This is a genomic window from Bradyrhizobium sp. ISRA430 (assembly GCF_029909975.1).
Taxonomy (GTDB): domain Bacteria; phylum Pseudomonadota; class Alphaproteobacteria; order Rhizobiales; family Xanthobacteraceae; genus Bradyrhizobium.
Map to the genome: position 1 here is coordinate 3273632 of NZ_CP094516.1, position 57671 is coordinate 3331302.

General features: G+C 63.9%; 50 protein-coding genes and 1 pseudogene (2 of these 51 running past the window's edge). 20 read left to right on the forward strand and 31 right to left on the reverse strand.

Annotated elements, in window-relative coordinates; translation table 11 throughout:
- Window positions 1-184 carry the 3' end of an SMP-30/gluconolactonase/LRE family protein gene (locus MTX21_RS15705; RefSeq protein ID WP_280965687.1) on the forward strand. 1040 nt of this gene lie to the left of the window's left edge, so only the last 184 of its 1224 coding nucleotides appear in the window; the start codon falls outside the window, past its left edge; the stop codon is at window positions 182-184.
- Window positions 185-253: 69 nt separating this feature from the next.
- Here the strand turns inward: MTX21_RS15705 and MTX21_RS15710 are convergent, their stop codons facing one another.
- On the reverse strand, window positions 254-1057 hold the full coding sequence (locus MTX21_RS15710; RefSeq protein ID WP_280965688.1) for an isocitrate lyase/phosphoenolpyruvate mutase family protein: 804 nt from the start codon (window positions 1055-1057) through the stop codon (window positions 254-256).
- Window positions 1058-1126: 69 nt separating this feature from the next.
- Window positions 1127-2026 (reverse strand): alpha/beta hydrolase, encoded by a 900-nt coding sequence (locus MTX21_RS15715; RefSeq protein ID WP_280965689.1) that lies wholly within the window; start codon window positions 2024-2026, stop codon window positions 1127-1129.
- Window positions 2027-2204: 178 nt separating this feature from the next.
- Here MTX21_RS15715 and MTX21_RS15720 point away from each other — a divergent pair, with 178 nt between their 5' ends.
- Complete coding sequence (locus MTX21_RS15720; protein WP_280965690.1) at window positions 2205-2714, forward strand: MarR family transcriptional regulator; 510 nt, start codon at window positions 2205-2207, stop codon at window positions 2712-2714.
- Window positions 2715-2808: 94 nt separating this feature from the next.
- Window positions 2809-3909 carry an FAD-dependent oxidoreductase gene (locus MTX21_RS15725; protein WP_280965691.1) on the forward strand — a complete coding sequence of 367 codons (1101 nt, stop codon included), beginning with the start codon at window positions 2809-2811 and terminating at the stop codon, window positions 3907-3909.
- On the opposite strand, the gene MTX21_RS15730 is transcribed toward MTX21_RS15725, so the two are convergent.
- A complete protein-coding gene (locus tag MTX21_RS15730) occupies window positions 3906-4898 on the reverse strand; it encodes an MBL fold metallo-hydrolase (protein WP_280965692.1) in 993 nt (330 codons plus the stop codon). The two genes, MTX21_RS15725 and MTX21_RS15730, sit on opposite strands and share 4 nt — an antisense overlap.
- 349 nt (window positions 4899-5247) lie before the next feature.
- On the opposite strand from MTX21_RS15730, the gene MTX21_RS15735 reads away from it, so the two are divergent.
- From MTX21_RS15735 to MTX21_RS15760, 6 genes are all read left to right on the forward strand, one after another.
- A complete protein-coding gene (locus MTX21_RS15735) occupies window positions 5248-6495 on the forward strand; it encodes an ABC transporter substrate-binding protein (protein WP_280965693.1) in 1248 nt (415 codons plus the stop codon).
- 98 nt (window positions 6496-6593) lie between these two features.
- Window positions 6594-7469, forward strand: coding sequence for a branched-chain amino acid ABC transporter permease (locus tag MTX21_RS15740; RefSeq protein ID WP_280965694.1), 876 nt, complete (start codon window positions 6594-6596; stop codon window positions 7467-7469).
- A gap of 1 nt (window position 7470) precedes the next feature.
- Window positions 7471-8397, forward strand: coding sequence for a branched-chain amino acid ABC transporter permease (locus MTX21_RS15745; RefSeq protein WP_280965695.1), 927 nt, complete (start codon window positions 7471-7473; stop codon window positions 8395-8397).
- Complete coding sequence (locus MTX21_RS15750) at window positions 8397-9878, forward strand: ATP-binding cassette domain-containing protein (protein ID WP_280965696.1); 1482 nt, start codon at window positions 8397-8399, stop codon at window positions 9876-9878. Before MTX21_RS15745 ends, MTX21_RS15750 begins: the two co-directional genes overlap by 1 nt.
- 44 nt (window positions 9879-9922) lie before the next feature.
- Window positions 9923-11164: an ABC transporter substrate-binding protein gene (locus MTX21_RS15755; protein WP_280965697.1), complete on the forward strand. Its 1242-nt coding sequence runs from the start codon at window positions 9923-9925 to the stop codon at window positions 11162-11164.
- A gap of 191 nt (window positions 11165-11355) precedes the next feature.
- Window positions 11356-12666 (forward strand): ABC transporter substrate-binding protein, encoded by a 1311-nt coding sequence (locus MTX21_RS15760; RefSeq protein ID WP_280965698.1) that lies wholly within the window; start codon window positions 11356-11358, stop codon window positions 12664-12666.
- Window positions 12667-13795: 1129 nt separating this feature from the next.
- Here the strand turns inward: MTX21_RS15760 and MTX21_RS15765 are convergent.
- The 3 genes from MTX21_RS15765 to MTX21_RS15775 all read right to left on the reverse strand — a co-directional run bounded on the left by MTX21_RS15765 (window position 13796) and on the right by MTX21_RS15775 (window position 16471).
- On the reverse strand, window positions 13796-14965 hold the full coding sequence (locus MTX21_RS15765; RefSeq protein WP_280965699.1) for a Gfo/Idh/MocA family oxidoreductase: 1170 nt from the start codon (window positions 14963-14965) through the stop codon (window positions 13796-13798).
- Between the two features lie 245 nt (window positions 14966-15210).
- Window positions 15211-15522 carry a septal ring lytic transglycosylase RlpA family protein gene (locus tag MTX21_RS15770; protein ID WP_280965700.1) on the reverse strand — a complete coding sequence of 104 codons (312 nt, stop codon included), beginning with the start codon at window positions 15520-15522 and terminating at the stop codon, window positions 15211-15213.
- A gap of 103 nt (window positions 15523-15625) precedes the next feature.
- Window positions 15626-16471, reverse strand: a complete 846-nt coding sequence (locus MTX21_RS15775) for a CmcJ/NvfI family oxidoreductase (protein ID WP_280965701.1) — start codon at window positions 16469-16471, stop codon at window positions 15626-15628.
- Between the two features lie 623 nt (window positions 16472-17094).
- Here MTX21_RS15775 and MTX21_RS15780 point away from each other — a divergent pair.
- Window positions 17095-18192, forward strand: coding sequence for a catalase family protein (locus MTX21_RS15780; protein WP_280965702.1), 1098 nt, complete (start codon window positions 17095-17097; stop codon window positions 18190-18192).
- A gap of 6 nt (window positions 18193-18198) precedes the next feature.
- Here MTX21_RS15780 and MTX21_RS15785 read toward each other — a convergent pair whose 3' ends face one another.
- Window positions 18199-21270: an AAA family ATPase gene (locus MTX21_RS15785; RefSeq protein WP_280965703.1), complete on the reverse strand. Its 3072-nt coding sequence runs from the start codon at window positions 21268-21270 to the stop codon at window positions 18199-18201.
- A gap of 99 nt (window positions 21271-21369) precedes the next feature.
- On the opposite strand from MTX21_RS15785, the gene MTX21_RS15790 reads away from it, so the two are divergent.
- Window positions 21370-21654, forward strand: a complete 285-nt coding sequence (locus MTX21_RS15790) for a hypothetical protein (RefSeq protein ID WP_280965704.1) — start codon at window positions 21370-21372, stop codon at window positions 21652-21654.
- A gap of 226 nt (window positions 21655-21880) precedes the next feature.
- Here the strand turns inward: MTX21_RS15790 and MTX21_RS15795 are convergent, their stop codons facing one another.
- Window positions 21881-22321, reverse strand: a complete 441-nt coding sequence (locus MTX21_RS15795) for a hypothetical protein (protein WP_280965705.1) — start codon at window positions 22319-22321, stop codon at window positions 21881-21883.
- Between the two features lie 384 nt (window positions 22322-22705).
- Between MTX21_RS15795 and glgC the strand changes: the two genes are divergently transcribed.
- Genes glgC through MTX21_RS15810 form a run of 3 tightly spaced genes read left to right on the forward strand, consistent with a single transcriptional unit; the run spans window position 22706 to window position 25732 of the window.
- Window positions 22706-23965, forward strand: a complete 1260-nt coding sequence (gene glgC / locus MTX21_RS15800) for a glucose-1-phosphate adenylyltransferase (protein WP_280965706.1) — start codon at window positions 22706-22708, stop codon at window positions 23963-23965.
- Window positions 23962-25419: a glycogen synthase GlgA gene (gene glgA / locus MTX21_RS15805; protein WP_280965707.1), complete on the forward strand. Its 1458-nt coding sequence runs from the start codon at window positions 23962-23964 to the stop codon at window positions 25417-25419. Before glgC ends, glgA begins: the two co-directional genes overlap by 4 nt.
- A gap of 52 nt (window positions 25420-25471) precedes the next feature.
- Entirely contained in the window at window positions 25472-25732 is a 261-nt protein-coding gene (locus MTX21_RS15810; protein ID WP_279375809.1) for a SemiSWEET transporter, read from the forward strand.
- 209 nt (window positions 25733-25941) lie between these two features.
- Here MTX21_RS15810 and MTX21_RS15815 read toward each other — a convergent pair whose 3' ends face one another.
- Window positions 25942-26736, reverse strand: a complete 795-nt coding sequence (locus MTX21_RS15815; RefSeq protein ID WP_280965708.1) for a class III extradiol ring-cleavage dioxygenase — start codon at window positions 26734-26736, stop codon at window positions 25942-25944.
- A gap of 159 nt (window positions 26737-26895) precedes the next feature.
- Between MTX21_RS15815 and MTX21_RS15820 the strand changes: the two genes are divergently transcribed.
- Complete coding sequence (locus MTX21_RS15820; protein ID WP_280965709.1) at window positions 26896-27075, forward strand: hypothetical protein; 180 nt, start codon at window positions 26896-26898, stop codon at window positions 27073-27075.
- Window positions 27076-27097: 22 nt separating this feature from the next.
- On the opposite strand, the gene MTX21_RS15825 is transcribed toward MTX21_RS15820, so the two are convergent.
- The gene (locus MTX21_RS15825) at window positions 27098-28567 is read right to left on the reverse strand and encodes a carboxylesterase family protein (protein ID WP_280965710.1); all 1470 of its coding nucleotides are present in this window, start codon (window positions 28565-28567) and stop codon (window positions 27098-27100) included.
- A gap of 86 nt (window positions 28568-28653) precedes the next feature.
- On the reverse strand, window positions 28654-28863 hold the full coding sequence (locus MTX21_RS15830; RefSeq protein WP_280965711.1) for a hypothetical protein: 210 nt from the start codon (window positions 28861-28863) through the stop codon (window positions 28654-28656).
- 238 nt (window positions 28864-29101) lie between these two features.
- Here MTX21_RS15830 and MTX21_RS15835 point away from each other — a divergent pair, with 238 nt between their 5' ends.
- The 3 genes from MTX21_RS15835 (at window position 29102) to MTX21_RS15845 (ending at window position 32611) form a co-directional block, all read left to right on the forward strand.
- Window positions 29102-31792, forward strand: coding sequence for an alpha/beta hydrolase fold domain-containing protein (locus tag MTX21_RS15835; RefSeq protein ID WP_280965712.1), 2691 nt, complete (start codon window positions 29102-29104; stop codon window positions 31790-31792).
- 136 nt (window positions 31793-31928) lie between these two features.
- A complete protein-coding gene (locus MTX21_RS15840; RefSeq protein ID WP_280965713.1) occupies window positions 31929-32204 on the forward strand; it encodes a hypothetical protein in 276 nt (91 codons plus the stop codon).
- A gap of 101 nt (window positions 32205-32305) precedes the next feature.
- A complete protein-coding gene (locus MTX21_RS15845) occupies window positions 32306-32611 on the forward strand; it encodes a hypothetical protein (protein WP_280965714.1) in 306 nt (101 codons plus the stop codon).
- 78 nt (window positions 32612-32689) lie between these two features.
- On the opposite strand, the gene MTX21_RS15850 is transcribed toward MTX21_RS15845, so the two are convergent.
- From MTX21_RS15850 to MTX21_RS15900, 11 genes are all read right to left on the reverse strand, one after another.
- The gene (locus MTX21_RS15850; RefSeq protein ID WP_198024679.1) at window positions 32690-32845 is read right to left on the reverse strand and encodes a hypothetical protein; all 156 of its coding nucleotides are present in this window, start codon (window positions 32843-32845) and stop codon (window positions 32690-32692) included.
- 101 nt (window positions 32846-32946) lie between these two features.
- On the reverse strand, window positions 32947-33486 hold the full coding sequence (locus MTX21_RS15855; RefSeq protein WP_280965715.1) for a septal ring lytic transglycosylase RlpA family protein: 540 nt from the start codon (window positions 33484-33486) through the stop codon (window positions 32947-32949).
- A 162-nt stretch (window positions 33487-33648) separates the two neighbouring features.
- Window positions 33649-33813, reverse strand: coding sequence for a hypothetical protein (locus tag MTX21_RS15860; protein ID WP_280965716.1), 165 nt, complete (start codon window positions 33811-33813; stop codon window positions 33649-33651).
- 33 nt (window positions 33814-33846) lie between these two features.
- On the reverse strand, window positions 33847-35094 hold the full coding sequence (locus MTX21_RS15865) for a DUF1501 domain-containing protein (protein WP_280965717.1): 1248 nt from the start codon (window positions 35092-35094) through the stop codon (window positions 33847-33849).
- 2 nt (window positions 35095-35096) lie between these two features.
- Complete coding sequence (locus MTX21_RS15870) at window positions 35097-36584, reverse strand: DUF1800 domain-containing protein (protein WP_280965718.1); 1488 nt, start codon at window positions 36582-36584, stop codon at window positions 35097-35099.
- A gap of 181 nt (window positions 36585-36765) precedes the next feature.
- Window positions 36766-39288, reverse strand: coding sequence for a M56 family metallopeptidase (locus MTX21_RS15875; RefSeq protein ID WP_280965719.1), 2523 nt, complete (start codon window positions 39286-39288; stop codon window positions 36766-36768).
- On the reverse strand, window positions 39285-39677 hold the full coding sequence (locus tag MTX21_RS15880) for a BlaI/MecI/CopY family transcriptional regulator (protein ID WP_063704958.1): 393 nt from the start codon (window positions 39675-39677) through the stop codon (window positions 39285-39287). Before MTX21_RS15880 ends, MTX21_RS15875 begins: the two co-directional genes overlap by 4 nt.
- Window positions 39678-40090: 413 nt before the next feature.
- Window positions 40091-41746, reverse strand: coding sequence for an NAD-dependent malic enzyme (locus MTX21_RS15885; RefSeq protein WP_280971388.1), 1656 nt, complete (start codon window positions 41744-41746; stop codon window positions 40091-40093).
- Between the two features lie 526 nt (window positions 41747-42272).
- A complete protein-coding gene (locus MTX21_RS15890) occupies window positions 42273-45023 on the reverse strand; it encodes a hypothetical protein (RefSeq protein ID WP_280965720.1) in 2751 nt (916 codons plus the stop codon).
- A 474-nt stretch (window positions 45024-45497) separates the two neighbouring features.
- On the reverse strand, window positions 45498-46511 hold the full coding sequence (locus MTX21_RS15895; protein ID WP_280965721.1) for a tripartite tricarboxylate transporter substrate-binding protein: 1014 nt from the start codon (window positions 46509-46511) through the stop codon (window positions 45498-45500).
- A 102-nt stretch (window positions 46512-46613) separates the two neighbouring features.
- Window positions 46614-48953 carry a mechanosensitive ion channel domain-containing protein gene (locus MTX21_RS15900; protein ID WP_280965722.1) on the reverse strand — a complete coding sequence of 780 codons (2340 nt, stop codon included), beginning with the start codon at window positions 48951-48953 and terminating at the stop codon, window positions 46614-46616.
- 715 nt (window positions 48954-49668) lie between these two features.
- Between MTX21_RS15900 and MTX21_RS15905 the strand changes: the two genes are divergently transcribed.
- Both MTX21_RS15905 and MTX21_RS15910 read left to right on the forward strand, forming a co-directional pair.
- A complete protein-coding gene (locus MTX21_RS15905) occupies window positions 49669-50037 on the forward strand; it encodes an MBL fold metallo-hydrolase (RefSeq protein ID WP_280965723.1) in 369 nt (122 codons plus the stop codon).
- A gap of 36 nt (window positions 50038-50073) precedes the next feature.
- Complete coding sequence (locus tag MTX21_RS15910; RefSeq protein ID WP_280965724.1) at window positions 50074-50559, forward strand: hypothetical protein; 486 nt, start codon at window positions 50074-50076, stop codon at window positions 50557-50559.
- On the opposite strand, the gene MTX21_RS15915 is transcribed toward MTX21_RS15910, so the two are convergent.
- From MTX21_RS15915 to MTX21_RS15955, 9 genes and pseudogenes are all read right to left on the reverse strand, one after another.
- Window positions 50535-50816: a DUF3551 domain-containing protein gene (locus tag MTX21_RS15915; RefSeq protein WP_280965725.1), complete on the reverse strand. Its 282-nt coding sequence runs from the start codon at window positions 50814-50816 to the stop codon at window positions 50535-50537. The genes MTX21_RS15910 and MTX21_RS15915 overlap by 25 nt on opposite strands.
- A 21-nt stretch (window positions 50817-50837) precedes the next feature.
- On the reverse strand, window positions 50838-51875 hold the full coding sequence (locus MTX21_RS15920) for a patatin-like phospholipase family protein (protein WP_280965726.1): 1038 nt from the start codon (window positions 51873-51875) through the stop codon (window positions 50838-50840).
- Window positions 51872-52801 (reverse strand): polyphosphate kinase 2 family protein, encoded by a 930-nt coding sequence (locus MTX21_RS15925; RefSeq protein ID WP_280965727.1) that lies wholly within the window; start codon window positions 52799-52801, stop codon window positions 51872-51874. The genes MTX21_RS15920 and MTX21_RS15925 overlap by 4 nt, the downstream gene beginning before the upstream one ends.
- Window positions 52734-53781 (reverse strand): annotated as a pseudogene (locus MTX21_RS15930) (branched-chain amino acid ABC transporter permease). Before MTX21_RS15930 ends, MTX21_RS15925 begins: the two are co-directional and overlap by 68 nt.
- On the reverse strand, window positions 53778-54659 hold the full coding sequence (locus MTX21_RS15935) for a branched-chain amino acid ABC transporter permease (protein WP_280965728.1): 882 nt from the start codon (window positions 54657-54659) through the stop codon (window positions 53778-53780). Before MTX21_RS15935 ends, MTX21_RS15930 begins: the two are co-directional and overlap by 4 nt.
- Before the next feature lie 15 nt (window positions 54660-54674).
- The gene (locus tag MTX21_RS15940; RefSeq protein ID WP_280965729.1) at window positions 54675-55379 is read right to left on the reverse strand and encodes an ABC transporter ATP-binding protein; all 705 of its coding nucleotides are present in this window, start codon (window positions 55377-55379) and stop codon (window positions 54675-54677) included.
- A gap of 4 nt (window positions 55380-55383) precedes the next feature.
- Complete coding sequence (locus MTX21_RS15945; protein WP_280965730.1) at window positions 55384-56151, reverse strand: ABC transporter ATP-binding protein; 768 nt, start codon at window positions 56149-56151, stop codon at window positions 55384-55386.
- Window positions 56152-56166: 15 nt separating this feature from the next.
- A complete protein-coding gene (locus MTX21_RS15950) occupies window positions 56167-57477 on the reverse strand; it encodes an ABC transporter substrate-binding protein (protein ID WP_280965731.1) in 1311 nt (436 codons plus the stop codon).
- Window positions 57478-57571: 94 nt separating this feature from the next.
- On the reverse strand, window positions 57572-57671 hold the end of the coding sequence (locus MTX21_RS15955) for an NUDIX hydrolase (protein WP_280965732.1). Its footprint extends 605 nt past the window's final position; only the last 100 of its 705 coding nucleotides appear in the window; the start codon falls outside the window, past its right edge — the gene reads right to left on this strand; the stop codon is at window positions 57572-57574.

A 57671-nucleotide genomic window follows, 5' to 3' on the forward strand; every position in this document is an offset into this window, starting at 1 on the left:
CTCGGTCGGCTATAGTGGCGCGACGGTGTGGTCGCCGGAGGGCAAGCTGCTTGGCCGCATCCGCCTGCCCGAGGTGTGCGGCAACATCTGCTTCGGAGGTCCCAAGCGCAACCGCCTGTTCATGGCCGCGAGCCAGTCGCTCTATGCCGTCTTCACTGCGACGCAGGGCGCAGGGCCGGGCTGAAGCAGCGCAAGGCGCAACACGATAAGGCGCCGTCGTGCCCCGCCGGCGCCTTCCGTCTCTTCGTGACGCTCAGGCGTTCGGTTGCAGGAACGCACCGTACTGCTTGCTCGCGGCGACCTCGGCGGCGGCCTCACCAATGACACGCATCGCCGCGATCATGGGCCACGGCCCGAGACTCACCCGCCGAACGCCGATGCGGGCAAGATCGGAGATTTCGGGTACACCTTGCGTCACCATGATGTTGACGGGCAGAGGTGTGAGTTCAACGAACTTTTCGATGAGGGCGAGGTCGGTGAGGCCGGGTACAAAAATTCCATCAGCGCCGGCATCGGCATAGGCCCTCGCGCGCCTTGCCGCTTCATTCAGGCATTCCTCCGGCGATCCGAATTTCAGCAGAAACGGATCAGTTCGCGCATTGATGAATAGATGAATTTCGAGTTCTTGCGCAGCGTCCCGCACTGCTCTGATCTTCGCTGCGTGCTGCTCGGGACTGACGAGTTGCCGCCTTCCCCCGGAGAGCCCGTCTTCGATATTGATGCCAATGGCGCCGGCTTTCAGCATCCTGGTCGCTGACTTCGCGGCGGCGTCCGGGGTGTCGCCATATCCTGCCTCCAGATCAATTGACACCGGGACCGACACAGAAGCGGTCATCCGTGACACCAGACCTGTCACCACATCAAGCGGTGCATTTTCTCCGTCCGCGTACCCAAGTGCGGACGCGACCGCCCCGCTGCTGGTCGCGATGGCCGGCGATGTCTTCGCAATGGCCTTGGCGGTGGCGACGTCCCAGGCGTTGAACAGGACGAGCGGATCGCCCTTCTTGTGAAGACCGTGAAACGTCTCGGCGTATTGCTGCTGCGTCTTGGCGTCCATCGCCCACACTCCTGGTCAGAGAACCTGAAAAATGTCGTACCTAAATGCGGCCGCTTGGTTGCGGCACATTCAATTAGGTGCGTGCGTCTTGAACCAGTTCATGATCAGACCGGTGACTTCGGCCTCACGCTCGAGGTGCGGGAAGTGGCCTACATCGGGCAGGACAACCCGCTCATGCGGCCCCTTGAAGAGCGGCTCCTCCTTCACCGAATACCTCGCTGTCGGGTCGTTGCTGCCATAAATCGTCAGCGTCGGCGTATGCATCTCATTTCTCGGCAGCCGCCCCGCACGTCCCGATTCGAACAGGCCGGCATAGTATTTGAGCGCCGCTGCCATGGTGCCGGGAGAGCTGAGCGTCTGCTTGATCGAGCGGAGATGCTCGTCATTCCTGAATGTCGGCGACCACAGCTTCCAGAGATAATCGACGAAGGGCAGTCCCTCGATATTGACCGCCGAGTCAGCGCCAGGGAGCTGGAAGAAATAGAAATGAAAGATCGATCGAACGGCATCGGGATCCCTCCTGATGCTTGAAAATGTGATCGGGTGCGCGGTGTTCATGACCACGGCCGCCTTGATCGCCGATGGCGCCGTGGCGAGCGCCTGGAAGGTCGACGTGCCGCCCCAATCCATGCCGACGACGCGTGCCTGCCCGTCATCGCTCAGCGCCGCGATGAGCGCTGCGAGATCCTTGCCCAGTGCGATGGGGTCGAAAACCCCGTCCGCCGGAATCTCGGTTGGCGCATAGCCACGCAAGAACGGCGAGACCGCGCGATACCCCGCCTCCGCGAAGACCTGCATTTGCTTTCGATATGACCAGGCATTGTCGGGAAAGCCATGCATGAACATGACAAGAGGCCCGCTCCCCTGTTCGAGGTAGGCAAAACGGACGCCATTGGCCTGCACGTATTTCAGGACGGGTTCGCTGCCGACGGCATTCGGCGTTGTCTGTGCAGTGCTTCGCGTATTCATCGCTATTCTCCATGTCTCTTCGTGCTCAGGCGCGCATGACGGGCTCAGTCACGAACCACCGTTTTGGCCTCGCCCTGCCCTGGCGTGAGGCGTCGTCGCTGACCTTGGCTAAATATGTGCGTAGCGCACATATCTGGTCAAGTTGTTTTTTGTGCGCTCCGCACATATCATTCATCGCATGGACACCGGAATCGCAAATTTGCTGGGGGCGCTTTCGCTCGCCGTCATGGATCGTATCGAGCAAGGCGCACGCGAGGTCGTCGGCCGCGGCGGCGAGACGCCTGCAGCGCTCATCGTCATTGGCTATGGCCAGGGCATGACCAACGACACGCTCCGGCGGATCCTTGGCCTATCGCATTCCGGAACTGTCCGGCTGGTGGACCGTCTGGTTTCGGATCAGCTTGTCGAACGCCGGCCAGGCAAGGACGGCAGGGAGGTCGCCTTGCGCCTGACGGCCAGGGGCGCCGCAAGCCGGAACGATCTGTTGGCCTCCCGCATTTCAGCCGTTGGGTCGCTTCTGGATGTGCTGTCGCCGGCTGAAACCAAGCGACTTGGAACGCTGATACGCGAGTTGCTGGCAAGGCAGGACACGTCCGAACTGGATCGCTTCACGATCTGTCGGATGTGCGACGACAGGTGCTGCACGAATTGCCCATTGCCCACAAGCAAGAGCAAACTCGATCGCTAGCGCCGAGTGGTGCCTTGCCGGCGCGACGCAGCGGGCGAGACTGGATAGCCTCCGACGTCCTCGGATTGCAGAAGGGATCATCAAGGAAGAAGCCATGCGCGTCGTCATCTGCGGCGGTGGCGTGATCGGCGCCTGCACCGCCTATTTCCTCCGCCGCCGCGGCATCGACGTCACCGTCGTCGAGCGGACCGAGGTGGCTGCAGCCGCATCGGGCAAGGCTGGCGGCTTCCTCGCCGTCGACTGGTGCGCCGGCACGCCGCTCGACGCGCTGGCGCGGCGCAGCTTTGCGCTTCATGCGCGGCTGCCGGACGAGATCGCCGGCGATTGGGGCTATCGCCGCATGACCGCGTATAGCGGCTTTGTCGTATCCGACACTGACGCGCGCCGCGATGCGCCGGCCGCACTCGATTGGCTGGCGAACGGTGTCGCCATCGCACACCGCCTCGGCACCACCGAGACCACCGCGATCGTTCATCCCCGCAAGTTCACTTCCGCGGTGACGAACGCGGCGCTGGCGCAAGGCGCCGAGCTTCGAACCGGACGCGTCACAGGCATCATGCGCGATGCGAACGGCACTGCCCGCGGCGTCGAGATCGACGGCCGCACTCTCGAGGCGGATGCCGTGGTGGTCGCGATGGGGCCGTGGTCGCTGCTCGCCGCACAATGGATGCGCCTCCCCGCCGTCTACGGCCAGCGCAGCCCGAGCATCGTCTACGACACCGGCACGGACGTGCCTGCAGATGCGCTGTTTCTGGAGTATCAAGAGAGCGGCAGCGCAATGTCGATCGAAGTTTTTCCGCGCGCGGACGGCAGCACGCACATCACCGCCTTCTCCGACGTCGCGCCGCTGCCGCTGGATCCGGCCGACGTGACACCCGACCAGGACGCCATCGACCGCCTGCAGGCGACCTCCGAACGGCTGTCGCCCGCCTTTCGCGCCGACAGGATCATCGCGCGGCAGGCCTGCTTCCGCCCGGTCACGCAGGACGGCTTGCCGCTGATCGGCAAGGTGCCGGGAAGCCAGGGTCTCTACGTTGCGACCGGACACAATGTCTGGGGCATCCTCAATGCGCCCGCGACCGGCGAAGCGCTGGCCCAATTGATCGCGGATGGCTCAGCAGGCGATATCGACCTGTCACCGTTCGATCCCGCCCGGCTGCGTCCGCTCGATCCATCGCTGCTAACGGCGCGCTAAGCCGCGCCGGAAAACGCGGCCTCCGCCTCGCTGCGCAGCCGGTCCGGTGTTTCGAGATAACGCGGCGAATAGTGAAACGTCGTCATCCGCTTCACACAAGCTGCGCGAGCGAGCTCGCCGGCTTGCGTGGCCGTCAGGTGGCGGCGCGCTTTGGCGATCTCGACATCGTCGCCGGCAAAGGCCGCCTCGATGAAGAGATGATCGGCACCGCGCGCGAGCGCGATGATGCGCTCGGCATTTTCCGGCGTGAAGGCGGCGTCAGTCACGTAGGCAACGCGCTGTCCGGGCGCGACCTTGAGCGCATGCCGCGTGAGCTCGCCGAGCCGAATGGTGCGACCCTCGTCGGCGCCGATCAGCATCTCGTCGTCGGCACCGCTGCGAACCGCGCGCTTGGCCGCGTTGAGCCATGGCCCGACCTCGAGGCCAAGCTGCGCCAATCCAACCGTCCAGACATTGACCCGGCGCGTCTCCTGCAATGCAAAGGCAAGGCAAGGCATGCCGTGATCGAGCGTGACGGTCTCGATGGAGAGATCGCCATCGTGATACAGCAGTCCCGGCGCGAGCGATGCCTCCCCGAGCGGCTCTGCGCGAAACTGATCTCTCGCAGAGAATCGCGTCCAGTCGCCGAGCCGACCATCGCAGAATTCGGCCGCCTCGATCACGAAGTCGGATGAGGTCGCATCGAGCAGATTCCAGCTATAGGCCGCAAGCTTGCCGCCGATGCCGGCAATGAGACCCGGCGGACCCGTTACGCGCAAACGGCCGGGCTGATGATGCCGAACCCGCAGCAACTGGTCGAAGCCCGCGAAATGATCCATGTGCCGATGGCTGACGAAGACGTCGCTGATGCGAAGCAGCTCGCGATTGGACAGGCCTGAGAGATCGCCGATGTCGAACAGCATCGCGCGGCGCCCGAACCTGAAGTCGACGAGCAGGCCGGGATCGGCGAACGGCTCGTTGACGAGGCGGCATTGAACCAACTGGGCCATGATCTTGGGACCTTCCCGCACGGCGCGGCATTACCAATAACAACGCAGCTCGCTCGCGGCCGCATCGACGCCCGTGGCGGGCGCCGACAAGTCGCTGCTCGCAGGGCGAGCGTTTTTGGACAGAACTGACGATCGCAAGGCCGGGCGCGCACGGCATAGCGATCGACGAAATCTGCATGCCTGATCCTGACGCAGCGCTTGCAACTGCAATACCAGCAGTTTGCGCAGCGCTAGACTTTAGTCCGGCTCTCACAATCCTGAATGCAGTTTCTCTTGCCGAGAATACCATCGCCGTTATAGTCCCGCCCCAATAGCTCAGAAGAGGCTTATTAAAAGGGAGAAGAACAACATGAAAACCATACTCTCTGGTGCATTGCGAATGGTCCTCGGCGCGGCCTCGCTCGGTGCGCTGGTGACAGCGTCGGGCGCGGCACTTGCGGCAGACCCGATCAGGATCGGTGTGATCGCGGAGGCGCAGGCGATCGCCGGCGCATCGATCCCGCAGGCGGCGCAGCTCGCCGCCGAGGAGATCAACGCAAGCGGCGGCGTCGATGGCCGAAAGATCGAGATCATCTCTTACGACAATCACTCCTCGTCGGCGGATTCGGTGCGCGCGTTTCAGCGCGCGGTGAACGAGGACAAGGTCAACGCGGTCATCGCCAGCTACATCAGCGAGGTGGTTCTGGCGCTGGAGCCCTGGGCCTCGCGGCTGAAGACGCCGTTCGTGACGCCGGGCGCCGCCTCCAACGAGATCAGCAAGAGCGTCCACGCCGACTACGAGAAGAACAAGTACACCTTCCACGGCTATCTGACCTCGGCCGCGCTGGCGCTCTCAGTCTGCGACGCCGCCAAGGATCTACTCGTCGACAAGATGCACATGAAGTCGGCGGTGATCATGAGCGAGGATGCCGCCTGGACCAAGCCACTCGACGTCGGCTACGAGGAATGCCTGCCCAAGGTCGGGCTGAAGGTGCTCGACCACATCCGCTTCTCGCCCGACACCACCGACTTCACGCCGATCTTCAACAAGATCGAAGGCTCCAAGCCCGACGTGATCATCACCGGCATCTCGCATGTCGGCGTGCAGCCGACCGTGCAGTGGAAGAACCAGCAGGTGCCGATCCCGATGTTCGGCATCTCCTCGCAGGCGACCAACGAGACGTTCGGCAAGGACACGAACCAGGCCGCCGAAGGCGTGCTGTACCAGGGCGTCTCCGGCCCCGGCGTCGCGGTGACACCGAAGTCGGTGCCGTTCGCGGAGAACTTCAGGAAGAAGTACGGCAACTACCCGTCCTACGCCGGTTACACTGCCTATGACGAGGTCTACTACATCGCAGATGCCGCCAAGCGCGCCGGCTCGACCGACGCGGACAAGCTGGTCGCGGCGCTCGAGAAGACCGACTGGGAGGGCACGATCGGCCGCGTCCAGTTCTACGGCAAGGATGATCCGTTCACCCACTCGATCAAGTACGGCAAGGGCCTGATCACCGGACTGATGCTGCAATGGCAGGACGGCAAGCAGATCGCGGTCTGGCCGAAGGAGGTCGCCAAGACCGAGGTCAAGTTCCCGAGCTTCATCAAGCTCACAACGAACTAGCCGGAACAGCTCCCGGGCCTACTCCCGGGAGCTTCCACATGCGGCCTCCGCAGCACCTTCTCTCCAAGAGGCAGCCAAGACTGCCTGGCTAATCATAGATGCGAGCATTCCAGATATTGATCGATGGCTTTGCCATCAGCGCCCTCTACGCTCTCGGTGCGACCGGCTTCACGCTGATCTTCGGCGTCTCCGGCGTGCTCAACCTCTCCCACGGTGCCATCATGGTGGCGGCAGCGGTGGCGGCCTGGGCCGCCGCCAGCATCCTGAATGTCGGCACCTATGCCGGCGCGCTGATCGGGGTCGCGGTCGCCCTTATCACGGCCTTCGCCACCTACTTTGCGGTGGTGAAGCCGATCCAGGATTCCCGGCGCATCCCCAACGAGGAGAAGGAGATCTTCGTCCTCACCGGTACGCTCTTGTGGGGCATCATGATCCAGGAGCTGATCGCCTATTTCTTTACCAACAACGCCAAGACCGTGCTGCCGATCGTCGAGGGCGTGGTCGAGATCCTCGGCGTCCGCACGCCGACGAACGAGATCTTCACGGCGATCGTGTGCTGCCTCGTGATTGCGCTGCTCTGGCTGCTGGTGAACCGCACCCGCACCGGCAAGGCGGTGCTGGCGGCGTCGATGAATCCGCGCGGCGTGACCCTGCTCGGGCTCGAGCTCACCAACATCTTCATCGTGGTCTGGGCGATCTACGGCATCCTCGCCGGCATCGCCGGCGTGCTGCTCGGGATGTTCCTCGGCGTCAGCTCCTACAGTGTTGGCCCGCTGACGGCGAGCGCGTTCTCGATCGTCGTGCTCGGCGGCCTCGGCAGCGTCTCCGGCTCGCTGATCGCGGCCTTCGTGGTCGGCTATCTCGAAACCGTCACGGCCTATCTGGTCTCGCCGGCCTATCGCACCATTCCGGCGCTGCTGCTGCTCGTCGTGGTGATGTACATCCGGCCCCAGGGCCTTCTGGGGAGGCGCTGAGATGTCCACTTTCTTCACCTCGCGCCTGTTCTTCGTCTCGCTCGCGCTGGTCGTGATCGCAGCAACGCTGCCGCTCTACGTTTCCGGCTATGTGCTCGGGCTCCTGACCGTCGCGTTCTATTTCGGCGTGTTCGCGATGGCCTGGGACCTCCTGTTCGGCTTCGCCGGCGAGGTCAATTTCGGGCCGACCTTCCTGATCGGCGTCGGCGCCTACACCGCCGGCATCCTGAACAACCAGTTCGGCTGGTCGGTCTATCTCTGCATCGTGCTCGGGGCGCTCGCCTCCGTCGTCGCCGGCCTCGTGCTGGCGCTGCCGGCGCTGAGGGTGCGCGGGCCGTATTTCGGCCTGACCACGCTGGTCGCGGTCCTGATGCTGCAAAACTTCATCGTGGTGTTCGCCGATCTCACCGGCGGCGAGATCGGCCTGACCATTCCCGACGTCATCACCATCAACGCCGGCGCCAACTACTGGATCGCGCTCGGCTTCATGACGATCTCGGCGGCGATCCTGTATGGCCTGTCGCAATCGCCGATTGGCCTCGTGCTGCAGGCCAGCGGCCAGGATCCCGTGCAGGCCGGCGCGCTCGGCTTCAACATCGTCAAGCACAAGCTCGCCGCCTTTGTCGTCAGCGCGTTCTTCTCCGGCCTCTCCGGCGCGCTGCTGGTGTTCTACTTCGGCACTGCCTCGGTCGGCACCGTCGTCGACGTCGCGGTCGGCGTCAACGTGATCGTCTCGGCCGTGCTCGGCGGCCGGCGCACCGTGCTCGGCGCGGCGCTGGGGGCGATCTTCCTGATCGTCGCCGGCGAGTTCTTAAGGCCGACCGGCGAGCTCGCGACCTTCATCGTCTCGGCGGTCGCGCTCCTCGTCGTGCTGTTCTTCCCCGGCGGCTTCCTCGGAGCGGCCCTCTCGCGCGAGGCTCGCTCGTGATGGATCAGAGACTAGCAAACCGGCCCGTGCTCAAGGTCCGCGGCCTGACCAAACGCTTCGGCGGCCTGACCGCGGTGAAGAACCTCGGCTTCGATGTCAACGCCGGCGAGATCTTCGGCCTGATCGGGCCGAACGGTTCAGGCAAGTCGACCGCGATGAAGAGCGTGATGGGCATCGAGCGCCCGACCGCGGGCGAAGTGATCTTTGAAGGCGAGAACGTCGCCGGCCTGCCCGCGCACAAGATCGCGCGCAAGGGCTTTGGTATGGTGTTCCAGCATTCGCGGCCGCTGAACCGGCAGACCGTGCTCGAGAACATCATGGTGGCGCTACTGCCGGACAGCCTGTTCATGCTGTTTCCGGACAAGGCGCTGGTCGACCGCGCCAAGTGGATCGCCAACCGCGTCGGGCTGGGTAGCGTGATGAATCGACGGCCGCCGACGCTGCCGTTCGCCGACCTGCGCCGGCTCGAGCTCGCCAAGGCGATCGCGCGCGATCCCAAGGTGGTCCTGGTCGACGAGCCCTTCGCCGGCCTGACGCGGGCCGAGGTCGACGTGTTCTCCGATCTGATCCGGAGCTTTCGCGACGAGGGCCGCGCGGTGATGCTGGTCGATCACAACGTCAAGAGCGTCGCCGCGCTGGTCGATCGCGTGCTCGCGATGTATCTCGGCGAGGAGATCGTCACCGGCAAGGCCGACGAGGTGATGCAGAACGAGACCGTGCGGCGGGTCTATCTCGGCGGCGCGATCGAGACCCATGCGCGGCCGGAAACCAGCTTCAAGGACAAGGTGCCGCTGCTGCAGGTCGATAACGTCAGCGTCCATTACGGCAAAGCGCAGGCGCTGGAGGACGTCTCGGTCCACGTGCATGAGGGCGAGTTCGTCTCCATCGTCGGCCTCAACGGCGCCGGCAAGACCACGCTGTTCAACACCATCTGCGGCTTCCTGCCCTATAGCGGCGAGATCCTGCGCGGCGGCGAGAAGCTGCGCGGCACCAGCCCGGCGAAGATCGCGCGCGGCGGCCTCGTGCAGTGCCCGGAATCGCGCGAGCTGTTCGGCGAGATGACGGTGCGCGAGAACCTCGATCTCGGCGGTCAGCATCTCACCGACGAGGCCCGCGCGGCGCAGCTCGCCTGGCTGTTCGAGCTGTTCCCGATCCTCAAGGAGCGGCAGGGGCAATTGGCGCAGACGCTGTCCGGCGGCGAGCAGCAGATGCTGGCGATCGGGCGCGCGCTGATGATGCAGCCGCAGATCCTCATCCTGGACGAGCCGACGCTCGGCCTCGCCCCCGTCATCCTCGAGCAATTGTCCAAGGCGCTGGAGAAGCTGCGCCAGACCACGTCGATCACGGTGCTGCTCGGCGAGCAGAACGTGACGTTCGCGCTTCCGCATGCCGACCGCGTCTACGTGCTCGAGCATGCGCGGATCGTCTGGGAGGGCGACCCTGGCCGCTTCGCCGCGGAGGCCGGCGCCGGGTATCTCTGAGACAGTTCATAACGACAACAAAACAAAACGAAAGGGAAACGACCATGCGATCATCGACGATAGTGAGCCGTAGCCTCCTTCTCGCCTCGGCGCTGGGACTATGCCTCACTGCCCCGGCCCACGCGCAGTCGAACGATCCGATCAAGATCGGCGTCATCGCCGAGGTGCAGTCGATCGCGGGTGCGGCGACCCCGGGCGGCGCGCAGATCGCCGCCGATGAGATCAACGCCAAGGGCGGCGTGCTCGGCCGCAAGGTCGAGATCGTCACCTATGACAACAAGAGCTCGTCGGCGGATTCCGTGCGCGCCTTCCAGCGCGCGGTGAGCGAGGACAAGGTCTCCGCCGTGATCGCGAGCTACATCAGCGAGGTCGTGCTGGCGCTCGAGCCCTGGGCGGCGCGGCTGAAGATGCCGCTGATCACCCCGGGCGCTGCCTCCAACGAAATCACCAAGGCGATCCACAACGACTACGAGAAGAACAAGTACACCTTCCACGGCTACTTGACCTCGGCGGCGCAGGCGCAGCTCGTCTGTGACGCAGCCAAGGATCTCCTCGTCGACAAGCTCAAGTTCAAGACGGTCGCGATCATGAGCGAGGACGCGGCCTGGACCAAGCCGCTCGACGTCGGCTACGAGGCCTGCCTGCCCAAGGCCGGGCTGAAGGTCGTCGAGCACGTGCGCTTCTCGCCCGACACCACCGACTTCACGCCGATCTTCAACAACATGGAGAGCAAGAAGCCGGACGTGATCGTGACCGGCATCTCGCATGTCGGCGTGCAGCCCACGGTGCAGTGGAAGAACCAGCAGGTGCCGATCCCGATGTTCGGCATCAGCGCGCAGGCGCTGAGCCCGACCTTCTGGAAGGACACCAACGGTGCCGCCGACGGCGTGCCGTCACTGGCGGTTGCAACGCCCGACGTCGCGGTGACCTCCAAGACGAAGCCGTTCGCGGCCGCATTCAAGGCCAAGTTCGGCACGCCGCCGGCCTATACCGGCTATACCGCCTATGACGAGGTCTACATCATCACCGAAGCGATCAAGCGCGCGGGCTCGACCGATCCCGACAAGATGGTCGCCGAGATGGAGAAGACCGACTACGAGGGCACGATCGGCCGCATCCAGTTCTATGGCAAGAACGACGAGTTCACCCATGGCATCAAGTCCGGCCCCGGCGCAGTAACCGGCCTCGTCTTCCAGTGGCAGGACGGCAAGCAGATCACGGTCTGGCCCGAGAAGATCGCGGAAGGAAAGCTCAGGTTTCCGAACTTCGTGAAGCTGTCGCAGTAATCCGCGCCGGCCGACATCAAAGCCCATCGCTCCCAGTGGAGCGGTGGGCTTTTCTTTGCCCTTCGCAATTGCGTGCTGCGGCGCGGCCGGGACATATCGACCTTGGGCGATGTTGACTTTCCATCTGCCGCTCTGAATACTTCGAAAAAAATAACAAAACCAATCATACGACGGTTCAGAGGGAGGATAGGATGCCGACTTCACGCAGGACGCTGCTGAAGACCTCGGCGGCTGCCGCCGCCGCACTCAGCCTCGATTGGACGCGCGCCCGGGCACAAGCCGAGACATTGCGCATCGGCCTGATCTATGACCTGACCGGCCCGTTTGCCGCCGGCGGCTCCGTCGCCTCCTCGGTCGGCGCGCAAATCGCCATCGATCTCGTCAACGAGAAGGGCGGCATCGGCGGCAAATACAAGGTCTCGCCGGTGGCCGCCGACTCCCAGAGCAAGCCCGACGTCGCGATCAACGAGGCCGAACGTCTGATCAACCAGGAGAAGATCGACATTCTCAACGGCGTCTATGCGAGCTCGCATGCAGTGCCGCTCGCAGCCAGGGTCGAGCAGCAGAAGAAGATCCTCTGGATCACGACGGCCGTTTCGACCGCCGTGTTCAAGGACAAGAATCTGCAATACGTGTTTCGCGCGCAGATCCACTCCGATCAATATGGCCAGGCCTTTGCGAGCTTCATCAGCGAGCATGCGAAGGCGAAGCTCGGCATGGATCCCAAGGACGTCAAGGTCGCGCTTATCCATGAGGACGGCCCTTATGGCGTCGGCGTCGCCGCAGCCGACGAGGCCTATGCCAAGCAGGCCGGCATCCAGGTGGTGCTGCGCGAGGGCTATTCGGCGTCCGCGCCCGATCTCTCGGTGCTCGTGACCAAGATCAAGCGCGCCAAAGCCGACGTGATCTCGCACGCCGGATATAACCCCGACATCACCCTGTTCCTGCGCCAGGCGCGCGAGAGCGGGTTGCGCTTCAAGATGCTGTTCGGCGCCGGCGCCGGCTACAGCCAGCTCGACAAGCTGCGCGCCACCTTCGGCACCGACATCGACAATTTCTGCAACATCGATCCGGTGCCCGCGCAACTGCTCGATCCGGCGAAGCTCGCGCCGGGCATGGGCGATCTGATCAAGACCATGGTCACGCGCTACCAGGCCAAGACCGGCGCCACCGACGTGCCGCCGCACTGCTCGATGGGCTTCAACCAGACCTGGGTGCTGCTCAACAACGTGCTGCCGGTCGCCAAGGAAAAATACGGCAGCTTCGAGCCCGAGGCGGTGCGCAAGGCCGCGCTCGACGTCGACATCCCCGCCGGCGGCACCATCCAGGGCTACGGTGTCAAGTTCTTCCCGCCAGGCACCCCGCTGTCCGGCCAGAACGAGCGCTCGACGCCAGTCGTAATGCAGAACGCCGGCGAGCACATCTCGGTGGTGTGGCCAACGAATATCCGGACGCAGGACCCGGTGTTCCCGCTGCCGAAGGGCTCGACTTACGGGGCTTAGGATTTCGGACGAACGGGCGGTGCACCCTCTCCCCTTGTGGGAGAGGGTGGCTCGCCGCACTAGCGGCGAGCCGGGTGATGGGTCTCTCTCCACGAGCGGACGTTTGAATTCGCGGAGAGAGACCCCTCATCCGGCGCTTCGCGCCACCTTCTCCCACAAGGGGAGAAGGATTGGCTGCGTGCACGCGGCTAACCAATCAGCACCGCAACGATCTACAACGCTGGCGGCGTTGCAGCCGACCGTGCTTGCATCCAGCGGTAAGTCATTTCGCGCTGTAGTTGGATTTTTCGCCGCGGGGCCGCGCTCTCAGGTTGTCCGACGAAGTTTTGCTGAAACACGAGCCTGCTACAGTAGGGTTTAGGTAATTGGCCCTGCTCCTTCTGCGCATACAAGCCAGTCAACCATTCGCGTATGAGCTTTGGGACTGGCGCAGTCGGCCAAGAGGCTCGCATTGGTGAGCCATCCAAGCGGGGCTCGGGAATTTCTAAAATAGTGACAGTCAACGATGGGGGTGACCATGCCCGCCATATTCGAACTGCTCTATCGCGAATATTGCCGCGCCCGTCTCTCTGAAATGCGGAGACAGCTTCTGATCAGGGCTAAGAGTCCTGAAGTCTTGCAAGCGGATTGCGCCCCTGTTGATCGGAGTAGCGATGGCCGGACGGACACGCAGGGCGAAATCCGCCACGACGTGCCGAATTGAATCGCGCCACGAAACGGGGGGCTCTCCTCGCCGCAGCAGCAATCAAGAACGCGGCAACAGCTCGGGAGACAACATTGAATACGCCCGAATTCTATACTGCATCGATCGCTTGCGTCTCGTGCCTGACCATTTTTGTTTTAATAGCTGTCGGGGCTTGGTAGGCGACGGCAAGGCCACGGCGCCCTGCGAACGTGGCCAATCAATGCACTTGCGATGACGTGCAACACCACCCGCCACGGCGACGCCGCACCCTCTCCCCTTGTTGTGGGAGAGAGTGGCTCGCCAGGTGAGCGGCGAGCCGTGTGAGGGGTTCTCTCCGCGGGTGAAGCTCTCGACATTTGAAATTCGTGGAGAGAACCCCTCATCCGGCGCTTCGCGCCACCTTCTCGAAGGATTTGCTGCGAACGCGCGGCTAACCTGACAGCGCTACAACACCACCCGCCGTCCCTCCTCCGCCGCCCAATAGCCCGCGTAGTTGACCTTGATCGTCTCATACGCCAGCGCCAGGTCCGAGAGCGGCTGCCGTCCCGTCGCGGCGCACTCCATGAAATCCTGGATCTCCTGCAGATAGCCGCGCGTCCACTCCTCCTCGAGGCAGACATATTGCCAGCCGGTCTTGCGGTCGACTTTTTCGGTGATGTAGACGCTCGCGAGCTTCTCCTCGCTCGTCTGATAGCTCATCAGATGCGTGTTCGGCGTGATGTTGGCGAACAGTGAACCGCCGGAGGTATAGGTCTCGATCAGGTTGCGCACGCCGCCCATGATCATGTCGCCGGAGAACACGGTGGCCTTGGTGCCGTCGGAGAAGGTCGCGGTCAGCGTGCCCCAGTCCTCGACGTCGACGGGGTTGGCCTTGATGTAGGTGCGCTCCTCGGGTCTGAGGCTAGCTGTGACGTTGCCGACATCGCCGGTGACACTGGCGACGCGAATGGTCTCGCCGCGCGCCTTGGCCTCGACCTGTTTGAGATAAAGCGCGGCCGAGAGTGGATGGCAGCCCATGCGGATCAGCGAGCCGCCGCCCGTCATCGCCCACTGCGCGGCGTGGACGGCGTGCGAGCCGGAATGGCTCTCTTCGCCCTTCATGAACAGGATCTTGTCCCTGGTCGCCGTGATGATCTCTGCGATCTTGGTCACCGCGGGCGCGTAGATCCAGTCCTCGGCATACATGAAGAGCTTCCCGGTGCGCTCGATCGCAACGCGCGTCGCGTCCATCTCTTCCAGCACACGCTCATACATCAGTGCCTTCGGCACGTGCCTGCCGATCGGCTGCGTGTCGCCTTCACGGCCGAAATAGCCGGCGAACGGCTTTTCGCAGATGACGTGCTTGCCGGCCTGCATGGCGGCTACGATCATTTCGGCGTGGAGATTGGGCGGCGTGCAGATGTCGACGACGTCGAGCTCGCGGTCCGCGATCAGGTCGGCAAAGCTGCGATAGAAGCGCGGGATGTGATGGCTCCGGGCAAATTCGACGACACGTTCGCCGCGCGCGGCGACCGCCGCGACCTCGACGTCAACGCCGTAAACGCGGCGAAACGCATACATGTGCAGCTCTGACACGAAGCCGCAGCCCACCATTCCCACCCTGATCTTTGTCATCGCGAATTGCCCCCGCTTGTCGTTGAGGAAGCACTATAGCGAATTCGGGCGGGGTGCGATCGCGATTTTGCCAAAGCCCGTGCGGCCGCCCCTCATCCCTGCACCACGGCGAAGCCGTTGTCGCTGGGAGCGCGGAACGCGCGTCTCGAAGGGCCCGGCTCTCGGCCTCGCCCTTCGAGACGCCGCGCAAGAGCGCGGCTCCTCAGGGTGAGGAGCACCAGCGTCGTTCGCGGCAGTATGGAAGCTTAGTCCACCGAGACCCGCACCACGCCGGCGCTCATCATGCCGAGCGCGCGGGCGGCGGGGACGGAGAGATCGACGATGCGGCCGCGGATGAAGGGGCCGCGATCATTGACGCGGCACTGGATCGAACGTCCACCATAGGACACTGTGAGCACGCTGCCAAAGGGACGCGTCCGGTGCGCGCAGGTCATTCCGCCGCTTCTGGCGGATCTTCCGTATCCGTAGTATGAAGCAAGTCCGCTTTCGGCATGAGCCAGAGAAAGACTGGAAAGACTAAAGGCAAGACAAAAGAATAGCGTCGTCAGCGCTCGCACGACACCGCTCCCGGTTAGCCCTGCCCGGTGCTGCAAACGTCGACTTGTTCCCTGAGTTCCCAAAACACTGCCGGGCTGAGCCCGGCAGCGTCGTCAAACATTGTTACCGATTGTGAAAGACAAGTGTGCGCAACTCGATGCTCTCGCGCGGCGGTGCGTCGGCCGGCGTGGTCGGGTCGACGAAGGCGGTGTGCGGCCCGAAGCGGGTGCGGCCGTCGGTTGCGGAGTCGTAGCACTTCAGCAACAACGCCTCGTCCGGCGTCATCTCGGGGAAATAGAACCAGCGGTGGTTCGGATTGTATTTCACCGAATAGGTCTCGCCGCTGCGGTTGGGATAGATCAGATCAGACGCGACGAGATCGTCGGGAGCCACCGTCGTGCCGTCGGCCATCGCGAGCGGTGAATCGCGCAAGGGGCCGCGGATCGGTCGCCACAGATTGATCACCTGCACACGCCCCTTGAGCAGCTCCTCGGCTTCGTCAGGCAGATGCTCGCGCACGCGGTTGGCGCCGGAGGTAATAGTCTGGTCGACGTGAACGCGCGTTGCGGGCTGGCGCGGCCCGGCGCCGCGAATGTCGGCAGCGCCATCGACGCGCTTGCGCACGGTGTGATCGAAGATGACGACGCGGTCGGCCTTCAGCGTCGCACGCAGGAAGGCCTCGACGACGGGATAGTAGACTGCCCTCACCTCTTCATCGTTGTAGAAATCCTTGACCCGCGTCGGATGGCGGACCAGCGCAAAACCCTCGCGGTCGAGCGAGAAGTGCTCGGCGATCAGGCGTGCATCGAAGATCGGGACCTGATGCGGCTCGGGCAGCGCCGTGCTCTTCGGCTCACCCGGCGGCGGATCGAAGGCGTAGGTGCGAGGCTTGGCCGTTGTCGGCGCGAGGTAGTTGAGTTCGGCGGTGACGAAGGGAAGCGATTCGATTTTTGTTTCTTGCAGGCCCATGGCCGGTCTCCCGATTTGCTCGTCTTCCTGATTTTTGACGGGGCGTAGTGCGCTGCAAGTGTGATGATGCAAATAGCAATGTGGCTGTTGCTGGAACAGGAGAATGCAGGAGGATCGTTTCGACGATGGCAGCCGGATGAGAAACGTCCTTCTCGCCTCACGGATGCTTGATGAAGCTGTGAGGTATCGTGCCCCGGACGCAGCGCAACGCTTCTTCAGCGATGCGCTGCAAAGCCGGAGGCCCACTGAACGGGCGTGGCGAGATGCGCGGGCTTTCTCTCAAGGCCGGCCCGCTTCATCTCGCCGCGATCGTGCTCGCCCATCTGGCCTGTATGAGCCTAATCGTGTGGTCTCGCTCTAGCCGGCTCAGCATGTGCGACCAGCAGCCTTAAGAAAAAGATCAGGACAACATAAGGGACACATAAGGACTTTGGGCGCGCCGTCGCACTAGCCTACAGGCTGAGATTTCGCCGGTAACGCGATGCCTCGCTCACGGCGCGGCCGGACCACCGGGACTGGCTCTCCGGTTGCCCATGTTGCGCTTACGGGCTTACAATGGAACCTGCCCAGCGGCCGCAAGCGTGCGCAATGGGAAGGCGACCTTCGGGCTGGAGATCAGCGCCATGTCAGCCGCTCAGTATCTGCGTTATGATCCGTCCGTCGAACAAGTCCGGCCGGACGAAGCGGAAGCCGTCGCTGCGATCGTTGCCTCGATCAAGCGGACCAGCGACTTCACCAGCAGCAAAGACGGACACCGGACCCGGCAGCAGCACGCTAAAGGCGTCGGCTTTCTCCGGGGCGAGCTCATCGTCTACGACGATTTGCCGGATCATCTGCGCCAGGGCCTGTTCGAAAAGGCAGGCACCTATCCGATCATCGTCCGCCTCTCCACCGCATTCAACAAGAGCGATCGCGTTCGTTCACCGAGAGGGTTCGCCATCAAGGTCCTGGGCGTGAGCGGCCCGCGGGCGCTCGATGACGATCACTCGACGAACCAGGATATCCTGCTCGTCAATCACACCAGCTATTTCGCGGATACCAAGGCCTATCTCGACGGCGCACAGCGCAATTTCGAGCGCAGCCTGATCCTTCCGGATTTCCTGTTCAGAGCGGGCGGATTCTTCTCGCGTATCGCGGTCGCCTTGGCGGACAAAACGGGCATTCACATCCCGATGCTCTTAAGGGCACTCGGCGATCCCGGCAACAACATCCTCGGAGAAACCTTTCACACCGAAGGTGCGCTGCGCTTCGGCGACCATGTCGCAAGGCTCCGCGTCGTACCGATGTCGGAATCGCTTCGCAAGCTCACCGGTCAACCCTGCCACGATGGCGACGATGTCGTGCTCAAATCCGTCGTTTCCTTCTTCAGCGACAATTCGGCCGAGTATGAACTGCGTGCACAGCTCTGCACCGACCTGAAGCGAACGCCGATCGAGGACGCCTCGATCGATTGGCCGGAGGACGTCTCGCCGCCGCAAGCCCTCGGCAAGATCGCTCTCCCACGCCAGGCCGCCGACAGTCCCGCGCGTCGCCTCTATGCCGATGAGGTGCTGTCGTTCGATCCGTGGCGATGCTTGGCGGCGCATCGGCCGCTCGGGTCGATCATGCGGGTGCGCAGGGATGCCTACCGCATGTCCCGCGCGCTTCGACAGCAGCACAACCAAGGCATCGCCAAGCAGCCGCCCGGAGAGCCGCAACAGATCGCGGACTTGCCGGATTGAGCCCGATCACGTCCGTCCCGTGGTTTTGGTCCCGACGTCCCGGCTGGCGTCGAAAAGCGCCGCCGACAGCAACGGATCTCCCGGATCGAGCGACTGGGCCAGCGACGCGATCACCCGGCCGGCGCGGTCTTGCCACTTGGCTGCCTTTTGCGCGTGCCCGAGGCTCTCATAGAGCACCGCGGACGTGCGGTAGGCGCGCCACGCAGCGTTCGGCAGCCTGCCACGACGGACGATCGAAATCGCCGCCGACAGATGGTCTCTGGCCGTCTGCGTGTCGTGCTTCAGCAGCGCAATTCTCGCCATCGCGTCGTGAGACAGCACGAGAAACGGCCGGTCGGGCGCAGCGCTCGTCACCGCATGAAGCTGGCTGGCCCAACTCTGGGCGCGATCCAGATCGCCGATCGCGATCCAGTAGTCGCAGCAGGTCAAGAGATACTGAGGAATGACCAGCGATTCCATCGGAACGTGGTCTACCTCCATTCGCCGCTCCAGGGCATCGAGATGCTGCCGCGCCACGGCTAAGTTGCGCATCCTGACGTGGGCGCGCGCGAGCAGGTTCCTGCCGACGAAGAAGGTGAACGGATTTGCCTCGATCATCGGGCCGAGCGCCTCCTCCCCGCGTCGCGCCGCGCTGCCATATTCCTCGGCCTCGGAATGCAGCCACCCGATCGTGAGCTGACATAGTGCGATGGCCTGCGGATTTGCATTCCGCTCCGAGATGGTCAATGTAGCGGCGACGCTCCTTTGCATCCGCCCCCATTCGCCGAGATAGATCTGCGCAAAGGCCTCGACGGATTCATAGAGCGCGAACAGGTAGACGTCGCCGAGCAGCCGCGCGAGCTCCTTCCCCCTGGTCGTCGCTTCGCAGCAGGCCGGGTAGTTCGATCGCAGGAACTCCAGCACCATCTCCATCGAGCAGCGCCGGAGCCGCATGCTCAGATCCTGCGAGTCCGTGATCAGCCTTGATGCGCGCTCGGAAAGCTCCGCATTCTCGCGGTCCCAGCCGCGCAGCATCAGCTTCAAATTGGCGAAGTTGCCCTGGACCAGCGCGCCGAACGCGGCGTCGTCAATCGCACGGCTCTTCGCCAGGGCCTGTTCGGCGAACGGTAGGCTCTGGCGCCGGTCGACGTAAAGACAGAACCTGCTGAGATCGACCAGCGCGTTCACCTCTTCACGCACGAGTCCGTTCTCCGCCGCGTGTGCGACCACCGCGCCGAGGTCCTGGAGCGAATTCAGGAAATCGCCACCGGCGCGCCAGGCCCACGCTCGCTGGAGCAGCAGCTTCAGACGCGTCGCCACCTGAAATTCGGGCGGCAGATGCGGCACCAGCTCCAAGGCCCGAGACAAATAGTTCGCGGCCTCGCGCGTGCTGAACCGCCGCGCCGAGCCCTCGGCAGCCATTCCCAGATACTGCATCGCCTTGGGGAAATCGCGGCCCAATTCGAAGTGGCGCGCGAGCACGGCAGCGATCTCCCGCGCCTGCGGCCCATATCCCCGTTCGAGGCCTGCCCCGAGGCTCGCATGGGTTTTGGTGCGGCGCGCGGGCGCAAGCCGCTGATACAGCGTCTCCTGGTAAAGCGCGTGCTGGAAGGCATAACGCCCGGAGACCTCTCCGTTCGGCCATTCGGTGATGCCATCGACGACGATGATGCGGCCGGCCCGCGCGAGGTCCTCGCACATTTGCTCGACCTCCAGCACGGGGCGGTCCAGCACGCCGGAAACCTGGAGCGCTGAAAACTCCGCACCCGCCGCGCTTGCGACCTCGAGCAGACTGCGCTCCTCCGCCGTGAGGTGATCGATCTGCTGCGTGATCATGCCTTCCAGATCACGCGGCATGCTGTCGTGCAAGGCGGCCTCTTCGCGGACCAGCCGCCATCCTGCGTCGTCCTCGACGAGCGCACCTTGCGCCACGAGATGATCGACGAGCGACGTTACGAACAACGGCTGTCCGCCGGTCCGCGCGAAAATGCGCTCGACAAGGTCCCTGGCAAAATCGGTAGAGTTGAAGCGCAAGGCAAGATAGCGCTCGACGTCGACGCCGGTCAGCCGATCGAGCGCGAGCTCGGCGGCGTGCCCGTGAATCCGCAAGTCCTGGTGAACGGCACGGACGGGATGCCCGCCGACCGCGACTTCCATGGGCCGATAGGTCGCCAGGACAAGGATCGCCGCCTTCCGATCCCGGCGCGCGAGCCGCGAAAGCACGTCGACGGTTGCGAAATCGCTCCAATGCAGGTCTTCGAGAATGATCACCCATGGGCGCACGGCGGCGAGGCTTTCCATGAGATCGGCGAATTCGCGCAGCATGCGCTCGCGCGTTGCGCCAAAGACTTCGTGCTGGAAGGCGGCGCGATCTGCTTCGCCGAGGAATCCGGGCATCTGCGCGAGCCAGGTCGGCGCGTGGTCGCGTATGGACGCAAGCAACGACGCACCTTCAGTGCCGCGGCAGCGCTCGTTCAGCGCTTCGATGAGCGGCAGAAACGCCTCGTGGGTGCCAAACAGCTCGTTGCAGTTACAATGCAGCACGCCAAGTCCCTGCCGCTCGATCCTGTCGAGCGTCATTTGAACGAGTGTCGTTTTGCCGATTCCCGCCTCGCCGGTGATGAAGACGACCTGACGCTGCCCGGTCCGCGCGAGTTGCAACGCCTTGTCCAGCGTCTCGAGCGCGGCAGCACGCCCTACTCGCCATTGCCGGCGTCGATCGACGATCTGCTCGGCGGCGGAAGCCCCTTCCTCGACCACCTGTTCGACTGCAACCCGCTCGGCGGTCGTGACCGCTGCAATGAAGCGATAGCCGCGTCGCGTGACCGTCTCGATGTAGTTGGGAGACTGCCTGTCATCGCCGAGCGCCGAGCGCAGCGCGTTCATGGCGACGGCAAGGCTCGACTCGCTGACGTGCAGGTCGGACCAGACCGAATCGAGCAGCTCTTCCTTGGTGACGAGCTCGCCGGGGCGGCCGACCAGACAGCAAAGAACCTCGAACGGCTTCGGCGCCAGCGCGATCCGCTCCCGTCCTCGCCACAATAGCGCGTTCGCCCGATCGAGCCGAAATTCACCAAAGGCAAGCGCGTCCGTACGCATCGCTCCGACCTCCGGATGGTCCCCAATCTTAAGGGAAAGCTCAGCCAAATGTAAGGACGCGCTAAAGACCTGCTCCCCGCGCTGGCACTAGCATCGCGTGTGGTCATTTTGAGGGACGCCGGCAAGGCGCCGAACGGCCTTTCATCAAGCTGTCATTTCAGTCGGCGGGCGGTCGATGCCCGGATTTTTGGCAAGGAGTGGGCCATGAGCATTTTAAAACGCCAGGCGATTCCGCCTTTCGCATTCGTTATTCGCCATTACGACATCAAGGTCATGGTGGGCGTCGCCATCCTCAGCCGTATTTTCCTGATTGCGATCTATTTTGCGTCAGTTGGCCCCGGTCTGTCCGAAGCCGACCTCTCAACCGCGATCGCGCTGCCATGAGCTCCGGACCCGTGGAATGGTGCATCGATATTGCGATCATTGCCGCAATCTGCATCGGGATTTTCATGGGCGCGCATGCCCGCTTCACCGCGTCCGATCACGGATTCCGGCGCGCGCCTTCCGATCGGGCCACCTGCTTTCAGCGGTCCGCGACTAACGCGGACACCGGAGCGCTCCGCAAGGCGGGCACCCTATTTGACCCGGGTGCCTTGCCGGCGCGGTTCGATCACCAATAGGCGCGGTAATAGGGACGAGGATAGGCGCGCCAGGGCCGGGCGTAGCCGTAGTAATATGGACGGTAGGGGCGATAGCTGTAGTAGCGGCGGTAGCCGTAATAGCCGCCATAGGCCGGCGCGTAGCCATAGTAGGCCGGAGCGTAGCCATAATACGGGCCCGGATACCCGTAACCGCCGTAATACGGACCGCCATAATAGCCGTAAGGCGCGGTGCTGGCGGCGATGGCGCCGCCGATGATGGCGCCGGCCGCGAGGCCGCCGAGGCCCCATCCCCAGCCGCCGCGCCAATACACCTGCGTGGTGTCATTGCCGGCCACGGCCTTCATGGCTGCGACATTGGTCGGCATCGGCGCCGCCGATGCCTGCTCCAACTGACCGGCGATCACCGTGACCGCCAGAGAGCCGGCAATTGCCGTTTTCCAGATACTCATCGTCTTAACTCCCTGTTTGACGTTTCGCTTGGAAAAGGATGACCCGCGATGATCGGGCATCTTTGCGCTGAGTCAAAGCCTCGATTTCGCGTGCAGCGCACAAGACACCCACACTTGCCTGAATCGTGATCAGGCCTCGCCGCAGACGTCGCGCCTTTCCGAGCCTCGATCAACACCTCTGTTTCCGCGCGCGGACATGACACGGCTGCAACAGGGGGCCCGCAGCAAGAGGCCAAAGCATTAAGCTTCCCGCGCGGTCGCAACCAACGACTACCTTTCCGATTTACTATTCGTACCGCTACTATCGGTTCCAATGGCGCCGGGCCGACAGGCTCCTCGCGACAAAAGGCCTCGGCCCGCGCCAGACGTCAGTGGGAGGATGACATGAATGCCGTGGGAAATGAGCCGCTCGCCCGTCAGGCGCTGGCATTCGTCCTGGCCGGCGGACGGGGAAGCCGGCTGCTAGAGTTGACCGACCGGCGCGCCAAGCCCGCGGTCTATTTCGGCGGCAAGTCGCGCATCATCGATTTCACCCTGTCGAACGCAGTGAACTCCGGCATCCGCCGCATCGCGGTCGCGACCCAGTACAAGGCGCACAGCCTGATCCGGCATTTGCAGATGGGCTGGAACTTCTTCCGCCCCGAGCGCAACGAGAGTTTTGACATCCTCCCCGCAAGCCAGCGCGTCTCGGAGACCATGTGGTATGTCGGCACGGCCGACGCGGTCTACCAGAACATCGACATCATCGAGTCGCACAACGCCCGCTTCATCGTGGTGCTGGCCGGCGATCACATCTACAAGATGGATTACGAGGTGATGCTGCGCCAGCACGTCGAGAGCGGCGCCGACGTCACGGTCGGCTGCCTCGAAATGCCGCGCGCGGAATCTTCCGGCTTCGGCATCATGCATGTCGACGAGAACGGCTGGATCAAGTCGTTCCTCGAGAAGCCCGCCGATCCGCCACCGATGCCGGGCAAGCCGGACGTCTCGCTCGCCAGCATGGGCATCTACGTCTTCAACGCAAAATTCCTGTTCGACGAGCTCAAGCGCGACGCCGAGGATCCGAACTCGAACCACGATTTCGGCAAGGACATCATTCCCTACATCGTCAAGAACGGCCGCGCGATCGCGCATCAGTTCTCAACCTCCTGCGTCCGCTCCGGCAACGGTCGGGCCTACTGGCGCGATGCCGGTACGGTCGATGCCTATTGGGCCGCCAATATTGACCTCACCGACGTGGTGCCGGAGCTCGACCTGTTCGACCGCGCCTGGCCGATCTGGTCCTATGCCGAGATCACCCCGCCCGCCAAATTCGTCCACGACGAGGAGAGCCGGCGCGGCCAGGCCGTGAGCTCGCTGGTCTCGGGCGGTTGCATCATCTCAGGCGCGTCGCTGCGCCGCTCGCTGCTGTTCACCGGTGTGCGCGTCAATTCCTACGCCAATGTCGAGAACGCCGTTATCATGCCTTACGTGAATGTTGGCCGTGGCGCACGGCTGAAGAACGTCGTGATCGACCGCGGCGTCGAGATCCCCGAGGGGCTCGTCGTCGGCGAGGATTCGGAGTTCGACGCCAAGCGCTTCCGCACCACCGAGCAGGGCATCTCGCTCATCACCCAGCCGATGATCGACAGGCTCAATACATGACGCCTGTTCGCGTTCTCGCGGTCGCCTCTGAAGTCTACCCCATCGTCAAGACCGGCGGCCTCGCGGATGTCGCCGGCGCACTGCCGGTCGCGCTGAAGTCGCATGGCGTCGAGATGCGCACGCTGATGCCGGGCTATCCCGACGTGATGCGGATGCTCACGGGCGCGGAGGAAATCCGGCGCTGGCCGGACTATTTCGGCGGACCGGGCCGCCTGCTTGCAGCCTCCCGCGACGGGCTCGATCTGTTCGTGCTCGATGTGCCGCATCTCTACGAGCGGCCCGGTAACCCTTACGTCACGGCCGAGGGCGTCGACTGGCCGGACAACGGCGTGCGCTTCGCGGCGCTGTCGCGCATCGCCGCCGACATCGGCCACGGTCTCGTCCCGGCCTTCGTGCCCGACGTGGTGCACGCCCACGACTGGCAAGCCGGGCTCGCACCCGCCTATCTGCACTATGACAACCGGCCGCGGCCCGGCACCGTGATGACCATTCACAACATGGCCTATCAGGGCAAGTTCGACCGCGAGCTGATCGGCGCCATCGGCCTGCCCTGGGCGTCGTTCAACGTTCACGCCGTTGAATATTTCGGCGGCATCAGCTTCCTGAAAGCCGGCCTGCAATTCGCCGATCGCATCACCACGGTGTCGCCGACCTATGCGCATGAGATCCAGAGCGACGAGGGCGGCATGGGGCTCGGCGGTCTCTTGCGCGAACGCGCAAGCGTGCTGAGCGGCGTTCTCAACGGCATCGACACCTCGGTCTGGAATCCTGAGACTGATCCGCACATCGCCTATCGCTTCAGCGCGCAGGAGCTGGCATTTCGGGCCGCGAACAAGGCCGCGCTGCAGCAGCAGTTCAATCTGGATTCCGCTGCGGAGACGCCGTTGCTCGGCGTCATCAGCCGGCTGTCATGGCAGAAGGGTCTCGATCTTCTGCTCGAGGCGATCCCGACCATCCTCGGCGAAGGCATGCAGCTTGCGTTGCTCGGCAGCGGCGACCGCGACCTCCAGGATCGCTATCAGGCCGCCGCGCGCGCGAATCCGGGACGGATCGCGGTCGTGATCGGCTATGACGAGATCCTGGCGCATCTGATCCAGGCCGGTTCGGACGCGCTCATCGTGCCGTCACGGTTCGAGCCATGCGGCCTGACCCAGCTCTGCGCGTTGCGCTATGGCGCCGTGCCCATCGTCTCCCGTGTCGGCGGTCTTGAGGATACCATCGTCGATATCGGCGAGGCCGACGCATCCGGCCACGATGCCACCGGCTTCAAATTCGCACCCGTGACAGCGGACGCCCTCGCACGCGCGCTGCGCAAGGCCAATATCGCCTTCCATGACAAGCTGACGTGGCGACGGCTGCAACTGAGCGGCCTTTCCACCGACGTCTCATGGCGCAACCGGGCGGGCGACTATGCCGCGCTCTACCGCGATCTCATCGCCAAGCGACATCCGTGATGCATTTCAAACTGACGCATCACCACCGTCGAATCCGTGCTATAGAGCCGGCATGGAACCGCTCGCCATCAAGCTGCTTGGCTTTGCCGCCGCAACCTGCACCACCGTCGCCTATGCGCCGCAATTCATCAAAGTTTGGAAGACCCGCTCGGCCCGGGACATCTCACTCGGCATGTTCCTGGTGATGGTGCTGGGCTTGGCGCTTTGGCTCGTCTACGGCCTCCTCAGCGGCGACGCCCCGCTGGTCGCCGCGAATGCCATCACCATGCTGCTCGCCGGCGGCATATTGTTCATGAAGCTGAAATACGGTTAGTGCGGCCTCCTCGTTGCCCATCCTTCGAGACGTCCGCCATAGCGGGCTCCTCAGGACGAGGTCGCGATTCGCGGCGGAATCTTAGACCCTCATGGTGAGGAGCGCCGGCGCGTCTCCGGACCATGCTTTGCATCGCCAGGCGAACCATGAGGCCGAGGATTTTAGGACCACATGCGATAGCCTTCCCCGCAAGCGGGAGAGGGCGAAGATCATCCGAACACGTACGACGCCATCGCGACGCTTGCGACCTCGTCGAGGAGCAGACGCTGGCCGACGTCGCTGCCGGCGGCACCGGCCGCCACCATCAGCGGCAGCAAATGATCCTCGCGGGGATGGGCAAGCCGCGCACTCGGTGCGTTCTGCCAATCGACCAGCATGGCGTTGCGGCGCGCCGCATCGGGTTGGCTGATCGCATCATTCAGATAGGCTTCGAACTCGTACGAGACCGGTTTCGACTCCGGCCGCCCGAAGCCGCGCATGTTGTGATAGGTGAGCCCGCTGCCGATGATCAGAATGCCTGCGTCGCGCAGCGACGCGATCGCCTGCCCGACCCTGACATGTTCAGCCGCGTCATAGCCGGATTTCAGCGACAACAGCACGATCGGCATATCGGCGTTCGGATACATTAAGCCGAGCGGCACGAAGGTGCCGTGATCAAAACCCTGATTGGCATCTTCGCGGCAATCGAGGCCGGCGCGCGCGAGCAACGCCTTCACCTCGGCAGCGAGCTCGGGCTGGCCAGGCGCCGGATATTTCAGATGATAGGTGTGCTCGGGGAAACCGTAATAGTCATATACCATCGGTGGATGCGCGGACGTCGACACGGTGAACGCATCGGCCTCCCAATGGCCGGTGATGACGAGCACCGCCTTCGGCCTTGCCGGCAGAAGCTGCGGCAGGTGGCCGAACACCTCGGCGGTCTTCGCATATTGCACCCGCCTGTCCTCCATGAACGGCCAGGGGCCGCCGCCATGCGACAGGAAGAAGGTCGGAAATCGCATCATGGATGTCGGCTCGTCTGTTTGGCAACATGCGCGTGCGTTTGCCGCGCCACCGGCGGGGAGCATAGGCAAACCCGTATGGTTAGCAAGTCGTTAACGATTTGCCGCCCAAAATCCGTACCGTGGCCGAAGCACTCGGCCAGAAGACAAGCAGGACGGAAGATGAGGAAGTTTTCGCTGGGGGACGTCGTCAACAGTGACAAGGGCCGCCGCGGCGTGGTACGCGCAGCCTTCAAGTCGAAGGAAGGTCAGCAGTTCTATGCCGTCGAGAAAGACGGCGCGATGGACTACCTGGAGGAAGACCGCCTGACGCCGGCGCCCCGCGTCGAACTCGCGGCATAACTTCAAATCTCCTCTCAAATCTCTATCGCGTGATCCGGTCCAGCCGCTCCTGCCAGGGATCCTCGCCGCTCGTGATGCGATCATTCGTGATCAGCAGCAGACGGTCGCGACCCGCGGCCGAATCCCAATGCGGCAGGTCCGGGCCGTTGGGATCACCGGATCTGGCGAAGTTGATCCAGTAGGCGCGCAGGCGACGCGCGACCTCGCGGTCTTGCCGCGAGAAGATTCCCGCGCCCGGTACGCCTTCCACGCCGAAGATGAACTGCAGCTCGCGGCCGTGCCCCTCCTCGGAACTTCCGCGCCGGGCTTTGGGAATGTAGGCGAAGCGATAGCGGAAAGTCGGCGCGCCACTCGCGGCATGCAGGCGCGACAGCAATCTCACGGGCTCGGAGTAGACCTTGTCGGTGTAGAAGCGCGCCGCGAGGTCCGGCGGCTTGGCCACATCAGGATAGAGCTTGCGCAGCTCGTCGCTGCCGGTGCCCGAGGATGCAAGCTCATCTTTCACATCGCGCTCGCTGTCGAAACGCGTCTCGTCGTCGTTCGAGCCGATGATCAGGGGAATGCGGCTTTCATGGCCGGCCGCAAACCCCGCCGCGATATCTTCCGCCGCCAGGACTCCATCGGCGATCGGCGCAAAGCCGTGCGCAGATTTTGCGAGCAGGCGTTTTGCGGCGGCAAGCAGGCGTCCGGGCTCGATCGCGCGCGGATCGGTCTCCCTGCCATCCTGCCCGAGCGCGGTAACGAACCGTCGGCCCAGGGTCTCCGCCTCCTGCTGTGAGCGCAGGCGCGCACGGCCCGGCACTGATTGAAGAATGGCTCTCTGGAACAGATCGCGCGCCTCTCTGCACAGCATCAGAAGCGCGATCGATGTCGCGCCCGCGCCGGAGCCGAACAGGGTGACGTTGGCTGGATCACCGCCGAACGCCGCGATGTTGTCGTGGACCCAATGCAGCGCCGCGATCTGGTCCATCAGTCCAAAATTGCCGGAGCCACCTTCCGACAGCGCGGGATGAGTGAGCCAGCCGAGCGCGCCGAGGCGATAATTCACGGTCACAACGATGAGCCCGGCCTGCGCGAGCCTTGCACCGTCGAACAGCGGATCGTTGGCGGTGCCTGAGACGAACGCGCCGCCATGGATGAACACCATCACCGGCAGCGGGCCGTCGACCCCGAAGGGACGAAACACGTTGAGCGTGAGGCAATCCTCGCTCGCGCCCGGCAGCGACGGCTGCAGACAAGGCGCAGCGTAGTCGTAGGCGGTGCGCATCTCCGAGCTTTCCGCCGTTGCCTCCGGCGGACGCCAGCGCAGCGGGCCGACCGGCGGCGCGGCGTAGGCAAGTCCCTTGAAGGAGGCCACCTCGCCTTCCACGGCGCCAAGCATCTGTCCTTCGCGCGTCAGGGCAAACGGAAACTGGCCGACCGGCTGAGCCGCGGCGAGGCCGGCGCAGCACAGGATTGCGGAAGCCAGAGCGAGCGCAAGCAAGGACCGCATCTTCGGGAGATCTCGATGCGCGGAATGGTTCCCCGAGAAGTTACGTCCGCGGCGGGCAGCGAGGCAAGCCCGGCGCGATGTCGTGCCTAGTTGCTCTTGCCGGTGAGCTCCGCGAGTGCGCGCCGGGCGACGATGCCGAGTTCACCGAGCGTTGCGTGCCCGGATTGGGCTGCCTTGATCAGGTGCTCGGCGATGAATCTGCGACTGTCGTGATCGCCGCCATGCGGCAATTGGCGGCACGTCTCCTCCAGGACGACGTCCATATTGGCTTTGGTTCGCTCACTCAATTCTGTCATGGCGCTGATCAATACGCATGGGTAACGAAAAGCGCAGCATACACAGAAGCTATCCGCCTGATTAGTCCGGAAAATCACGCATATGGCGCTGTTATGCGCCGCGATGCGTGTGTCGCGACGACATTCGCGTTGCCACTGTAACGCCGCAAACGGCTACCGAAGATTGAATTTGTCCTGATGACAGGACGGGCCTGCGGCGATAGCCTGCCGGCAAAAGAAAACGCACGGGAGGAATGCTATGCCTGATGCAGTGGTCGCTGCACGTGCTCCTGACGCCGCGAGCGGAGCCATCCAGCAGGTCGATGTCGCCGTGGTCGGCGCCGGCTTTGCCGGCCTCTATCTCCTGCATCGCCTGCGCAAGGCCGGCTTCTCGACGGTCGCCCTGGAAGAGGCCGGCGATGTCGGCGGCACCTGGTACTGGAACCGCTATCCCGGCGCGCGCTGCGACATCCAGACCATCGACTACAGCTACACTTTCGATCCCGATCTCGAGACCGCCTGGACCTGGTCGGAGAAATACGCGACCCAGCCCGAGATCCTGCGCTATCTCGGCTTCGTCGCCGACCGTTACGATCTGCGCCGCGACATCCGCTTCAAGACCAAGGTCACGGAAGCCAAATGGGACGAAGCGACCGAGCGCTGGCACCTCACCACCGACGACGGCGCATCCGTCGCCTGCCGCTATTACATCATGGCGACCGGCTGCCTCTCGGCACCCAAGCCGCCGGAGATCGACGGCGTCAAGGATTTTCAGGGCGAGATCTATTTCACCGGGCGCTGGCCGCATGAGGGAGTCAACCTTGCCGGCAAGCGCGTTGCGGTGATCGGCACGGGCTCCTCCGGCATCCAGTCGATCCCACTGATCGCCGAACAGGCCGCGCATCTCACCGTGTTCCAGCGCACGCCGAATTTTGCGCTGCCCGCACATAACGGGCCGGCGCCGGTCGACCGCATGAGCCTGTTGCAAGGCGACCGTGCCGCCTATCGCGAGCAGGCGCGCCAATCGATGACGGGCGTACCCTATCCGCAGCAGATGGCCGTGAGCTGGCAATTGAGCGATGCAGAGCGTCGCGCGCGCTTTGAGGAGGCATGGAGCAAGGGCGATCTCGTCTACATCCTGACGCAGCTCTGGGCCGATCAGGGCGCCGACCTTGACGGCAACAACATCGTCTCGGACCTGATCCGCGAGAAGATCCGCGCCGCGGTCAAGGACCCCGAAACCGCCGCAGCGCTGACGCCGCACGATCATCCCTTCGGCGCAAAACGTCCCTGCCTCGACACCAATTACTACGCGACCTACAACCGGCCGAACGTCACGCTGGTCAATCTGCGCCAGGAGCCGATCAAGGCGATCAGCGCCAACGCCATCAGCACCGACAAGCGCAGCTTCGACGTCGACGTGATCGTATTCGCGACCGGCTTCGACGCCATGACCGGCGCGATCCGCGCGGTGCATCCGATCACCGGACGCAGCGGCAAGTCGCTGTCCGACGTCTGGGCACAGGGGCCGCAAACCTATCTCGGGCTGACGGTCGCGGGCTTCCCGAACTTCTTCATGATCACCGGGCCCGGCAGCCCGTCGGTGCTGTCGAACATGGCGGTGTCGATCGAGCAGCATGTCGACTGGGTGGTCGACCGGCTCGCCGCACTTCGCGACGCCGGCTTCTCCACCATCGAGGCCACCGAGACGGCGCAGGCCGGCTGGGGCCGGCATATGGCCGACTGTTCGATGCTGACGCTGCACCGGCTCGCCAACACCTGGTACACGGGCGCCAACGTGCCCGGCAAGGTACATGCGCTGATGCCCTATACCGGCGGCGTCGGCCCCTATCGCAGCATCTGCGACGAGGTCATCGGCCGCGGCATGCTCGGCTTCCGCCTCACCGGCCCGAACCTCGCCGCACAGTGCAATGACGGCGAGATCGTGCGCCTGCAACCGGACGTGCGGCTGGTGCTGAACCTGCTCACGCAGTTGAACCTGCCGCCGATCGAGTCGATGGGCGCGCTCGGCGCGCGCGCCTTCGTCAGCGAGTTCAACAAGAGCCGGCCTGCGGGCCGGCCGATCGGCGAAATCGTCGACGGCACCCTGCCCGGCAGCGACGGCCCGCTGCCCTATCGGCTGTATCGGCCGGCGACGCCCGGGCCGCATCCGATCGTGGTCTACTTCCATGGCGGCGGCTGGGTACTCGGCGACGAGCAATCCGACGATCCGTTCTGCCGCGACATGGTGCGGCGGACCGGCATGATCTTCGTCAGCGTCGACTATCGCCACGCGCCCGAGCATCGCTTCCCGGCCGCAGCCGAGGACGGTTATGCGGCTACGCGCTGGATTGCCGAGCACGCCGCCGAGCTCGGCGGCACGCCCGATCCCGTGCTGGTCGCGGGCTGGAGCGCCGGCGGCAACGTCGCCGCCGTCACCTGCCAGCTCGCGCGCGACCGGGGCGGCCCGGAGATCGCCGGCCAGCTCCTGGTGTGCCCGGTCACCGATTGCAGCTTCGACCGGCCGTCCTACAACGACAATGCGACCGGCTATTTCCTGACGCGGTCGCTGATGTACTGGTTCTGGGACCTCTACTGCTCGCCGGCAGACCGCACCGATCCGCGCGCCTCGCCGCTGCGCGGCAAGGTCGCAGGCCTGCCGCCGGCCTTCATCGTAACGTGCGAGTTCGATCCCCTGCGTGACGAGGGCATCGCCTATGCCGAGGCGCTCGCCGCCGCCGGCGTTCCGGTCGAGCAGCTCAAGGCGCGCGGCCATTTCCACTCGTCCTTCACGATGGTCGATGTGGTGATCACCGGCGTGCCCGGCCGCGTACAGATGGCCGAGGCGTTGCGGCGCTTCGCGGGACTTCCGCCGGAGGTACGACGCGGCGACGAGACCAGCAATGGTGAGGCCAGGCCGGGGCAGAGAATCGCGGCGGCAGCGAGCTAACCGGCGATGGCCCGCCGGGAACCATTTTCCGGCAGCCACGTTGGTAACTCGTGGCATTGAGATGCAGCGATAGGGTGTGTTGGCCCCGGCACGCAAGTACGCGTGCTGGGGTTCTTTTTGCGTGAAGGGGAAGAACATGGGAGACGCATCTACCAGGGCTTCCAAGATCGATTTCGGTGCAGCCGCCGTGCTGCTCAAATGGCCTTCGCTCGGAAACCAGCGGCGACCTGATCGTACCTCCTACCAGGTGATCGAGGGCACGCTCGACCAGTGCATCTCGGCCTTCATGGGCAAGCCCGCCGCGACGCGTCATCTCTATGAGATCCGCGCCACGCCGCAGCCGCCGCTGGTCACGGCAATCCTGTCGCCCGAGCACATCGCAGAACTGTCGCGCTTGCGGGAATTTCTCTGACCGCGCGCGGCAGGTCTCGTCTTCACGCGCACGACAAGTTGTAGGAACCCTCTGCCGGATTTTCCCGTTATCGGTCATCAGAAACGGCGTGAGTGCCTGCGATGCCTGAAGCGGGTCTATCATCCCCGATCGTGCCTTATGGCGCAGATCAGACCCTGTTCGTCGTAATCGATCGCCTCGACGACGCGACTGAAATCCGCGTCGAGCGAAACGACATCGAAGCTACGATCGACGAACTCGTCGCCGGCTGCTTCCACGATCCGATCTGCGTGATTTCATTCAACACGCTCGAACATTGGACGAGAGACATCTCGACCGAGATCGTCGGCGAAATCCGGGCGCGCTGCGATATCGATGGGGTGACGCTGCCCGACTATCTCAGCGACTTCGTCGAGAGCCACACCTGATCTTACTTCCGCAAGCACAAAAAAGCGCCGCATCCGCGGTGTTTTTCGTGTGGCAACTCAGAGCATGGTTTGGGAGCGTTATGCGCGCTGGTATCTGCCGGCGATGACCTCGATCTCGCGGCGGCGTTCACCGGCGAAAGTCAGGAGCTGTTCGATCGTCCGCGTATCAGTGATCCGTTTGGCCAGCCGCTCGGCGCGCGCGGCCTGATCTTCGAGATACTGGATCGTGTTCAAGCGCCGCCTCCCCGAGAGCCCCGATTTGTTTGGGCACCCATGGTGCGCCAGAGCGGCTAACAGCCGGTTAAGCGCGACGCTTCGATGTCGATCGACCGGCCTTAATGCACGACGTCGAGCCTGACGTTGACGATGCCCTTGTCCACCATGCCGAGCGCCTCGGCGGCGGAATGGGAAACGTCGACAACGCGCCCGCGGACATAGGGTCCGCGATCGTTGACCCTGACGGTGACGGAACGGCCGCTGGAGACATCGGTGACGCGCAGGCGCGTGCCGAACGGCAGGGTCGGATGCGCTGCGGTCAATTCGTTCTTGTCGTACTTCTCGCCGCTCGCGGTCTCCGTGTCCGAGTAGAAGCTGGCAACGCCGTGCGAGCGGGCTTGTGCGGTGTTGCCTCTACCGTCCGGCGCGCGCGCCCGCCTGATCGGTCGCGGATGCAGGGCTGCAACCTTGTGAGGCCGCTCGACCGCGGCCTGACGGCTGGCCCCGCCAAATCCGGAGGCCGCCTGGCGGCCGGCCGGCGATTGCGCACATGCGGCGAGCGAGGCGGCCCCGATCGCGACGAACAGGAAGCGGGCCGGTTGGCGGCATGAGATTGCGTGGGAAATCCGGGCACTTTCGGCACGTGCAAAGCGAGACATGATACGCCCCTCCGAACAACCTTAAGTTCGGTCGGCAATGGGGGCAGAACCTTGGCGGAAGGAAAGCAGGCCTGCGGCGACAGCCGTTTCACGCTGGCTGTGACGATTCCACCACAGTTAATGTCCTGAATCGGGACAGATCCGCGCCGGATCGGCCCTAAATCAGCGCGAGACGATGCGCAACGTCACCGTGCGGTCGCCCAGCCGGGGCTTATCGGCCCGCACGTCCTCCTTGAGAATCCGTGCGAGCTCGCGCCAGTAGAGCCACTGCCAGCGCGTCGTCAGGCTGGCCAGAAAGTCGAGGTCTCGTTGTGTCAGTGTGCACATGACGAACCTGATCCGGTTGGACACGTTACGCGGTCAGCCGACGAGACCTCCCATCGGCCTGACATCTGCGCTGTCGGGGAAGACGGCGCTGGCGAGCAGATTCTCCTCGACGCGCAGATGATCCCTGAGCAGGCCCTTCAGCACGGCGCGCAAGTCGACAGTGGGCTTGAGGTCGCGATCCTCGAAGAGCTGCGCCGGCTTCAGTCCCGGCCAGTCTGCAATCACACGGCCAGCGGCGAGCGCGCCGCCGGCGAGGAAGGCGACCGTGCCGGTGCCGTGGTCCGTCCCCTGCGTGCCGTTGATGCGCGCGGTGCGCCCGAATTCGGTGACGACGGCGACCACGGTCTCGTGCCAGGTCTCGCCCATGTTGCTCTCGATTGCGGCCAGCGCGCCGTCGAGCGCGCCGAGGAGATTGAAAAGCTGGCCCGAGGCCGCGCCTTCGGCGATGTGCGTGTCCCAGCCGACGAAGCCCATGGCGCCGACACGCGGGCCGTCCGGCTTGGCGAGATAACGCGCGGCAGTGCCGGCGGCATCTGCAAAATAGGCGCGCACGCGCGCGATGCCGGGCGGCGCCAGCGTCGGATCGTCCGACATTGGATCGCCCATCGCGGGCGTACCATCGAGCGAGGCGAGCTTCATACGCGCCTGGAGTACGCTCGCAAGCTTCGGGTCGGTGTGCCGGTAGAGATCGAGCAGGCGGTTCTGCGTATCCGCGCTCGCGGGCAACAGCTTCTGTGGCACCCATGTCATCACGGGTGCCGCGCCACGCACCACGAGCGGCGTCACCGAACCGATGCCGAGCGCGCGGCTGCCGTGCGGGTCGACGCGGCCGCCCGATTCCAGTGCGAGCAATGCGCGATTGAGCCATCCCGAACCGGTCGCGCCAGGTCTGGCGATGCCGCTTTCCAGCACGTCCTGGCCGTCGAAATGCGAGCGCTCGCGATAGGGCGTCGCCGTCGCATGCACGATCGAGGCCTGCTTGCTCTTGTAAAGCCGATGCAGGTTCGGCATCGCCGGATTGAGCGCGAACAAGGAATCGAGCGGCAGCGCGGGCGTCTTGCCGTCGAGCACCAGCGCACGATCGCCGCGCAGGGAGATCCAGTCGGGATCGCCGACCGGTGCGACCGCACCAAGCCCGTCGAGCGCGCCGCGCAGGATGATGACGAGCAGGCGCGGATCGCGCCCCTCGGCGCGCGCAAGCCGCGGCATCTGGCTCCAGGCGAACAGCGCACCGGAGCCGACCAGGAGCTCGCGCCGCGTGGGCAGGTGGATGATGCTCATGCTCACCTCCTCTGAAAATCCGCCGACATGAACAACAGCGCCAGCGCCTGCTGCCGGCTCTCGGCGCGCCCGACCGCTTGCTTCACCTCGGGTGAGATCTCGGACGCGAAGACGTTATCGATGATTGCCTGAGGGTCTGTGATGCCCGTCACGCGCTCGGCAAAATAGTTGGCGACGTCGAGCCGCCGTCCGACGCCGTCGATCCAGCTTGCCTCGTCGTCCGGATAGCCCTTGGGCGCGAACGGACGCCACAACCCCTCGCCGAGGAGATCCTGGCCCCCGGTATAGCGTACCGGATCGACCTGCGTGATGCCGGTCGCGCGCACCATGCCGACGACCCACTCGCCGGGGCGCTTGAGTTTTGACGGCGGCCCGCGCCAAGCTTCGTCGGAGGACACCATCGCGATCGCGACCTGCTTGAGATCGCCTTCGGTGTTACGGAAGGCCTTCGCCATCTGTTCGACCAGCGCCGGCGGCGGCTCGTCGGCGACGAAATGGCGCGCGAGCTTGGTCGCGACATGGGTCGCGGTCGCCGGATGCGCGGCAAGGTCGCGCAACACGGCCCGGCCCTGCTCAACATCCTCCTGCTCGTAGCGTTTGCCGAGCACGGTCTGCCCGCCGGGCTCGTGCAGCCGCGGATTGAAAGTGAACTCGCCACCGTGCTGGGGATCCGCACCCGGCGGCACCAGCGTCCAGCCGGTCAGGATGTTGGCGAAGCTGATGACGTCGTCCTGGGTGTAGCCGGTGCGTACGCCCAGCGTGTGCAGCTCCACGATCTCGCGCGCGAAGTTCTCGTTGAGGCCGCGGCTGCGATTGATGCCGGCAGTCGAGTTCGCACCCATCGACTCGAGATTGTCGAGATAGAACAGCATCGCGGGATGGCCCTCGGCCGCCTGGAGCATATCGACGAAACGACCGAACGCATTGGCGCGAATGACCTCGCGCTCATAGGCGCCGGACATGCTCTGGATTTTGTTGGCCGAGACACAGAAATGGTTGGACCAGAACCACACCAGGCGCTCGGCGAACCCGATATCGGCGGCAAGCGCGGCCTCGGTGCGCAGCTTGGCCTCCTGCAAGTAGATCGGCCGTCCCGGATCAGGAATGGCTTCGGCCGCCTTCTTCGCCGCCATCTCGGCGGCATCCTTCGCCTCGCTCTGACCCTGCGCCTGCCCCTGGATTTGCGTTTGGGCTTGCGCTTGAGTCTGATCTTCCGCCATGGCGGGCACCGCAGCCATCTGCTGCTTCTTCGCTTGCTGCTGGGCCTGCTTGGCGCGCGCGGTTCGCCGCGCATTGGCGTCGGCTACCGTGCGGAAGGCCTTGGCGCTGGACGGAAGGGTGGCCGCGGCAGCCAGTGCGAGCGGTCGGTCGAGCTCGGCGATCAGGGCGCCGCGCGGGTCAGTCCCGACAGCCGCAATCGATCCAGGTCGCGGCCCCATCCCGAAGCGATGAAGGGCCAGCACAGCTTCGGCCTTTGCAGAATTGCTCATGGCGAACGCCCAATTCTCGGAGGCTATCGGACGGGCGGCGTAGGAGCCGCCCGTCGGAAGTTACGAACCGTAATGCTACAGATCGTAACATTAGGTCTGTGGCCTCGCAAGCAGAGATTGAGACATCACAGTCAAGAAATCGGGAGCCGCCCGCCCGATTGACGGGCGGGCGGCGCAGCCCCTAGTAATTCGGCCCGAGCGCGATCTTCGTGATCGTGCCGTTCCGGACGCCGATGCGCCATTCCGCCGCGCCGTTGGCGAACTGGGCGATGTAGATGTCGCTGTCGAGCGCGGTGACGCCGCGGAACGAGACCGCGCGCAGCGCCCCGAGCCGCGCCAGGATCGCTTGGTCGAATGGAAGCTGCTGACGCGTGATATTTGCAACCTCAGTGGTCATGTGGTCGTAGTCGGGCTCACCTTTGCCGACCCCCTCGATGTAGCGCCGCAGCATCTCCTCACCATTGGCGATCGGAACGGCACGACGCGCGGCGCGCCCCGGCTTCGCTCCCACTGTCGAGGCCTCGACATTGTGGAAGCGCGTCTGCCGGCCCGGAAGCAGGATCTCCAGGCATCGCCCCGACTTGTCGGCAATGACCCACGGACTGTTCACCGTGGTCATGTGGGCCCACGACATGTTGGCCCTGACGGGGCTCTCCGTCCTGCGATTGCCATCAGCATCGAGATTGAAGACCTGAATGTCGTCGCCCATTTCGTTATAGACCATGATCCTGATCGGCGACCTACCGGCGCGGCCGCGCACACTTGCCTCTTCCGAACAGGCGACGATGCCGCCGAGCTCGTCATTGCCGTCAGGACGGAAGAGCACGTCGGCCGCCTTGCCGTCGGGCTCGAGCAGTAGGCGGAATTCCGCCGTGCCGTTCTCGAATTTCGCACCATAGATGTCGTAGCCGCCAGGACCGACGCCGCGGAAGAAGATCGACTCCACCGCGCCGAGCGCCAGGAACGTCGCGTGCAGCTCGTCGAGTTGCAGATGGATCTTCGCCGCAAGCGGCGCGCTCATGCGATCGTAGTTCGGCGTACCGCGGCGCATGTCCTCGATCCCGCGCAGGATCACCTCCTTGCCGCCGGCGGCGGGGACCTGCTCCCGGAAGCGATCCGGCACCTCGGCGATCCGGCGCGCGAAGTCCGCTTCGATCGCCCTGGCGACAGCGGCGTCGATCCGCGGCGCGAGGCGGGCGCCGGAAACCGTGTTCTGGAGCAGCACGCGCGTCACCTTCGCCTGCCCGTCACGCAGGAAGATCAGGAGATTGTCGCCCCGGATGGAGAATGCGTCAGCGCCTTCCGCGAGAAGCGCGGATCGGCCCAGTACGGTTTCCTGCACCTGAAGCCCATCGCCATCGCGCTGGACCGTGAGCACCCGGTTCGGCGCGAGCCGGTACCAGCCGACATATTGATCGAGCGGCGCCGCATCGGAGGCCGATGTCGGCATCTCCGCAATGCGGGAAGCGCGCACGTCGCGGCCGTTGAAATGCAGCATCAATTCGGACGATCGGCGTTCCGCATCGATCGGGAACGTAATCTCGCCAAACGTAGCCGGGTAGGATGCCGTGCCGTCGCTGGCAACCGTCAGCCGCAGCTTGCGCTGCCCGGTGATCTGTCCGTACAGCTCATCGCCCTCCCGGAAGATCGCAAATACCGAGGCGGGGCCCATGGCGTAGAAATTGACGAAGGGACGGTAGTGCTGCGCCGGCGCCTCGCCGAGGTCGGCGACAGCAGGCACCGGATCCTGCGTGCGATAGGCGATCATCCCGATCGACACGATCACGGCCGGCGCGATCGCGGCCGCGATCCACAGCCGTTTGAGCCAGCCGACCGCCGCCGGCAGCGCCGCCGCCGCGATGATGCGCTCGACACGGGCGCGCACGGTCGAGGCCCGCGCCATCGCGAGCTCCACCGGCCGCGGCTTCACGCTCGTTGCGACATCGAGCAGGATTTCGGCGTAGGACAGCCGGTCGTCGATGACTTCGATCGCCTGGGCGTCGCTGATGATCTCGGCAAGCTCGGCGAGGTGCGCGAGCTGCCACCACGCGAACGGGCTGAACCAGAACACCGCACGGTTGAGCGCGGCGAGCAGCAGGACGTAGAAATCGCGATTGGCGACATGCGCGCTCTCGTGCGCCAGCACCGCGAGGCGCTTTTTCGCATCCCAGCCGGCGAATTGCGGCGGCACAAGGATGGTCGATCCAAAGGTGACAGGACCGCCGACGTCGCGGCTGATGCGCACGTCGGCATCGATTCTCTGCGGACAGCCCATCGGCTTCGCCGCGCGCGCCAGCCGCCAGGTCAGGCAGAGGCCGATGGCAAGCCGTAGCAAGAGCAGGCCGGCGACGCCGGCATAGACAATCGTCGCCACCAGCCACCAGTCGACCGACGGACCGCTCCTCGGCGGCAGTACGACGGGAGTGCCGGTCGCGACCGGCAGGGCCGGCTGCGGCGTTTCCAGCATCGAGATGTCAGCGGGCCAGAGATCGTCCGGCATCACCGCCACGGACATGGGCAACCGCGCGATGGTGAGCGTCGGCCAGTGCATGACGAAGGGCATCGCCAGCGATGCCAGGAGCACGACGACCCAGGCCGTCATGTGGACGTGCGGATTGTGCGCACGAAACAGGTTGAGACCGAACCAGACGACGCCTCCAAGCACGAAGGAGCGGAGTGCCGCCTCTGCCAGAGTTGCGATCATTCTTTCTTCACTCCCCTCGCCTTCTTCGCCTTGGCCACCTGGTCCGCCAACGTGCGCAGTTGTTGCTGGTCGAGCATCGCGTTGTCCACCATGCCGACGAGGACCTCCTCGATCGAGCCGTTGCAGAACCAGTCGACGATGCGCTGCACGGCCTTGGCGGCCACGCGCGCGCGCGGCTCGGCGGCGTGATAGACGTAGGTGCGTCCGTCCACCGTGTGCCGCGCATAGCCCTTCTCCTCCAGCCGGCGCAGCACGGTGCGCACGGTCGATTCCTTCAGACGCCGCGACAGCCGCTCGCGCACGACCTCGGCCGTCACCGGACCGTGGGCCCAAACCAATTGCATGACCTCGCGCTCGAGGTCGCCCAGTTCGGGCAAACGATCGTCCATGGTGCCTGACCTTGCGGTTGGAAGTTTCTTGTAACGCTACAGACCGTCGCATATACGGACGCGCGGCGCAACGGCGATTCCACCTGAAATGGTATCGCCGTGCTGACCTAACCGCAGGCCGCCAGGGGCCGGCGTGATCACGCTATGCGAAACTTCAGGAGGTCGTCATGCCCGGGCTTGCTGTCTTCGCTGAAGCTTCGCCGGCCCAACATCGAAGGCCCGGCGAAGCCGTGGCGGAGCCGGGTCCCGGGCATCCACGTTCTTTGCGCCGCGCGGAAGGCGAGGATGGCCGAGGCGAGCGGAAGCGACGCCGTCCTTCAGACGGCTCTGCCTGGCCATGAAGATCGCGGAAGCGTCAGCACACTAAGTGAGTGCCCGCGTCACATGCGATTGCGCGACCGGGGCCGGGCCGCTCAGTAATGCGGCTCGTACATCTGGGAGGTGACCTGGCCCATCAGGTCGTTGGGCGCGGGTCCATCCGCCAGCCCGCGCTGGTAGGCCACTTGCGCGACGGCGGCGGCGATGCGCGCCGAGACCTCGCGGATGCGGGGCAGCGCCGGATAGAGGCTGCCCTGTGCGAGGTCCTCCTTGCCGACGCAATCGGCGAGCGAATGCGCAGCCGCCATGAACATCTCGTCCGTTACCAACCGCGATCCGCTGGCGATGACGCCAAGCCCGACGCCGGGGAAGATGTAGGAGTTGTTGCCTTGGCGCGGCACGAAGGTGCGGCCGCTGAGCGTCACGGGATCATAGGGGCTGCCGCAGGCGAACAGCACGCGGCCTTCGGTATAGCGATAGGCGTCCTCCGCCGAGCATTCGGCCTTCGAGGTCGGGTTGGAGAGCGCGAACACGATCGGCTTTTCGTTGAGCTCAGCCATCGCCTTGAGCACGTCGGGCGTGAAGGCGCCGCCGACCGCGGCAACGCCGATGATCGTCGTCGGCTTCAGCGTCCTGATCGCGGTGAGGAAGTCGGCGATCGGCGCCTGGTCGGCATGGGCATAGCGCAGCTTATGGCCGGAGAGCCCTGCGCGGCCGTTGACGACGAGGCCGCGGGAATCCACCAGCCAGTTGCGCCTGAGCGCTTCGGCTTCCGAAGCGCCCTCCGCCATCATGGCCGAGACAACGAGATCGGCGATCCCGGTCGCCGCCTCGCCTGCGCCGAGGAACAGGATCTTCTGGTCCCTGAGCTTGCCGCCAGAGACCTTCAGCGCCGAAAACAGGCCGGCAAGCGCGACCGCCGCGGTGCCCTGGATGTCATCGTTGAAGACGCAGGCTTCGTCGCGATATTTGTGCAGCAGCTTGAACGCCGAGTGGTTGGCGAAATCCTCGAACTGGATCAGCACGCCCGGGAACGTATTCCGTGCCGCCTGCATGAACTCGTCGACGAAGCTGTCATAGGCCTCGCCCGTGAGCCGCCGCTCGCGCAGGCCGAGATAATAGGGATCGTTCAGGAGCTCTTCATTGTTAGTGCCGACGTCGAGCACGATCGGCAGGCACTGCTCCGGATGCACGCCGGCGCAGGCCGAATAGAGCGAGAGCTTGCCGACCGGAATGCCCATTCCGTTGGCGCCGAGATCGCCGAGGCCGAGGATGCGTTCGCCGTCGGTCACGACGATCAGCTTCGCCGGATAGGGCCAGTTCTTCAGGATCTCGGCGATCTGGCCGCGATCGCGCGAGGAGATGAACATGCCGCGCGGCCGCTGGAAGATCAGGCCGTATTTCTGGCAGGCGAGTCCGACCGTCGGTGTGTAGATGATCGGCTGGATCTCGTCGATGTTGTCGCAGACGACGCGGAAGAACAGCGTCTCGTTGCGATCATGCAGCGCGTTCAGCGCGACGTATTTCTCGAGGTCGGTCGGCAGCGTGCGCAGATTTGTAAGCACCCGCTCGGCCTGCGTTTCCATGGTCAGCACGCAGGGCGGCAGCAAACCGCGCAAACCGAGCGCGCCGCGTTCCGCTTCCGTGAAGGCGGTGCCCTTGTTGAGCAAGGGATCGCGCAAGAGCGTCATGCCATGCAGCGCGGTGGAAGATGATGTCGAGTGGGCACTGACCCGGTTAGGTCTATTCACGAATTCCCCCAGGGAGTTTCTTATTGGACCGCAAACATTGTCGGCCAGCACCGCATGGAGATCAAGGATGTTGCCACGTATGCACGATTGTGATCTCGCACCGCAGCGAGATCTCCGTAAATACCGCAAATCGCGTGCGGCGAAAAGTTCGCCGCGAAGCTCCCACCCCTCATGGTGAAGAGCGCAGAACGCGCGTCTCGAACCATGAGGCCCCGATCTCGCCCGCGGCCATCCTTGGAGACGCCCGTGTGCATTGGATCAACGCCGTCCTGTGCCTCACGAACCGATGCCCCCCGCTTCACCAATCCGGTTAAGCGGCTGCTTCGGTTCTCTTGCCGGATATGCCACGTCAAATCTCCACAGGCAGAATCCGAAGGCTCCACCTAGGACTGCGCCAGCGATTGCGCTCGCGGCAACGAAATGAAGGTGGTTTTGTGGGTGTACGAAGAAGATCAATTGAGTGACGAACCTAACGTAGGTGGTCAATGCTCCTAAGAGAGTCGGTTTAAGCGAATAACACAGTCCACTAGCGCGCAAGTGGTTGGCTGCACTTAGTCGAAGCGTCGCGCTCATTTAGCTCGAATAGCAATGGCCCGCCACTAGGTCCTTTCGCGATCATGCGACCGAGCCGTGGAAATGCCGCAAGGCCCGATACACCACGGGCAGAGTTAAAGTCTTCAATGATTTTCAGAGTTGCTCCGTCGAATGAATAACCTCCGAGTGACGTTTCGATGATGTTGAGCCCGGCGAATTTCGAAGCAACAATCTGGCGCACTGAACCGACAACTTCGTCAGAACCGTTAGCCACTTGCTCCACGCCGAGAGAGTCTTTTCGCACTACGAACAAACCTTCGTCGCCACCTGCCAAGATACCTTGATCTCCCTGTGCCTCGGCGAACGCTCTGATGGAACGCATTGGACCATGAATATCGTCTAGTCTTCTCGCTTGCCCTTGCTGACTGACTGAGTAGATACCGAGGTTAGTCCCGAACAGAACGTCGCCAGTTTCCGGTTCGAATGTCGTGAGCACAATTGCTTCCCGCGGCAGTCCCGCGACAGATCGCCAACGCCTGTCCGGCGTGATCATGAACCATCCATCGTTCCACACATAGACCGTCTGGAAGCGGCGGACGGAAAAAAAGCTTTTTGCCCCATAGGTGTGCGTCCGGTTTGAAAAATGGAAAATCCCAGGAAAATATTGCTTGATGCCCTCCGCGTCGAAGGGAGCCAGAGCGCCATCGTGCCGCATCAAGAACAGCCCGTGCCAATTCCCAACGATCGGACCTCCAAACCAAGGCGCATCAACGATCGCTTCAATGTTGCTCCTTCTAACCGGGGTATCCGTCCGGCGATAGCTGGTTCCCTCCATGTGGATCATTTTGATCGGCCCCCCGGAGTTGCCGTCCACAACCAGGACGGATTCTATCGACGGAAAGACCCCGAGAATCTCGCTGTACTGAAGGGTCGCTAGTTGCTGGACCGATAGATCTGAACTGATAACGCTTTCCAATGTCCCGCCGGCGACTACGCCCCCAGACCATGGCAATTGAACGAGATCGCGCGTGAACTGGCCGCCCCGACTTTCTAGTTGCCTGATTGTATCGTCCGGACCGAGAGAGAAGAGACCTTTCACAGTGTCGAACAACAATTGACGACCATCCGGCGCCTCGATCATCCGGCCCAGAGCGAAGCCGATCGACTCCCCGTCGGTGCCTGATATCGGCCTCAAGCAAAGGTTTGATCGCGAAATCTTGCTTTCGAGCTCTTGCTGATCACGACAGATATGGTCTCGACTGTGCTGGGAGTCGACCGCAAGAAACAGGCCGTATCGCCCTGTCAGGATCATTTCGCCGGTTGCAGGATTTGCTCCGTTGGAAAATCCCAGCCAGCCCAGGCCAATATGATCTCCACCGGCAACCGGCGTGGCGTTGAGGTTCGCATCCAGGCTGAACAGACCGGCGCGCGTGGAAACCAGTGCCACGGCGGATTCCGGCCAATCCGCGATTTCAGCCATTGGCAAACCCTCGACCGGAAAGGGCATTGAGAGCGCGACCATGTTTCCCTCTGGCCGCAGTTCGAACCATCCGGATCTCGTGACGACCAAGACCCGCTTGATCGACGGTAGATCGTACACGCGTGGCAAATCACCAAGTCGATCTCGGCCGCCATCCACTACCGGCCTTATTGCCTTTCCGTCGTAGAGGAAAAAACCTTCAGGAGCTTCAATGAGACTTCGACCAATGGTTGGAAGATCTTGTATTCGCCCATACCTGAAGAGATCGGGCCGAGGTAACCCGAGGCGTCCTCCCGGAACGTCTTCGAGTTGTCCATCACGCGCGAAGCGCCGCCAGCGCATCTTTGCATCGAACCACCCGCCGGCGGCGTAGGTCAGGATTTGCCCGAACAGGCGAGATTCGGAGAAAGACAATCCGGCGCCGTTTGAACTGGTGGTTGCCAGAACCTCAGCCGAGAATTGCGGATCTCCCGTACTCACGTTTTTGCGGATCGCAACAACGGATTTTTGCGCTATGAGCAAGGCCACGCCGGCCGCTTCAATGAGACGTCCGTAGTCGTCCTTGCCGATGCTCCCGACGTCCTGCCATCGGCCGTCGTCGGTGACGATATGGATCTTCCGGTCGAGATCAAGGATGACGGCAGCCGAAAGCAAGGGTGCATCATGAATGCTATAGATTCCGCGTATTCCATGAGCAGTCATTTGTTCTTCCGACATCCAGGTGCGGAGCGATCGGTCTTCCACGACCTTCGGTAATCCTTGGCCGGAGACGACGACCGTCAGCTTTTGCCGCGGCAACAGAAACAGACCTAGACTTGCTTGGTCAGAGCGAGGGTTATCGTCCTCGATGGGAGCGAACTGCTCAGTATCCGGACGAAGGACCGAAATTCCGCCTACGTGGCTAACCGCTACGACTCGCCGGCTCCACGGCTCAATGACAAACCGCCCCTTATCAAGAAAGTTGTGCGGAAAGGCGCCATGATATGGCACCAGCCTGCGCTCAGCATTGATCGTCCATTGTCCGCCCCGATTGACTGGAGTGAAGACAGGTCCAGGAAGACCTGGAATGAGAAATACATCTTCGCTTATTCGCCAGGCTTCATTGGCGTCCTTCTCTGTGGGAGCACCGTCCCTCACGGGGACGACGCAGAAACGGTCACTTGGCTGCGCCAGGGTAGCTCCCATTGGACAAGCGAGAATTAGCGCGGTGAGCAGGCCAGCCGCTCCACTCTTGTGACGATCTCTATGTGTCCTGCCGAGCATCTCTTAAGGCTCCTGCGCCATCAGTCACGGCTTGCCGCAGCACTCAATGCAGAGCCCCAAGGCCCCCCAAACCGATGAAAGCACCAGCGATGCGAGAACCAAGCGGGACGGCTGCTGGGCAGGCAAGAGAAGCGCGATCTGAGCGGCATGGCGCACTAATCACTAGAGATTTCCCGGATAAGTTGCACAGTCAATCATGGGAACACGTTAACCCGATGTCAGTTCTCCACTCGTCGCGAGGAAATGGTTACCGGGTAGCTATGCCGCTGTTCGCAATGTTCTTCAAATGCGGACAAATATGCCGCCGCCCCCTGCCGCTGCTCCATCAGTTTCGGCCGACGGAGCACAGCCGCGAAGTGGGGCTGAGCGAGACAGCGCAACTGCGGGCAATCCCGACCACGGACCAGCCGATTTCGCGACGCTTCATGGACTCGCGCCGCTAGTGCCATGTTAGCTTCGGCTTGCGCGGCGATGCTACTCCGGCTTGATGTCCGCGGCCTTCACGACCGGCCACCATTTTTCGGTCTCGGCCTTCCGGAAGGCCGCGAGGGCTGCGGGCGATTGCTGCTCCACTGGCGGAATCTCCTGCCCCAATTCGGCGAAGCGCTGCTTGACAGACGGATCGGCAAGCGCCGCGATGATTGCCGCATTGAGTTTCGTGACAATATCTTTCGGCGTGTTCTTGGGCGTCCAGACGCCGTGCCAGTAGGAAATGTAGAGGCCGGGCAGGCCCGCCTCGTCGACGGTCGGAATGTCGGGCGCGGACGCAAGCCGCGTCGGTGACGTCACGGCGAACGCCTTGATCGCGCCGTTCTTGACCTGAGGCAGTGAATTGGTGGCCTGATCGAACATGATGTCGATCTGCCCGGCCACGAGATCGATCATGGCCGGCCCGGCGCCGCGATAGGGCACGAACTGGAAATCGGTACCGGTCTTGGTCTTGAAGAACACACCGGCGACATGCGCGCCCGTGCCGGCGCCGGCCGTCCCGGCGGTGGCCTTGCCGGGGTTTTCCTTGAGCCAGGCGATCAGCTCCTTGAGATTGTCGGCCTTGAGCGTCTTCCTGCCGACGATGAGCTGCGTCCCCATCGCGATCATCGCGACCGGCTCGAAGTCGGCGACCACGTCATAGGGCAGCTTGAAGATCGCGCCGTTCAGCACATGCGTACCCCAATGACCGATCGTGATCGTCGTGCCGTCCGGGCTCGCGCGCGCGACGCGGGCCCCGGCGATGCTGCCGGAGGCGCCCGCCACGTTCTCGACCACGACCGTCACGTGCAGCTCGGCCGCGATCCGCTCGGACAGGATGCGCGCCAGCGTATCGGTCGGCCCGCCCGCGGCGAACGGCACGACCAGCGTGATGGGACGCGACGGAAACGGCTGGGCGCTGGCCGGCGCGGTCCACACCGCAGATCCGGTCAGCGCGCAAACGATCAACGCACAAGTGATCACTGGGCCGCGCAATCCGGCCCACAGCCCCCGCGTCATTCTCTCCCCCACTCTTTTTGTCGCCCGCATGTTGGCAGCAGACTAGAGCCGGAGTGAACGCTGCCGCGTGGGCCGAGGCAAGCGGGAAATTTGACCGGGCGGCTATGCCGTCGCCCGGCGCGGCGTCGGATTCGCGGCCGCATCGGCCGGCGGCGCGATCTGCATCAAAATGGTCTGGACGGGGGATGCGATCTCGATACCGGACTGCTGGAAGCGGAGCTTCATGCGGCGGTTGAATTCGCGCTGCACCGGCCAGCGACCCGAATCCGTGCAGCGGATCTGGCCGACGATCGACACCATCGCGCCGTCAACCTTGTCGATACCCCAGAGCTCGAGATCGCCGCGGATGGCTGCGCGGTATTCCGGCTCGCGGCGCATTTCGTCGACGATCTCCTTGAGGATCTGTCCGGCGCGGTCGGTGTCTTCCTTGTAGGCGACGTTGATGCTGACCGACGCATTGCCGGCGCCGCGGCTGGAATTGGTGATGGTCGTGACCGCACTGAACGGCACGATATGCACGGCGCCGTCGCCGGCGCGCAGGCGGATGGTGCGGATCGAGACGTTCTCGACCACGCCGGTCAGACCCGAGACGCTGACGTTGTCGCCGACCTGGACCGTATTCTCCAGCAGCAGGAACAGGCCGGTGATGAGGTCTTGCACCAGCTTCTGGGAGCCGAAGCCGATGGCGATGCCGACGATGCCGGCGCCGGCAAGCAGTGGTGCGACGTTGACGCCGATCTCGCTCAGCGCGGTGAGACCGACGACGGCGGCGATCAGGCACAACAGCACCGTCCGCAGCATCGGCTGGAACGTGCGCAATCGCGCGGCACGGGCGTAGTGCCCGTCCCGCGACAGCACGTTGATCTGGCGGTCCATCAACGCATTGCTGGCCTCCCAGATTGCGGCGGCAATGACTGCGGCGATGCCGATCGTGACCACGGCCGAGATCAATCGGCTGCCGATCTGGCCGCCATAGAACCAGACGATGGCATCGACGCCCCAGACCTCGAGCACGGCCACTAAGCCAATGAAGGCGATGACGCTTGAGACGATTTTCCGCAGTAGTGGCAGATAACGGTTGGCACGAGTCTCCAGGCCGGGGAAACGCTGCAGTATCTCCGGATTGATGCGGAAGCCGCGGTCGATCAGGCTCAGCGTCACCATGGTGACGACCCGCGTGATCAGCACGACCGCGATGGTGCCGACGAAATATTGGAGCAGCAGCGAGTAGCCGTTGCGGATGTTCAGCGCCCAGACCGCCCACAGTGCGAGGTCGAGCGCGATCGCGAGATAGTGCCAGCCGCCGGCGACGCGGTTGCGCAAACGGGCCGCAAGCCCCTGCCGGTCGGCGGGCGCGCGGATGGCCTCCGCAACCTGGCGACGGCACTGCAGGATGATAACGACGATGAAGAGATGCACGATCAGCATCACCATGCGCAGCAGGGCCGCATAGCCCGCGCGATGCAGGCCGAGCAGCAGCGCCACGTTGGCAAAGGCGATGCCGGTCACCCCGACGCCGACGATGCGGCGCGCCCAGATCTCGACATAGGCCGCGGTCTCGGCGCGAACCGGAAACAGGCCGTACGGCCCCGCCAAAGCGCGGACGAGGCAGATGAGCCCGCGCGAGAACGCGTAGGCGTTGACGACCGCGAGGATAACGAGGCGCACCGTTACAGGCTCGCCGATCTCCGTTCCCAGCAGCGCCGTGGCGAGACCGACGAAAACGCACACCGGGAGCAGTTCGAGGACCAGGCGTCCGAGCACGAAGGGCAGCCGCAGGAAGAGCTGCCAGGCCCGCGCCAGGGTGGCGCGGCGCCGGTACAGCTCAGGCGCGGCGGCGACATCGACGGCGGAGGATGGCGGATCGGCTATAGGCAGCGCCTGCACCGGCAGGCGCGCGGTCTGCGGCACCCGCGATTCCAGGAATGCGACCGGACGCCGGATCAGCCGGAAGATCACCCACTCGGCGCAGAAGGCGCAGCCGAACACCAACGCCAGTTTCCAGGCGATTTCGATCAGGAGATTATAGGCGGCGGGATCATTCGCCGTGCGCAAGAACCAGTAGTAGAAGGCCGGAAAGTGCGTCAGCGTCCGCGCGATCTCGGCGACCTCGCGCGAAATATCGCCGATCTCCTCCGACACGCTCAGCAAGAGCTGCGCACCGAGCCCGTCGGCCGACAGCGGAATCGGCGATTTCTGTTCGGGCGCGGCCGGCGCGGGTTGCTGCTGGTTCGATGCACCGGCGAGCGCGCGCAGCGTGTTGATCATCTGGGCGCGCTTCTGGTCGTCCTGGAGGGTTTCCACCGCGCGCTTCGCTTCGTCCGGCGAGAGCGCCACGGCCCCGTTTGCTGCCGGCGCCGGCGGCTCGGCGCGGGCACCGGGGAAGGCCGAGATTGCAAGGAAGAGGACAGCGAGCAGCGCCGGGACGAGCTTGTGCGGCACGAAGATTCCCCAAGAAAAATAGCTGCGCCCGGCGGAGGCGAGAGTCGTCGCCGCCGTGGCGCATGCGTCATGTCGGGTTGTGCTATTCGCCCCGGTCCTGTGTCGGAAGTTTGCCAGCGAGACGACTTTCTCTTGGCATTTGCCGCGATGCAGGAATGGCAGCCGCTTGCCGCGCACGGGAGCAAAAGGCCGCTCCCCGTCATCCCGGGGTTCGGCCCGGGATGACGGCGAGGAGGAGAAGAGAGAGAAAGCAGATGTCGAACGCGTTGTGCGCAGGCCCCGTCACGGTCGCCCAACGCAATGAGCGGATTCCAAAATACAGCGCCGGGAAGGTAAGGGGCTTTGCCTCACTGATGCAGCCCGCTTAAACCTTGTCCCGGCGTGCCGTTCGCGGATTTGAGCCGCTATGCGATAGTCCGAACGAGCTCCATCGCAATCAACGCGGCTGGATTTGCGGAGGTGGCGTCATAAACCTCCCCTTGCTCTTGGGTTGGACATTGCGCGTCGCAGATTTGCGACCCGGGGAATGCTCCTCCCGTGACACAAAGGTGTCAAGCGGGATCAAGGTCGCAGAGATCACATTTAAGGGCGTTTGTTCCGCAGTCGCGACGGTCCGCGACTTGATGCAGCGGAATAAAATCTTCTCCGCAGCGTTTGTCTCGACGAGGATATCCGCCTCTCGCCCGCACTCCTAATTATTCTCAGAAAGCAAAAGATGAAGATATCGATTTGCCTCACCGTGCTCACCACGCTCGCTGCCGGAATTGGATCGGCTGCTGCGCAGAGTCCGCCGCAGAGCTCGACCAAAAAGGTCGACGGCACCGAGAACGTCTACATCTTCCGCTATGGCGGTCATCAGTCGATGTTCGTGGTGACGCCGCAGGGCGTGATCGCGACAGACCCGATCTCGTATTTACGTCCGGCAAAGCCCTATATCGACGCCATCAAGTCAGTCACCGACAAGCCGATCAAGTACGTCATCTACAGCCACCACCATTACGACCACATCGCCGGCGGGCAACCCTTCAAGGACCTCGGGGCCACCTTCATCGCCCACCGGCGGACCAAGGAGCGCTTGCTCTAGCTGAAGAAGCAGAATGCACTGCTCGCCGATGTGGTGATGCCGGACCAGGTGATCGACGACAAGAAAACCATCACGCTCGGCGGCACCACGCTGGAGCTGAACTATGTCGGTCGCAATCATTCCGACAATTCGCTGGTGATGCGGCTGCCGAAGGAGAAACTCGTCTTCGTCGTCGACTTCGCGCCGATCGAATCCGTCCAGTTCCGCAACATCCCGGACAATGCGTCGCCGCTGGAATACATCGCCTCGCTGAAGAAGCTTGCCGCGCTCGACTGGGAGCGGATGATTCCGGGCCACCCCTATGCCGGCGGCCGCCTCGGCACCAAGAAGGACGTCGAGGACGACATCGCCTACATGGAGGACCTGTCGGCGGAGGTTAAGAAGGCGGCCGATGCCGGCAAATGCTTCGACACCGCGATGAAGGAAGTGAAGCTGCCGAAATACGAGAAATGGGCGAACTACGAAGCGAGCCTGCCCGCCAACGTGGAGCGCTTCTGCTACTGGTGGGGCCGCGGGTATTGAGAGGACATCGGCCTCACGCCGCTCCTGCGGGGAGCGGCTTGCGCGAAATACGGGTTCCTCAGACACGTCGCCGGGCGGCCCAATGCGCTCGCCTGGCACTGGGCGAAGGAGGGGAAAATGCAGTCCATCCGCTCGCCCTCCAACTCGCCGAAGACGCGCAGGCAGACCGGCGAGCCGCCAGCATAGGTCTGGGCGCGCGCGGAACCAGCCACCAGGAGCGTGACGAGCGCGGAAATGGCGACAATCGGCTTCAACATGACGACCTCGCGACCTCGGGATCAGAGAAACATGTCGGTCAAATCGACCGTAGAGGAATTGCCGATCCGGTCAAAGTTTTGGGTAAGCCAGCTTCGCGCGGCCTCGCGCCCCTCGTCACGCAGGCGGCACAAGAGGCTCCATTCAGGATGAAACTGCGTGGCCGTTCCGAGCTGCGACATCAACTGATCATTGCCAATCCAGTGCATGAACATGCGGCTGTGCGTATTGCTGTCGAGCTCCCCATTGTCGATCAGTCGGGTGGCAAATGCAATGGCGCGCATCTCCCGCATCAGCGACGAATTGAAGCTGATCTCGTTGATGCGGTGAAGGACGTCGGCGGCGCTCCCCGGCAGCTCGTCGCGCCGGATCGCGGTGACCTGCACGATGATGACGTCGTGGCTGCCCTTGCGATAGATCAGCGGAAAAATCGCGGGATTGCCGAGATAGCCGCCGTCCCAATAGTGCTCGCCGTCGATCTCGACCGCCTGGAAGTACGGAGGCAGACAGGCCGAGGCCAGCACGGTGTCCGCACTGAGCAATGGAGTCTGGAACACCTTGATCTTGCCGGTACGGACGTTGGTGGCGTTCAGGAAGAGCTGCGGAGCCTCCGGCGACGAATTGAGCCGGTCGAAATCGACCACGCGTTGCAGCACGGACCGCAGCGGATTGAAGTGGAGGGGGTTGAGCAGATTCGGCGGCAGCGTGTGCGTCAAGGTGTGGATGAAGGCATGAACCGGATGATATTCCGGAGGCAGCCTGAAGGCCTGGATCCACTGGTTGAGCGGCGAAAGCAGGTCATAGACCTGATCCATCCGCGAGACCTCGTACCAGAACGCATGCAGGTTCTGCCGGGCCGCCTCGGCCCCGCCGATGGCCATGCCCGAGGCCAGCGCCACCGCATTCATCGCACCGGCGCTGGTGGCGCTGATCGCCTCGATTGCGAGCCTGCCGTCCTCGAGCACCTGGTCCAGCACGCCCCAGACGAAGGCACCATGCGCGCCGCCGCCCTGGAGCGCGAAATTGACATTCTTTTGGTTGCCGGTCCCATCTGCGGTCACTTTGCGCGCTTCCTGCCTCCCTTCCCCTCGTTCTCGAGCGCTTCCCGCACCGCCCCGAACTCCCGCAGCGAGGCCTTGTCGGCACGCGGAAAGCGCAGGTCCAGCTTTTCAAGCGCTGCGACGATCACCGAGCCGATCACGACCCTCGCGAACCATTTGTGGTCGGCCGGCACAACATACCAAGGCGCATGAGGCGTCGCGGTATGCCGGACGATATCCTGGTAGACCGCTTGATAGCGCGGCCACAGCGCGCGCTCCTCGATATCGCCCATGGAGAACTTCCACTGCTTGGCCGGATCCTCCAGCCGGTCGAGGAAGCGCTGGCGCTGCTCTTCCTTGGAGAGATTGAGGAAGAACTTCAGCACCACCGTGCCGTTGCGCGCCAGGTACCGCTCGAAAGCGGAGATGTCCTCGAACCGCTCTCTCCAGATGTTCTTGGTGACAAGCTTTGGCGGCAGTTTTTGTTTGGCGAGGATCTCCGGATGCACGCGCGTCACCAGGCACTCCTCGTAATGGGAGCGGTTGAAGATGCCGATATGGCCGCGCTCAGGCAGCGCGAGCACATGGCGCCAGAGGAAGTCGTGGTCGAGCTCCTTGCTGCTCGGCTGCTTGAACGGATGAACCTCGCAACCCTGCGGGTTGATGCCCTCGAAGATCGCCTTGATCGCGGAGTCCTTGCCGCCGGCGTCCATGCCCTGGAGCACGATCAAGACCGACCAGCGGTCCTGGGCGTAGAGCTTCTCCTGGAAATCGATGAGGCGCTTCTTGTTGGCCTCGAGGATCTCCAGCCCCTGCTCCTTGTCGAGGCCGCCTTTCTCGTCGGTCTTGTGCGCCTTGAGGCGAAACTTGCCGGACCCGTCATGGCGGAAGGGCGTGATGTATCGGTCGAATTGTTCGGCGAGCGATTTTGACGGCTTCTTGTTCATGAGCTCGGGGATACCTTGCGTTGCGGCTTCAATCGGTCGAGCACGCTACCAAGGATGCCCTTGGGAAGGAATATGATGAAGAGGACGAGCAGCACGCCGTAGACGAGGTTGTCCCAGCCGACTGCCTTGGTGCCGAAGCCGATCCGCAAGGTCTCCGCGAGCAGGATGGTGATGATGGCGCCGACGGTCGGACCAAGCGAGACGAAGAGGCCGCCGACGATGGCCGCGAACACCATCTGCAGCGACACCGCGATGCCGCTGACGGTGTCTGGCGTGATGAACATCTGGTATTGGCAGTAGATCGCGCCTGCGAGCGCAGTCATCAGCGCGCTGATCAGCGTGATCTTCAGCTTCTCGGCGGTAACGTCGACGCCGGCGGCCGCCGCGGCGTCCTCGTCTTCCGAGATCGCTTCCAGCGCGTAGCGGCTCATGCTGCGGTCGACCAAGTGCCATACCAGGAGGCCGGCGAGCCAGACCGCAAGCGCGATCAGGTACCAGGTCGTCTTGTCGTCGAATTGCAGCGCCAGCAGCTTGTTTGTCAAGGCGCGGTTCGGCGTATAGCCGAGCGAGCCGCCGGTATAGTCGCGCGTCGCCGTGATGACCTGGAGCACGATGCCGGAGAGCGCCAGCGTCACCAGTACGAAATAATGTCCGGTGATGCGGAAGCGGAAGCAGGGATAGCCGACGACCAGCGCCAACGCGCCGGCCGCGACCATGCTGACGGGAATGCCGATCCAGGGCGACAGGCCGAGATGATTCCAGAGCAGCGCGGTGACATAGGCGCCGATCCCCATGAAGCCGCCGTGGCCGAGCGAGACGAGGCCGAACCGCCCCATCATCGACCAGGAGGTGTAGGCGAACGACCAGATCAGGATCAGCACGAGGATGTGCAGATGGTAGGGATCGCGATAGACGAAGGGCAGCGCGATCAGTGCCGCCAATCCGACCGTCCACGCCGCAAGCCGGCCCTGCCGCGTCATCGGCGCCTCGTAAGCAGGCCCGCGGGCCGGATGAACATCATGACGATGAAAAAGGCGAAGGCGAGCACATAGCCCCATTCGAGATCGGAGAACAGGCCGCCGAGCGAGATGATCTCGGCGAACACGAAGGCGGCGACGAAGCCGCCGATGAAATTGCCGAGCCCGCCGAGCACGCAGATCAGGAAGGTGATCGGCCCGAACGACAGGCCGACGAAAGGATGCACGTCGTATTGCAGCACCAGGAGGCAGGCCGCCAGCCCGGCCAGCGCGCCGCCCAGCGCCGAAGTGATGAGATAGATCCTCTTCGCATCGACCCCCATCAGCGCCATGATCTGGCGGTCCTGGGAGATGGCGCGGATCGCGGTGCCAGTGAACGTGCGGGTCATGAACAGATAGACCGCCACCATGCCGACCAGCGCTGCGAGGAAGGACAACAGGCGTGCGTAGCTGAAATTCATGTCGCCGAAGGCCAGCACCGGCAGGCGGATGCCGAGATTGCGGAAATCGATGCCGAAGGCGACGGTGGCAAAGCTCTGGAGCACGAACAGCACGCCGCCGGTCGCGAGCAACTGGTTGATCGGCGGCGCAGTCAGCAGCGGTGCGATCACGAGGTAGTGCAACAAGGCGCCGAGTAGCGCAACCAGGAGGATGGTGAACGGCGCGGCGATGAAATAGCTGACGCCGTAATACTGCACCATGAAATACATCGCGTACATGCCGATCATCACGAGCTCGGCATAGCAGATCCACGTCACGTCGATGACGCCGAAGATCAGGTTCAACCCGAGCGCGAGCAGCGCCAGCACGCCGCCAAGCAGGATGCCGTTGATCACGGCCTCCAGCAGGTAGATGTCGAAGATATCAAGAAATGCCTGCATGTGCCGCGCCCACCTTCACACCCCGAGATACGCTTCCTTGACCGTGTCGCTTTCCAGCATCTCGGCCGACGTGCCCGAGCTGCGGATCGTACCCGCCTCGATCAGGTAGGCGCGGTCGACCACGCGCAGCACCTGCTGCACGTTCTGCTCGACGATCAGCACCGTCAGGCCGCTTGCGCGGATCCGTTTGACGAGCTCGAACACCTGCTGCACCACCACCGGTGCGAGCCCCGCCGAGGGCTCGTCGAGAAGCAGCAGCTTCGGATTCGACATCAGCGCACGGCCGATCGCGCACATCTGCTGCTCGCCACCGGACATCGTGCCGGCCATCTGATGGCGGCGCTCCTTCAGGCGTGGAAACAGCTCGAAGACGAAATCGAGCCGCTCGGCGTATGTCCCGCGCGACGCCTTCATGAACGCGCCCATCTTCAGATTGTCGTCGACCGAAAGCCGCGGAAACAGCCGCCGGTTCTCCGGCACATGCGCAATACCGAGTCCGACGATGCGGTGTGCCGGCGTCGTCAGCACATCGACGCCCTCCATCCGGATCGATCCGCGCGAAGGGCGGATCAGGCCCGAGATCACGCGCATCAGCGTGGTCTTGCCGGCGCCGTTCGGCCCGATGACGCCGACCGCCTCGCCGGCCTTCACGTCGAGATTGACGTCGAACAGCGCCTGGAAGCTGCCATAGCCGGCATCGACGGAACGAAGCTCCAGCATCGCGCTACACTCCGGCCCGGCGGCGCGCCTCTGCGGCCGCCGCCTGCGTTGTCTCGGCATCGGTGCCGAGATAGACCTCGATCACGCGCGGATCGCACGCAACCGCGCTCGGCAGTCCCTCCGAGATCTTCTCGCCGTGATCGAGCACCATGACGCGGTCAACCACGCGCATCAGGACGCCCATGATATGCTCGACCCAGATGATGGTGATGCCGAGTTCGTCGCGGATCTTTCGCAGCATCTCGGCGGCCTGGTCCATCTCGGTCTCGTCGAGGCCGCCGAGGCTCTCGTCGGCGAGCAACAATTTCGGCGCGGTCGCGAGCGCCTTCGCAAGTTCGAGCTTCTTCAGGCCGGCTGCCCCTAAGCCGTCGACAGGTGCATGCCGATCGGTCGGAAGGCCGACCATCGCGAGCGCGCGCTCCGCCGCCTCCTCGGCCTTGACGCGGCTGTGGCGGCCCTGGCCGTAGAAGCCGGCGAGCGCGACGTTCTCGAAGATGGTCAGGCGACGAAACGGCCGCGGAATCTGGAAGGTGCGGCCGATGCCGCGGTTGATGATCCGGTGCGGGGCGAGGCCCGCGATCTCGTGCCCGGCGAACACGATGGATCCGGCGGTCGGAGGAAGCGTGCCGGAGAGCATGTTGAAGATCGTGCTCTTGCCCGAGCCGTTGGGCCCGATCAGGCCGAGGATCTCGCCCTGATCGACCCTGAACGACACATTGTTGACGGCCTTGAAGCCGCCGAACCGCTTCACCAGCCCGCTGACCTCCAGCACCAAAGCTCTCCGCCGCTACTGGTTGCTGTAGGTGGTGCCCTTGGGCAGCGGCAGCACGGCCTCGCGCTGCGCCTGGCTCTTGGGCCACACCACATAGGACTTATCGTCGAGATACTGGATGACGACGGGGAACGATCGCTCGTTCTGGCCGGCCATCGGCGTCCCCTCCCCATAGAACTTGACGCCGAAGCCGAGCATCGTGCCGCCTTCCGGGATATCGGTGTCGAGCGCCGCCTTGCGCAACGCATCGGGATCGACGCCGCCATACTTCTTGATCGCGCGCGGCAGCACGTCGTTCATGAAGACGTAGGTGTTGGAGGCGCCGATGCCGACATGGGCCGAGCGGATGGCGACGCCGGGCTTGATCTTGTCGAACTCCTCGCCGACCATCTTGATGACGGGCGCGAGCTTCGGGTCCATCGTCTTCTGGTTGGCGAGCCAGATCGAGATCGGATCGGTGTTGAAGATGTAGGTGGCGTCCGCGCCGAGCCCCTCCTTCAGCTTCTCATAGACCCCGTAGCCGGCGCCATGTCCCATCAGCGCGCCGAACTTCAAGCCCTGTTCGCGGGCCTGACGCAGCAACAGCGTGATGTCGGGATTGTAGCCGGTGTGGAAGATCACGTCGGGCCTTGCGCGCTTCAGCTTGGTCACCAGCGCCGACAGGTCCGGCGCGGTCGCCGAATAGCCTTCCTTCAGCACGACGTTGAAGCCGGCCTTCTTCGCGCCGGCCTCGTTGCCCTTGGAGACGTCGACGCCGTAGGCGCCGTCCTCGTGGATGATGGCGACGCGCAGGTCCTTCGGCTCCTTGCCGAACTTCTCCTTCGCGTTCTGCGCGATGAAGTCCATCGTCATCATGCCGAACTGGTCGCCGCTCGCCTGGGGGCGGAACACGTATTTGTAGTTCTTGTCGTTGAACACGGCGGACGAGATGCAGGTCGTCATCCACATGAACTTCTTGAGCTGCTCGACGCGGGCGGCCACCGGCACGCATTGCGCCGAGGAGAAGAAGCCGAGCACCATGTCGACCTTCTCTTGCTCGAGCAGGCGGACGGATTCGTTGATGGCGATGTCAGGCTTGCTCTGCGCGTCGGCGTAGACCGCCTCGACCTTGTAGCCCTCGACGCCGGTCTTGCTTAACTGGTCAAGGATGATCTTGACGCCGATATATTCGAGCTCCGACCCGCCGCCGGCGAGCGGCCCGGTCAGGTCGAAAATCACGCCTATCTTGATCTTTTTCTCCTGGGCCTGGGCGGACACCGCCAAGCCCATTGCCGCAATCGCGACGAACAGCCCACGTACCAAGCGGGCAGCCATGCGCAGGCGCATCTAAACCTCCCTGGACGATTGTGCATTGCAGTCTTCTTGTTTTGCTTTTTTGCCCATCACATGGGCTGAGCGATGCGATGTCAAGCCTTGCGCGTCAGCGCGCGGCGAACTGCTGCTCGATAAAGGCCGTGACAAAACGCGGCATGCTCGGCGTGAGGTCACTCGTCCCGCGCACGAGATGGATGGCCGAAAGC

Coding starts and splice junctions, on each gene's coding strand:
- MTX21_RS15825 (WP_280965710.1), bottom strand. CDS start 28,567: ATGCGGTCCTTGCTTGCGCTCGCTCTGGCTTCCGCAATCCTGTGCTGC.
- MTX21_RS15745 (WP_280965695.1), top strand. CDS start 7,471: ATGTCCACTTTCTTCACCTCGCGCCTGTTCTTCGTCTCGCTCGCGCTG.
- MTX21_RS15870 (WP_280965718.1), bottom strand. CDS start 36,584: ATGAGCAATTCTGCAAAGGCCGAAGCTGTGCTGGCCCTTCATCGCTTC.
- MTX21_RS15845 (WP_280965714.1), top strand. CDS start 32,306: ATGCCTGAAGCGGGTCTATCATCCCCGATCGTGCCTTATGGCGCAGAT.
- MTX21_RS15785 (WP_280965703.1), bottom strand. CDS start 21,270: ATGCGTACGGACGCGCTTGCCTTTGGTGAATTTCGGCTCGATCGGGCG.
- MTX21_RS15795 (WP_280965705.1), bottom strand. CDS start 22,321: ATGAGTATCTGGAAAACGGCAATTGCCGGCTCTCTGGCGGTCACGGTG.
- MTX21_RS15895 (WP_280965721.1), bottom strand. CDS start 46,511: ATGACGCGGGGGCTGTGGGCCGGATTGCGCGGCCCAGTGATCACTTGT.
- MTX21_RS15810 (WP_279375809.1), top strand. CDS start 25,472: ATGGAACCGCTCGCCATCAAGCTGCTTGGCTTTGCCGCCGCAACCTGC.
- MTX21_RS15740 (WP_280965694.1), top strand. CDS start 6,594: ATGCGAGCATTCCAGATATTGATCGATGGCTTTGCCATCAGCGCCCTC.
- MTX21_RS15910 (WP_280965724.1), top strand. CDS start 50,074: ATGCCGGACCAGGTGATCGACGACAAGAAAACCATCACGCTCGGCGGC.
- MTX21_RS15905 (WP_280965723.1), top strand. CDS start 49,669: ATGAAGATATCGATTTGCCTCACCGTGCTCACCACGCTCGCTGCCGGA.
- MTX21_RS15780 (WP_280965702.1), top strand. CDS start 17,095: ATGTCAGCCGCTCAGTATCTGCGTTATGATCCGTCCGTCGAACAAGTC.
- MTX21_RS15720 (WP_280965690.1), top strand. CDS start 2,205: ATGGACACCGGAATCGCAAATTTGCTGGGGGCGCTTTCGCTCGCCGTC.
- MTX21_RS15775 (WP_280965701.1), bottom strand. CDS start 16,471: ATGGGCCTGCAAGAAACAAAAATCGAATCGCTTCCCTTCGTCACCGCC.
- MTX21_RS15725 (WP_280965691.1), top strand. CDS start 2,809: ATGCGCGTCGTCATCTGCGGCGGTGGCGTGATCGGCGCCTGCACCGCC.
- MTX21_RS15750 (WP_280965696.1), top strand. CDS start 8,397: ATGGATCAGAGACTAGCAAACCGGCCCGTGCTCAAGGTCCGCGGCCTG.
- MTX21_RS15880 (WP_063704958.1), bottom strand. CDS start 39,677: ATGGACGATCGTTTGCCCGAACTGGGCGACCTCGAGCGCGAGGTCATG.
- glgA (WP_280965707.1), top strand. CDS start 23,962: ATGACGCCTGTTCGCGTTCTCGCGGTCGCCTCTGAAGTCTACCCCATC.
- MTX21_RS15855 (WP_280965715.1), bottom strand. CDS start 33,486: ATGTCTCGCTTTGCACGTGCCGAAAGTGCCCGGATTTCCCACGCAATC.
- MTX21_RS15835 (WP_280965712.1), top strand. CDS start 29,102: ATGCCTGATGCAGTGGTCGCTGCACGTGCTCCTGACGCCGCGAGCGGA.
- MTX21_RS15935 (WP_280965728.1), bottom strand. CDS start 54,659: ATGCAGGCATTTCTTGATATCTTCGACATCTACCTGCTGGAGGCCGTG.
- MTX21_RS15730 (WP_280965692.1), bottom strand. CDS start 4,898: ATGGCCCAGTTGGTTCAATGCCGCCTCGTCAACGAGCCGTTCGCCGAT.
- MTX21_RS15840 (WP_280965713.1), top strand. CDS start 31,929: ATGGGAGACGCATCTACCAGGGCTTCCAAGATCGATTTCGGTGCAGCC.
- MTX21_RS15830 (WP_280965711.1), bottom strand. CDS start 28,863: ATGACAGAATTGAGTGAGCGAACCAAAGCCAATATGGACGTCGTCCTG.
- MTX21_RS15865 (WP_280965717.1), bottom strand. CDS start 35,094: ATGAGCATCATCCACCTGCCCACGCGGCGCGAGCTCCTGGTCGGCTCC.
- MTX21_RS15950 (WP_280965731.1), bottom strand. CDS start 57,477: ATGCGCCTGCGCATGGCTGCCCGCTTGGTACGTGGGCTGTTCGTCGCG.
- glgC (WP_280965706.1), top strand. CDS start 22,706: ATGAATGCCGTGGGAAATGAGCCGCTCGCCCGTCAGGCGCTGGCATTC.
- MTX21_RS15860 (WP_280965716.1), bottom strand. CDS start 33,813: ATGTGCACACTGACACAACGAGACCTCGACTTTCTGGCCAGCCTGACG.
- MTX21_RS15735 (WP_280965693.1), top strand. CDS start 5,248: ATGAAAACCATACTCTCTGGTGCATTGCGAATGGTCCTCGGCGCGGCC.
- MTX21_RS15875 (WP_280965719.1), bottom strand. CDS start 39,288: ATGATCGCAACTCTGGCAGAGGCGGCACTCCGCTCCTTCGTGCTTGGA.
- MTX21_RS15815 (WP_280965708.1), bottom strand. CDS start 26,736: ATGATGCGATTTCCGACCTTCTTCCTGTCGCATGGCGGCGGCCCCTGG.
- MTX21_RS15710 (WP_280965688.1), bottom strand. CDS start 1,057: ATGGACGCCAAGACGCAGCAGCAATACGCCGAGACGTTTCACGGTCTT.
- MTX21_RS15820 (WP_280965709.1), top strand. CDS start 26,896: ATGAGGAAGTTTTCGCTGGGGGACGTCGTCAACAGTGACAAGGGCCGC.
- MTX21_RS15760 (WP_280965698.1), top strand. CDS start 11,356: ATGCCGACTTCACGCAGGACGCTGCTGAAGACCTCGGCGGCTGCCGCC.
- MTX21_RS15890 (WP_280965720.1), bottom strand. CDS start 45,023: ATGCTCGGCAGGACACATAGAGATCGTCACAAGAGTGGAGCGGCTGGC.
- MTX21_RS15715 (WP_280965689.1), bottom strand. CDS start 2,026: ATGAATACGCGAAGCACTGCACAGACAACGCCGAATGCCGTCGGCAGC.
- MTX21_RS15755 (WP_280965697.1), top strand. CDS start 9,923: ATGCGATCATCGACGATAGTGAGCCGTAGCCTCCTTCTCGCCTCGGCG.
- MTX21_RS15925 (WP_280965727.1), bottom strand. CDS start 52,801: ATGAACAAGAAGCCGTCAAAATCGCTCGCCGAACAATTCGACCGATAC.
- MTX21_RS15765 (WP_280965699.1), bottom strand. CDS start 14,965: ATGACAAAGATCAGGGTGGGAATGGTGGGCTGCGGCTTCGTGTCAGAG.
- MTX21_RS15915 (WP_280965725.1), bottom strand. CDS start 50,816: ATGTTGAAGCCGATTGTCGCCATTTCCGCGCTCGTCACGCTCCTGGTG.
- MTX21_RS15940 (WP_280965729.1), bottom strand. CDS start 55,379: ATGCTGGAGCTTCGTTCCGTCGATGCCGGCTATGGCAGCTTCCAGGCG.